Source organism: Actinokineospora spheciospongiae (assembly GCF_003182415.1).
Taxonomy (GTDB): Bacteria; Actinomycetota; Actinomycetes; order Mycobacteriales; family Pseudonocardiaceae; genus Actinokineospora; species Actinokineospora spheciospongiae.
Genome location: NZ_QHCP01000012.1, coordinates 56,892 through 112,865, shown reverse-complemented (window position 1 = coordinate 112,865; position 55,974 = coordinate 56,892). Strand labels below are relative to the sequence as shown.

Annotated in this window: 52 protein-coding genes (2 of these 52 running past the window's edge); 31 read left to right on the top strand and 21 right to left on the bottom strand. The window is 73.3% G+C overall.

Features of this window, described 5'->3' with window-relative positions:
* The 7 genes from DFQ13_RS26745 to DFQ13_RS26715 all read right to left on the bottom strand — a co-directional run.
* A protein-coding gene (locus DFQ13_RS26745; RefSeq protein WP_110081780.1) for a tetratricopeptide repeat protein crosses the window boundary here: on the bottom strand, positions 1-645 show its 5' portion. It extends 468 nt beyond the left edge of the window; the window shows 645 of its 1,113 coding nt (coding positions 1-645); its start codon is at positions 643-645; its stop codon lies off the left edge, out of view.
* Between the two features lie 595 nt (positions 646-1,240).
* Positions 1,241-1,636 carry a rhodanese-like domain-containing protein gene (locus DFQ13_RS26740; RefSeq protein ID WP_035282529.1) on the bottom strand — a complete coding sequence of 132 codons (396 nt, stop codon included), beginning with the start codon at positions 1,634-1,636 and terminating at the stop codon, positions 1,241-1,243.
* A 28-nt stretch (positions 1,637-1,664) separates the two neighbouring features.
* On the bottom strand, positions 1,665-2,207 hold the full coding sequence (locus tag DFQ13_RS26735; RefSeq protein ID WP_035282531.1) for a cysteine dioxygenase: 543 nt from the start codon (positions 2,205-2,207) through the stop codon (positions 1,665-1,667).
* Between the two features lie 214 nt (positions 2,208-2,421).
* On the bottom strand, positions 2,422-4,551 hold the full coding sequence (gene glgX / locus DFQ13_RS26730) for a glycogen debranching protein GlgX (protein ID WP_110081779.1): 2,130 nt from the start codon (positions 4,549-4,551) through the stop codon (positions 2,422-2,424).
* A 76-nt stretch (positions 4,552-4,627) separates the two neighbouring features.
* Positions 4,628-5,566 (bottom strand): hypothetical protein, encoded by a 939-nt coding sequence (locus DFQ13_RS26725; RefSeq protein WP_110081778.1) that lies wholly within the window; start codon positions 5,564-5,566, stop codon positions 4,628-4,630.
* Positions 5,563-6,894, bottom strand: coding sequence for a hypothetical protein (locus DFQ13_RS26720; protein ID WP_110081777.1), 1,332 nt, complete (start codon positions 6,892-6,894; stop codon positions 5,563-5,565). The genes DFQ13_RS26725 and DFQ13_RS26720 overlap by 4 nt, the downstream gene beginning before the upstream one ends.
* Entirely contained in the window at positions 6,891-7,304 is a 414-nt protein-coding gene (locus tag DFQ13_RS26715) for a WXG100 family type VII secretion target (RefSeq protein ID WP_110081776.1), read from the bottom strand. The genes DFQ13_RS26720 and DFQ13_RS26715 overlap by 4 nt, the downstream gene beginning before the upstream one ends.
* Before the next feature lie 139 nt (positions 7,305-7,443).
* On the opposite strand from DFQ13_RS26715, the gene DFQ13_RS26710 reads away from it, so the two are divergent.
* Genes DFQ13_RS26710 through DFQ13_RS26700 form a run of 3 tightly spaced genes read left to right on the top strand, consistent with a single transcriptional unit; the run spans position 7,444 to position 10,106 of the window.
* Complete coding sequence (locus DFQ13_RS26710) at positions 7,444-8,322, top strand: ABC transporter ATP-binding protein (RefSeq protein WP_110081775.1); 879 nt, start codon at positions 7,444-7,446, stop codon at positions 8,320-8,322.
* Between the two features lie 58 nt (positions 8,323-8,380).
* On the top strand, positions 8,381-9,160 hold the full coding sequence (locus DFQ13_RS26705) for an enoyl-CoA hydratase/isomerase family protein (protein ID WP_110081844.1): 780 nt from the start codon (positions 8,381-8,383) through the stop codon (positions 9,158-9,160).
* Entirely contained in the window at positions 9,150-10,106 is a 957-nt protein-coding gene (locus DFQ13_RS26700; RefSeq protein ID WP_035282545.1) for a class I SAM-dependent methyltransferase, read from the top strand. The genes DFQ13_RS26705 and DFQ13_RS26700 overlap by 11 nt, the downstream gene beginning before the upstream one ends.
* 48 nt (positions 10,107-10,154) lie before the next feature.
* Here the strand turns inward: DFQ13_RS26700 and DFQ13_RS26695 are convergent, their stop codons facing one another.
* Complete coding sequence (locus DFQ13_RS26695; protein ID WP_035282547.1) at positions 10,155-11,096, bottom strand: nucleoside hydrolase; 942 nt, start codon at positions 11,094-11,096, stop codon at positions 10,155-10,157.
* A gap of 44 nt (positions 11,097-11,140) precedes the next feature.
* Here DFQ13_RS26695 and DFQ13_RS26690 point away from each other — a divergent pair, with 44 nt between their 5' ends.
* Positions 11,141-11,893 carry an acyltransferase gene (locus DFQ13_RS26690; protein WP_035282549.1) on the top strand — a complete coding sequence of 251 codons (753 nt, stop codon included), beginning with the start codon at positions 11,141-11,143 and terminating at the stop codon, positions 11,891-11,893.
* A gap of 56 nt (positions 11,894-11,949) precedes the next feature.
* On the opposite strand, the gene DFQ13_RS26685 is transcribed toward DFQ13_RS26690, so the two are convergent.
* The 4 genes from DFQ13_RS26685 to DFQ13_RS26670 are packed head-to-tail and all read right to left on the bottom strand — an operon-like array spanning position 11,950 to position 16,408.
* Positions 11,950-13,206: a glycosyltransferase family 4 protein gene (locus DFQ13_RS26685; protein ID WP_110081774.1), complete on the bottom strand. Its 1,257-nt coding sequence runs from the start codon at positions 13,204-13,206 to the stop codon at positions 11,950-11,952.
* Positions 13,207-13,240: 34 nt separating this feature from the next.
* Positions 13,241-14,761, bottom strand: a complete 1,521-nt coding sequence (locus tag DFQ13_RS26680) for a 1,4-alpha-glucan branching protein domain-containing protein (protein WP_035282554.1) — start codon at positions 14,759-14,761, stop codon at positions 13,241-13,243.
* A complete protein-coding gene (locus tag DFQ13_RS26675) occupies positions 14,758-15,528 on the bottom strand; it encodes a class I SAM-dependent methyltransferase (RefSeq protein ID WP_110081773.1) in 771 nt (256 codons plus the stop codon). The genes DFQ13_RS26680 and DFQ13_RS26675 overlap by 4 nt, the downstream gene beginning before the upstream one ends.
* Positions 15,529-15,568: 40 nt before the next feature.
* Complete coding sequence (locus DFQ13_RS26670) at positions 15,569-16,408, bottom strand: SAM-dependent methyltransferase (RefSeq protein WP_110081772.1); 840 nt, start codon at positions 16,406-16,408, stop codon at positions 15,569-15,571.
* 114 nt (positions 16,409-16,522) lie between these two features.
* Between DFQ13_RS26670 and DFQ13_RS26665 the strand changes: the two genes are divergently transcribed.
* The gene (locus DFQ13_RS26665; RefSeq protein ID WP_035282560.1) at positions 16,523-17,392 is read left to right on the top strand and encodes a helix-turn-helix domain-containing protein; all 870 of its coding nucleotides are present in this window, start codon (positions 16,523-16,525) and stop codon (positions 17,390-17,392) included.
* Between the two features lie 198 nt (positions 17,393-17,590).
* Positions 17,591-18,193, top strand: coding sequence for a DUF397 domain-containing protein (locus DFQ13_RS26655; RefSeq protein ID WP_233427568.1), 603 nt, complete (start codon positions 17,591-17,593; stop codon positions 18,191-18,193).
* A gap of 81 nt (positions 18,194-18,274) precedes the next feature.
* Here the strand turns inward: DFQ13_RS26655 and DFQ13_RS26650 are convergent, their stop codons facing one another.
* Positions 18,275-19,111 carry a DegV family protein gene (locus tag DFQ13_RS26650; RefSeq protein WP_110081771.1) on the bottom strand — a complete coding sequence of 279 codons (837 nt, stop codon included), beginning with the start codon at positions 19,109-19,111 and terminating at the stop codon, positions 18,275-18,277.
* A gap of 262 nt (positions 19,112-19,373) precedes the next feature.
* Between DFQ13_RS26650 and DFQ13_RS26645 the strand changes: the two genes are divergently transcribed.
* From DFQ13_RS26645 to mnmA, 7 genes are all read left to right on the top strand, one after another.
* The gene (locus DFQ13_RS26645; protein ID WP_035282564.1) at positions 19,374-20,159 is read left to right on the top strand and encodes an electron transfer flavoprotein subunit beta/FixA family protein; all 786 of its coding nucleotides are present in this window, start codon (positions 19,374-19,376) and stop codon (positions 20,157-20,159) included.
* Positions 20,160-20,184: 25 nt separating this feature from the next.
* A complete protein-coding gene (locus tag DFQ13_RS26640) occupies positions 20,185-21,153 on the top strand; it encodes an electron transfer flavoprotein subunit alpha/FixB family protein (RefSeq protein ID WP_110081770.1) in 969 nt (322 codons plus the stop codon).
* 175 nt (positions 21,154-21,328) lie between these two features.
* Positions 21,329-22,084 carry a GNAT family N-acetyltransferase gene (locus DFQ13_RS26635; RefSeq protein WP_110081769.1) on the top strand — a complete coding sequence of 252 codons (756 nt, stop codon included), beginning with the start codon at positions 21,329-21,331 and terminating at the stop codon, positions 22,082-22,084.
* A gap of 104 nt (positions 22,085-22,188) precedes the next feature.
* Positions 22,189-23,055, top strand: a complete 867-nt coding sequence (locus DFQ13_RS26630; protein WP_035282603.1) for a lysophospholipid acyltransferase family protein — start codon at positions 22,189-22,191, stop codon at positions 23,053-23,055.
* 164 nt (positions 23,056-23,219) lie between these two features.
* Positions 23,220-24,587, top strand: a complete 1,368-nt coding sequence (locus tag DFQ13_RS26625; RefSeq protein WP_110081768.1) for an MFS transporter — start codon at positions 23,220-23,222, stop codon at positions 24,585-24,587.
* Positions 24,588-24,648: 61 nt separating this feature from the next.
* Positions 24,649-25,872: a cysteine desulfurase family protein gene (locus DFQ13_RS26620; protein WP_110081767.1), complete on the top strand. Its 1,224-nt coding sequence runs from the start codon at positions 24,649-24,651 to the stop codon at positions 25,870-25,872.
* Positions 25,873-25,875: 3 nt separating this feature from the next.
* Positions 25,876-26,964 carry a tRNA 2-thiouridine(34) synthase MnmA gene (gene mnmA / locus DFQ13_RS26615; protein WP_110081766.1) on the top strand — a complete coding sequence of 363 codons (1,089 nt, stop codon included), beginning with the start codon at positions 25,876-25,878 and terminating at the stop codon, positions 26,962-26,964.
* 49 nt (positions 26,965-27,013) lie between these two features.
* Here mnmA and DFQ13_RS26610 read toward each other — a convergent pair whose 3' ends face one another.
* Entirely contained in the window at positions 27,014-27,967 is a 954-nt protein-coding gene (locus DFQ13_RS26610; RefSeq protein WP_110081765.1) for a quinone oxidoreductase family protein, read from the bottom strand.
* A 677-nt stretch (positions 27,968-28,644) separates the two neighbouring features.
* Here DFQ13_RS26610 and DFQ13_RS26605 point away from each other — a divergent pair.
* The 6 genes from DFQ13_RS26605 to DFQ13_RS26580 all read left to right on the top strand — a co-directional run bounded on the left by DFQ13_RS26605 (position 28,645) and on the right by DFQ13_RS26580 (position 38,110).
* Positions 28,645-30,342, top strand: coding sequence for a S8 family peptidase (locus DFQ13_RS26605; RefSeq protein WP_110081764.1), 1,698 nt, complete (start codon positions 28,645-28,647; stop codon positions 30,340-30,342).
* Between the two features lie 87 nt (positions 30,343-30,429).
* Entirely contained in the window at positions 30,430-33,024 is a 2,595-nt protein-coding gene (locus DFQ13_RS26600; protein ID WP_233438587.1) for a CHAT domain-containing protein, read from the top strand.
* 134 nt (positions 33,025-33,158) lie between these two features.
* A complete protein-coding gene (locus DFQ13_RS26595; protein ID WP_110081763.1) occupies positions 33,159-34,952 on the top strand; it encodes an AMP-dependent synthetase/ligase in 1,794 nt (597 codons plus the stop codon).
* Between the two features lie 140 nt (positions 34,953-35,092).
* A complete protein-coding gene (locus DFQ13_RS26590; RefSeq protein WP_233438586.1) occupies positions 35,093-36,091 on the top strand; it encodes an efflux RND transporter periplasmic adaptor subunit in 999 nt (332 codons plus the stop codon).
* A 1-nt stretch (position 36,092) separates the two neighbouring features.
* Positions 36,093-36,791 carry an ABC transporter ATP-binding protein gene (locus DFQ13_RS26585; RefSeq protein WP_035277864.1) on the top strand — a complete coding sequence of 233 codons (699 nt, stop codon included), beginning with the start codon at positions 36,093-36,095 and terminating at the stop codon, positions 36,789-36,791.
* Positions 36,791-38,110 (top strand): ABC transporter permease, encoded by a 1,320-nt coding sequence (locus tag DFQ13_RS26580; protein WP_110081762.1) that lies wholly within the window; start codon positions 36,791-36,793, stop codon positions 38,108-38,110. Before DFQ13_RS26585 ends, DFQ13_RS26580 begins: the two co-directional genes overlap by 1 nt.
* Positions 38,111-38,167: 57 nt before the next feature.
* On the opposite strand, the gene DFQ13_RS26575 is transcribed toward DFQ13_RS26580, so the two are convergent.
* The 3 genes from DFQ13_RS26575 to DFQ13_RS26565 all read right to left on the bottom strand — a co-directional run bounded on the left by DFQ13_RS26575 (position 38,168) and on the right by DFQ13_RS26565 (position 40,848).
* Complete coding sequence (locus DFQ13_RS26575) at positions 38,168-39,403, bottom strand: MFS transporter (protein WP_110081761.1); 1,236 nt, start codon at positions 39,401-39,403, stop codon at positions 38,168-38,170.
* A gap of 35 nt (positions 39,404-39,438) precedes the next feature.
* Positions 39,439-39,819 carry a MerR family transcriptional regulator gene (locus DFQ13_RS26570; RefSeq protein ID WP_035277904.1) on the bottom strand — a complete coding sequence of 127 codons (381 nt, stop codon included), beginning with the start codon at positions 39,817-39,819 and terminating at the stop codon, positions 39,439-39,441.
* Between the two features lie 135 nt (positions 39,820-39,954).
* Entirely contained in the window at positions 39,955-40,848 is an 894-nt protein-coding gene (locus tag DFQ13_RS26565; protein WP_110081760.1) for a serine/threonine dehydratase, read from the bottom strand.
* Between the two features lie 66 nt (positions 40,849-40,914).
* Between DFQ13_RS26565 and DFQ13_RS26560 the strand changes: the two genes are divergently transcribed.
* Positions 40,915-41,946: a methionine synthase gene (locus tag DFQ13_RS26560; protein WP_035277869.1), complete on the top strand. Its 1,032-nt coding sequence runs from the start codon at positions 40,915-40,917 to the stop codon at positions 41,944-41,946.
* An 85-nt stretch (positions 41,947-42,031) separates the two neighbouring features.
* Here DFQ13_RS26560 and DFQ13_RS26555 read toward each other — a convergent pair whose 3' ends face one another.
* The gene (locus tag DFQ13_RS26555) at positions 42,032-42,958 is read right to left on the bottom strand and encodes a LysR family transcriptional regulator (protein ID WP_110081759.1); all 927 of its coding nucleotides are present in this window, start codon (positions 42,956-42,958) and stop codon (positions 42,032-42,034) included.
* 70 nt (positions 42,959-43,028) lie between these two features.
* Here DFQ13_RS26555 and DFQ13_RS26550 point away from each other — a divergent pair, with 70 nt between their 5' ends.
* Genes DFQ13_RS26550 through DFQ13_RS26540 form a run of 3 tightly spaced genes read left to right on the top strand, consistent with a single transcriptional unit; the run spans position 43,029 to position 46,440 of the window.
* Entirely contained in the window at positions 43,029-43,754 is a 726-nt protein-coding gene (locus DFQ13_RS26550; protein ID WP_110081758.1) for a succinate dehydrogenase cytochrome b subunit, read from the top strand.
* A gap of 2 nt (positions 43,755-43,756) precedes the next feature.
* Complete coding sequence (locus DFQ13_RS26545) at positions 43,757-45,697, top strand: fumarate reductase/succinate dehydrogenase flavoprotein subunit (RefSeq protein ID WP_110081757.1); 1,941 nt, start codon at positions 43,757-43,759, stop codon at positions 45,695-45,697.
* Complete coding sequence (locus DFQ13_RS26540; RefSeq protein WP_110081756.1) at positions 45,694-46,440, top strand: succinate dehydrogenase/fumarate reductase iron-sulfur subunit; 747 nt, start codon at positions 45,694-45,696, stop codon at positions 46,438-46,440. Before DFQ13_RS26545 ends, DFQ13_RS26540 begins: the two co-directional genes overlap by 4 nt.
* A gap of 66 nt (positions 46,441-46,506) precedes the next feature.
* On the opposite strand, the gene DFQ13_RS26535 is transcribed toward DFQ13_RS26540, so the two are convergent.
* Together DFQ13_RS26535 and DFQ13_RS26530 are read right to left on the bottom strand one after the other, a co-directional pair.
* Entirely contained in the window at positions 46,507-46,692 is a 186-nt protein-coding gene (locus DFQ13_RS26535) for a DUF397 domain-containing protein (protein ID WP_035277875.1), read from the bottom strand.
* Positions 46,682-47,548, bottom strand: a complete 867-nt coding sequence (locus tag DFQ13_RS26530; protein ID WP_110081755.1) for a helix-turn-helix domain-containing protein — start codon at positions 47,546-47,548, stop codon at positions 46,682-46,684. The genes DFQ13_RS26535 and DFQ13_RS26530 overlap by 11 nt, the downstream gene beginning before the upstream one ends.
* Before the next feature lie 177 nt (positions 47,549-47,725).
* Between DFQ13_RS26530 and DFQ13_RS26525 the strand changes: the two genes are divergently transcribed.
* From DFQ13_RS26525 to DFQ13_RS26510, 4 genes are all read left to right on the top strand, one after another.
* Positions 47,726-48,067 (top strand): hypothetical protein, encoded by a 342-nt coding sequence (locus tag DFQ13_RS26525; RefSeq protein WP_110081754.1) that lies wholly within the window; start codon positions 47,726-47,728, stop codon positions 48,065-48,067.
* An 18-nt stretch (positions 48,068-48,085) separates the two neighbouring features.
* Positions 48,086-48,730, top strand: a complete 645-nt coding sequence (locus tag DFQ13_RS26520) for a hypothetical protein (RefSeq protein WP_110081753.1) — start codon at positions 48,086-48,088, stop codon at positions 48,728-48,730.
* A 59-nt stretch (positions 48,731-48,789) separates the two neighbouring features.
* Positions 48,790-51,249, top strand: a complete 2,460-nt coding sequence (ligA, locus tag DFQ13_RS26515; RefSeq protein ID WP_233438595.1) for an NAD-dependent DNA ligase LigA — start codon at positions 48,790-48,792, stop codon at positions 51,247-51,249.
* Positions 51,250-51,396: 147 nt separating this feature from the next.
* Positions 51,397-51,897 (top strand): GNAT family N-acetyltransferase, encoded by a 501-nt coding sequence (locus DFQ13_RS26510; RefSeq protein WP_110081841.1) that lies wholly within the window; start codon positions 51,397-51,399, stop codon positions 51,895-51,897.
* 621 nt (positions 51,898-52,518) lie between these two features.
* Here DFQ13_RS26510 and DFQ13_RS26505 read toward each other — a convergent pair.
* Positions 52,519-53,169 carry an ACT domain-containing protein gene (locus tag DFQ13_RS26505; protein WP_035277878.1) on the bottom strand — a complete coding sequence of 217 codons (651 nt, stop codon included), beginning with the start codon at positions 53,167-53,169 and terminating at the stop codon, positions 52,519-52,521.
* 292 nt (positions 53,170-53,461) lie between these two features.
* Here DFQ13_RS26505 and gatC point away from each other — a divergent pair, with 292 nt between their 5' ends.
* The 4 genes in view from gatC to gatB are tightly spaced (each overlapping or abutting the next) and all read left to right on the top strand, a layout consistent with a single transcriptional unit that may run on beyond the window.
* Positions 53,462-53,761, top strand: coding sequence for an Asp-tRNA(Asn)/Glu-tRNA(Gln) amidotransferase subunit GatC (gatC, locus tag DFQ13_RS26500; RefSeq protein WP_035277879.1), 300 nt, complete (start codon positions 53,462-53,464; stop codon positions 53,759-53,761).
* Positions 53,758-55,272 carry an Asp-tRNA(Asn)/Glu-tRNA(Gln) amidotransferase subunit GatA gene (gene gatA / locus DFQ13_RS26495; protein ID WP_110081752.1) on the top strand — a complete coding sequence of 505 codons (1,515 nt, stop codon included), beginning with the start codon at positions 53,758-53,760 and terminating at the stop codon, positions 55,270-55,272. Before gatC ends, gatA begins: the two co-directional genes overlap by 4 nt.
* Complete coding sequence (locus DFQ13_RS26490) at positions 55,272-55,466, top strand: hypothetical protein (RefSeq protein WP_035277883.1); 195 nt, start codon at positions 55,272-55,274, stop codon at positions 55,464-55,466. Before gatA ends, DFQ13_RS26490 begins: the two co-directional genes overlap by 1 nt.
* A protein-coding gene (gene gatB, locus DFQ13_RS26485) for an Asp-tRNA(Asn)/Glu-tRNA(Gln) amidotransferase subunit GatB (protein ID WP_110081751.1) crosses the window boundary here: on the top strand, positions 55,463-55,974 show its 5' end (the start). 994 nt of this gene lie beyond the right edge of the window; the window shows 512 of its 1,506 coding nt (coding positions 1-512); it begins with the start codon at positions 55,463-55,465; the stop codon falls past the right edge of the window. Before DFQ13_RS26490 ends, gatB begins: the two co-directional genes overlap by 4 nt.

Below are 55,974 nucleotides of genomic sequence, written 5' to 3'. Positions count from 1 at the left end.
CACCAGAATTCGCGCGGCGGTTGCCGTCCGGAGGCCCGGGTGGGTCTCGGCCAGTTCGGCGGCCAACGCGGCGGCGACCTCCAGGTGCCCCTCCTGGGCCGCGTCGACCGCCCGGCCGACCAGCGGGGCCGCATCGAGCTGCCGGGCGCGCACCCCGGTGACCTTGGGCAGCCGCAGCAGGTACCACCCCGTCGACGTCGAAGCCGCCGTCCTGCGCGGCAGCAACCCCGTCCCCACGGTGTAGGCGCAACCGAGCGCCGCCCCGATCCAGAACCCGTTCCGAGAGGAAAGCGCGAACACGATGGCCACCGCGACGACCGCCAGACCGACCAGTGCGGAACACAGCGCCGCACCCCACATCCGCTTGCGCGCGGGCGCCTTCCCCGGCCCCACCGCCACCGACAGCAACAGCGGCACCGCACGCACCGACACGACCCGCCGGGGCGTGGTCCAGTCGGCGAGCCTGTTGCCCACCCCGATCACGACCCTGTGCACCCGAACGCCCAGCGCCACCGCACCCACGAGCATCCCAACCTGCAAGGCGGCCAACCCGACGAGCAACCCGCACAACAGCCCGAACAACCCCCACCCGACCCCACCCGCTGTCCCGTCGACGAACCACAGCAGAACCCCGCCCCCGATCACCAACAGCGGAAGAGGATGGCGCAACACACGCGGGATCGACACACGACGCAGACGCGCCACACCCGCCCGGGGTTCCCCGCCCCCGCCCCGGCCACCCGCGCCACGGCGCTACAGGCTGTCCACCTCACCGGCCAGCCGGACCACCCGCTACCCGCTACCCGCTACCCGCTACCCGCTACCCGCTACCCGCTACCCGCTACCCGCTACCCGCTACCCGCTACCCGCTACCCGCTACCCGCCACCCGCCACGCCCCGCCCACGCGCCACCCGCGCCCCGCCAGCCCCGCTCGCCACCCGTGCGCCGCCAACCCCCCCGCCCGCACCACCTGCGCCCCACCCGACTGGCGCCCCACCTGCCGGTGGCGGCTAGGCCGGTTGCGGCCAGGTGGAGGTGGCGCGTGCTCTGTGGCTGCCTTGCCTGGACGCTGTTCCGGCGAACGCCTGGACTCGGGGCGTCACGACCGGAGGTGCTTTGCAGTGGTCTCGTCTGCCGTTCCTCCCGGCGAGACCAACCTGAGTTCGCCGCGCCAGGGCCGTGTGGCTGCTCAAGCATGTCGTGCTGCGGGCTTGCATGGTGGCGCCGAGGGTGGCGGGGTCAGGGGATGGCGGGGGTGCCGCCTTCCTGTACCGGCAGGCCTGCTGCCTGCCAGGCGCGGAAGCCGCCTATGAGGTCGGTGGCGTGGGGGAGGCCCACCCGCTTGAGGTCGCGGGCGGCGAAGCTGGAGGCGTAGCCCTCGTTGCAGAGCACCACGACCGTTGTGTCCTCGGTGAAGCCGGGGATGCGGTGGTCGCCGTGCGGGTCGAGGCGCCATTCCAGGTGGATGCGCTCCACCGGGACCGCGCCGGGGATTTCGCCCTCGGCCGCCCGGTTGGTCAGCGGGCGGATGTCGACGAAGACCGCGCCTGCCCGGCGCAGTTCGTCGGCCCTGGCGGGGTCGACCCGGTCGAGTTCGGCTCTGGCCTGGGCGAGTTGGTCGTCGACGCCGCTCATGTGGGGCTCCCGGGGTGGGGCGGGGTGGTCATCGGGCGGTGCGCTGGGTGGGGAGGGGTGGGATTTCGGCGGGGACGTCGCGCAGGCTGGCGTACTCGCGGGTGGGGACCAGCGGTGGGGAGTAGGCGTGCACGCTCGCGGCCATCGTGGTGCCCAGGTTCTGCACCCGGTGGGCTCGGCCCTGGCCGAAGCCGAGTGCCGACCCGGTGGTGTGCAGGCGGTGGCGGATCGGGCCGGACGGGTAGCGGTAGGTCTCCGCCAGTTCACCCAGGAGCACGGTGAACGAGCCGGAGGCCCCACCGTGGTCGTGCGGGGCGGTGCCCTGGCCGGGGAGCCAGGACAGCAACCACAGCTCGACCTCGTCGGTGACGGCGAGGCGGGCCCACCAGCGCTGGGGGCTGGAGAAGCGGACCGTTGAGAGGAGTTGCTGCTGTAGATCGGTGCTCACCGCGGTGGTGAGGTCGCGGAGTTCAGCCGGGGTCCAGAGTGGACTTCGGGGGGAGATCAGTTCCCGCAGCCGCGGGACGGCGAAGCGGGGGTGGATGTCCAGGTCGGAGGTCGAGGTGGTCATGGCGCGCGCTCCCGGGTCGTGTCGTGCTGCGACGGCGGAACGCGGTGCGCCCGGTTCAGGCCGGGGGGTCCGGCGGGTGGGCGCACCGCGTGGCGCTACAGCCGCACGACGCCACCAGCAGGAGGTCGATCGTGCGGTCGCACCACGTGAACAACGTCGCGGACCTGGTCACGGGGCGATGCTGGCACGGGGCGGGAGGAATTCACCAGGCTTCTCACTGATTGGTACGCGGGGCTCGCAACAGGAGCAATGTGCGCCCGGTGAGCACCATGGCCTTGCCCGGCGACAACGGGTCGGCGGCGGCGGGCACCCCGCGCGGGGTGCCGCTGTCGAGCACCGGGACGAAGCACTCGCCGTAGCGCTGCGACGGCAGGGTGAGCTCGACGGCGTCCGGGCCGGAGTGCAGGAGCAGCAACCACGAGTCGTCGGCGACCAGCTCGCCGTCCCGGTTGCGCGACAGGCACTCCGAGCCGTCGATCCACATGCCGAGGGTGCGGTTGCCCTCGTCGAACCAGTCCTCGTCGGTCATGACCTCGCCGTCGGCGCGGAACCACACCAGGTCCGGTTCGCCGGAGCGGGTGGGCCTGCCGTCGAAGAAGTGCGGTTGGCGCAGGGCGGGGGACTCCGCGCGCAGCGCGGTGAGGCGCCGGGTGAAGGCGAGCAGGTCCTCGGCGCGCTCGTCGACCGCCCAGTCGAACCAGGAGGTGTGGTTGTCCAGGCAGTAGGGGTTGTTGTTGCCGTGCTGGGTGCGCCAGCGCTCGTCGCCCGCGCACAGCATCGGGGTGCCGGTGGACAGCAGCAGGGTTCCCAGCAGGTTGCGGGCCTGCCGGTCGCGCAGGGCCAGCACGGTCGGGTCGCCCGTCTCGCCCTCCGCTCCGCAGTTCCACGAGCGGTTGTCGTCGGTGCCGTCGCGGTTGTGCTCGCCGTTCTCCTGGTTGTGCTTGTGGTCGTAGGACACCAGGTCGCGCAGGGTGAAGCCGTCGTGGGCGGTGATGAAGTTGATCGACGCCCACGGGCGCCTGCCGCTGCCCGCGTACAGGTCCGACGACCCCGACAGCCGGTAGGCCAGGTCGCGCGGGCCGGTGGCGCCGCGCCAGAAGTCGCGGGCGCCGTCGCGGAAGCGGCCGTTCCACTCCGCCCACTGCCCGCCGAAGCCGCCCACCCGGTAGCCCTCGCCGGTGGCGTCCCACGGTTCGGCGATCAGCTTGCGGTTGGACAGCACCGGGTCGGTGGTGATGGCGGTGAGCAGCGTCGAGTTCGGGTCGAAGGCACCGCCGCGGGGGCGGCCCAGCGCGCTGGCCAGGTCGAGCCGGAAGCCGTCGACGCCCAGCTCGGTGGCGAAGTAGCGCATCGAGTCGGTCACCAGCCGCACCACCGTCGGCGAGCCGGGGTCGAGGGTGTTGCCGCAGCCGGTCAGGTCGATGTCGCGGCCCGCGTCGTCGAGCAGGTAGTAGGCCGGGGCGTCCAGGCCGCGCATGGACAGCGTCGGGCCGTCGACGCCGCCCTCGCAGGTGTGGTTGTAGACGACGTCGAGGATCACCTCGATGCCCGCGGCGTGCAGCGCCGCCACCATGGTGCGGAACTCCTCGACCTCGTGGCCCGGCCTGCACGCGTAGCCCTCGTGCGGTGCCAGGAAGCCCAGCGTCGAGTAGCCCCAGTAGTTGTGCCTGCCCGAGCGCAGCAGCATCGGTTCGTCGGAGTGGCTGTGCACCGGCAGCAGCTCGACCGCGGTCACCCCGAGGCGCACCAGGTGCTCGATGACCGCCGGGTGCGCCATGCCCAGGTAGGTGCCGCGCTGGTGCTTGGGCACCTCCGGGTGCAGCTTGGTGAAGCCGCGCACGTGCAGCTCGTAGACCACCGTCTCCTCGAACGGCACGTCCGGGCGGGCACCGGTGGCCGAGCCGCCCGCGGCGGCCACCACCGACAGCGGGACCGAGCCGCGCGAGTCGAGCCGGGAGGGGGCGCCGGTCAGCGCGTCGCCGCGGTGGGCGCGGACCGCGGCGAGGTCGCCGACGGTGCCGGTGATCCGCCGGGCGTACGGGTCGACCAGCAGCTTCGCCGGGTTGCACCGGATGCCCCGGCCCGGCTCCCACGGGCCGTGCACCCGGTAGCCGTAGCGCTGGCCCGGGGTGATGCCGGGGACCAGGGCGTGCCAGATGCCGAAGGTGCGCTCGGTCAGCTCGATCCGCTGCTCCACCGGGGCGTCGTCCCCGTCGCCGACCAGGCACAGCTCGACCGACTCGGCCACCGAGCTGGCCACCGCGAACCGGACACCACCCGCCTCCGGGTGGGCGCCGAGGGGGAACGGGTGGCCGGGCAGCGTGCGCGGGTCAGTGTGGGACACCCGTCCATCCTCGCTCAGCTCGGCCGGACGATCGAGGGCGGTGGCGGCGGTGAGTGAGCGAAATCGCCCCCCGGGCTCAGGTCAGCCGGAAGGTGTGGTGCTCGAACGACTCCTCCTCGTCGACCGCCGGGCGCCCGCGCGGGCGCCGGGACACCGCGGGACGGACCTGCTCGGCCGCCGGACCCGGCCGGGAGGGGGCGGCGGCCCCGGCCGCCTGACCTGGCTGGGAAGAGGCGGCTGCTTGGCCTGGCCGGGAGGAGGCGGGGCTCCCGGTCGCTTGGCCTGGCCGGGAAGAGGCGGGGATCGCGGTTGCCGGATGCGGCTGGGAGGCGGCGGCCCCGGCTGCCGGGTTGGGCTGGGAGGCGGCGGGGTCGGGGGTGGTGGGGTCGGGGATGGCGGGGGCCGGGGGTCTGCCGGTCGCGGCGAGGGCGGGGGTGAAGCCGACCGGGCCGAAACCGGTGTCCCACTCGGCCGGTCCCGGACCCGCGGCGGCCACGATCTGCCCGAAGAGCTGCTGGTGGGCCGCCCAGCCGGTCAGCGACGGGCAGGCGAGGGTGAGCAGCAGCATCCGGCCCGTCCCCGGCTCCGGGATGAACGCCTGCAGTTGCAGGGTCAGCGGGCGGCGGTCGCGGACCTGCTCGGGGCCGGGCACCCGCTGGGCGATCACCGCCGGGCCCAGGCCGGTCTCCACCACGACCGTCTCCCGCACGTCCGGGCCCGCCAGGTCCTCCACCGAGTCGCGCAGCGCTTCCGCCGAGTCCTGGTCCCAGGACGGCGGGGCGTCCAGCGGGACACCGGTGAGCAGCGCGGGGGCGGCGTCCTGGGGTTCCACCACGGCCAGCAGCACCGCGCCCTCGCGCAGCGCGGCGTCGACCGCCTCGCCCGCGAGCGCTTCCAGGTCGGCCGCCGCCGCGGGCCGGATGCCCGCGATGGCCTGGGCGAATTCGCGCACCGCCGTGTCCCGGCTGTCGAGGGGGATGCGCCGGACCACGTCCGGGGGCGTCGAGATGATCATTTGTCGCCGCTCAGGGTGCCGCTGATCTTGTCGGTGACCGCCTGGTCGACCGCGTCGCCGGTCGGGTTCATGGCCACCCGCAGCAGGGCCAGTCGGTCCTTCTGCTCCTCCGACAGCTCGACCCCCGCCTTCTCGGCCAGCTTCTGGGTGTGGTCGACGGCGCTGACCAGGCCCTCGCGCTGCCGCTCGCTCCTGCCCAGCTCCAACCAGACCTCGCGCCGCTGCGGGGTGGGGACCTTCGACAACCGTTCGAGCAGGTCCGGGTCCTTCTTGGCCGCCGCGCGCCCGGCATCGATGAGGTCCCGGCGCACCTTGCGGGTCAGGCCCTTCTCCCGGACGGCCCTGGCGTCGTCGACCAGCCCGGGGACGCCGCCGTCGGTCAGCGCCCCCCGCATGTCCTTGGCGATCTGGCGGGCCGCCACCTTCTCCCCGCGCTTGAACGCGGCCTTGCCCGCGGAGCGCACCCCCGCCGCCACCGTGCCGCCGCCGGGGATCACGCTGGTGCCCAGGCCGAGCAGCGTGCTGGTCCACCCGGGGGCGTTCCTGGACCCGGACAACTGCTGCCCCAGGCCCGCCACGGACCCGACCGCGCCCGAGGCGGTCGAGATCCCCTCGGCGACCGCGGCGGCCGGGAGGCCGACGCCGGTGGCCGCCAGGCCCGCCGCGGCCGCCCCCGTGGCCAGCGAGACCGCGTCGGCCGCGATCGCGGTGCCGTCGAAGGCCTGCACGTACCAGGAGTCGTTCTCGGGCTCGAAGGCGTCGTCGGGGCCGCCCCGGATGCCCGCGGCGGCGCTGTTGGCCTCGCGCAGGTGCTTGGCCCGCAGCCGCTCGGCGTCGTCGAGCACCTTGCGCAGCGCGTCGTCGAGCCGGCCGCACGCCTCGTTCGCGGTGAGGAAGGCGTCGTACCGCTCCCGGTACCGCGGGTGGCCGGTGTCGTGCGGAACGGCCGCCGCGGCGGACTCCAGGTCGGCCTCGGCCGCCTCGAGGTCCTTCCTGATCTTCTTGGCCTTGGCCTCCAGCTCGTCGGCCTTGGCCTGGTTGGCCATCAACTGCCCGGACCAGGTGCTCAGCGCCTTGGTGGCCGCGCCCAGCGACTCGCCGCCCTTGCCCAGGGCCTGCGGCAGGTCGTCGCCGTGGTCGCTGAACTCCTCGGCGGCGCTGCCGCCCCAGTCCGCCGAGTCGGTGATCTTCGCGGCGTCCTGCAACCGGGGCAGGGTGGTGGCGATGGCCTGCTGGGCCGAGGCCATGGACAGCAGCACCGCCTGCACGGAGCTGCTCTCACCCGGTGTCGGGTCGAAGCCCAGCGCGGGGAAGCCCGGCCTGCTCATCGGTGCCTCCTGCCGCCGCCGGTCGAGCCGCCCTGCCCCTGCCGGGAGTGCTGGTTGGCCACCTGCACGTCGGGGGCGTTGCGCACCAGGCCCTGGACGAGCTGCTCGGCGACGGTCTCGTCGGCCAGGGCCATCATCCGGTCGCGGCCCCCCTGCTCGACGGACTCGTAGTTGGCCACCGCGCCGCGGACGTTGTCGGCGATCGTGCCGATCTTGTCGCGCATCTTCCCCAGGTTCTGCTGCCACTGGTCGATGACCTCGGTGACCGCGGCGGTGATCTCGCCCGGCCCCAGGTCGCCGCCCGCGGCGTTCAGCGTCGAGATCACCTCGCCCACCGAGTCGGCCACCGCGTTCAGCTCGCCGACCCTGATCGCGAGGCTGGTGGTGTTCACCGTGTATCCCGACGCCATCACCCGCTCCTGTCTGTGCGTTGGCCACGAGTAGACGCGGATCGTCCCACCGGGGGACAGCCCGGTTGCGCACCCGGTCAAAACGGCCGCACGGGTCGGCAAGCCCCGCGCGGGGAGGCCGGGGGGCCGCAGAGGCAGAATGGCCGGTGTGACGGACCAGATCCAGCCCGGCAGCGGCCCCGAGACGCACGGCGACCTCGACGACCTCGACGACCTGGTGCTGCACCTGGCGGACGTGGGTGTCCGCCGCGGCGGCAACGACCTGCTCAGGGGCATCGACTGGCAGGTCGAGTTGGACGAGCGCTGGGTGGTCCTCGGCGGCAACGGCGCGGGCAAGACGACGCTGCTGCGGCTCGCCGGGGCGGAGCTGCACCCGACCGCGGGGGTGGTGCACGTCCTCGGCGAGCGGATGGGCCGGGTGAACGTGTTCGAGCTGCGCACCAGGGTCGGCTTCGCCACCGCCGCGATCGGCGGTCGGATTCCGCCGGACGAGACCGTGCTCGACGTGGTGGTCAGCGCCGGGTACGCGGTGCTCGGGCGCTGGCGCGAGGAGTACGACCAGCTCGACACCGGTCGGGCGGGTGGGCTGCTCAAGTCGATGGGCATCGCGCACCTGGCCGAGCGGACCTTCGGCACCCTGTCGGAGGGCGAGCGCAAGCGCACGCTGATCGCCCGGGCACTGATGACCGACCCGGAGCTGCTGCTGCTCGACGAGCCCGCCGCCGGGCTCGACCTCGGTGGTCGCGAGGACCTGGTCGGGCGGTTGAGCGAGCTGGCCATGGACCCGGACGCGCCCGCGACCGTGCTGGTGACCCACCACGTGGAGGAGATCCCGCCCGGGTTCACCCACCTGCTGCTCCTCGCCCGCGGCGAGGTGGTGGCACAGGGGCTGATCGACGACGTGCTCACCAGCGAGAACCTGTCGGCGGCCTTCGGGCAGCCGCTGGAGCTCGAACGGTCGGGGGACCGCTACTTCGCCCGGCGCAGCACTGGCCATACAGTGCGTACTGACGAGTAACCTTCGACGGTCGGGTCAGCGACGACCGTGGTACACGAACCGGTAGGAGGGCATGGCCGTGGGTGAGTTCGTCCGGCTCGAGGTGGAGGACGGTGTCGGCACCATCCGCCTCGACCGGCCACCGATGAACGCGATCAACCGGCAGCTCCAGGCTGAGCTGCGCGAAGCGGCGCGGGAGGCCAGGGCGCGCGCCGACGTCAAGGCGGTGATCGTCTACGGCGGCCCGAAGGTGTTCGCGGCGGGCGCCGATGTCAAGGAGTTCGCCGAGATGGGCTACGGCGACATCGTCGACTACGCCCCCGAGTTGCAGGCCTCGCTGGCCGAGGTGGCGGCGCTGCCCAAGCCGACGGTCGCGGCGATCACCGGCTTCGCCCTCGGCGGCGGCTTCGAGCTGGCGCTGTGCTGCGACCGGCGGATCGCGGGCGACAACGCCAAGGTCGGGCAGCCGGAGATCCTGCTCGGCATCATCCCCGGCGCGGGCGGCACCCAGCGCCTGGCGCGGCTGATCGGCCCGAGCAAGACCAAGGACCTCGTCTACACCGGCCGGTTCGTCAAGGCCGAGGAGGCGCTGGCCCTGGGCATGGTCGACGAGGTCGTGGCCCCGGACGACGTCTACGAGGCGGCCAGGCGGTGGGCCGGGCAGTTCACCGGCGGTGCGTCGCGGGCGCTCGCGGCGGCCAAGGCGGCGATCGACGGCGGGTTGGACAACGACCTGGCCAGCGGTCTGAAGCTGGAGACGACCCTGTTCGCCGCGTTGTTCGCCACCGAGGACCGCGACACCGGGATGCGCTCGTTCATCGAGAACGGGCCGGGGAAGGCGCAGTTCGATGGCCGCTGACCCCACCCCGAACCCGCACGCCACCGCCGAGGAGGTGCAGGCCGCGTTCGCCGACCCCAAGCTGGCGAACGTGCTGTACCACGACTGGGAGGCGGGCACCTACGACGAGAAGTGGTCGATCTCCTACGACGAGCGCTGCATCGAGTACGCCACCGGCCGGTTCAAGGCGGTCGCGGGCGAGGACGGCTGGCCGTACGAGACGGTCATGGAACTGGGCAGCGGCACCGGCTTCTTCCTGCTGAACCTGATGCAGGGCGGGGTCGGCAGGAAGGGCTTCGCCACCGACCTCTCGCCCGGCATGGTCGAGGTCGCGCTGCGCAACGCCAAGGGCCTGGGCCTCGACGTCGAGGGCCGGGTGGCCGACGCCGAGCGCATCCCCTACGACGACAACAGCTTCGACCTGGTCGTCGGGCACGCGGTGCTGCACCACATCCCGGACCTGCCCGCCGCGTTCGCCGAGATCCGCCGGGTGCTCAAGCCGGGCGGGCGGTTCGTCTTCGCGGGCGAGCCGACGAAGATCGGTGACACCTACGCGCGCAAGCTCGGGCAGGCCACCTGGTGGCTGACCACGAACATCACGAAGTTCGGGCCGCTGCGCTCGTGGCGGCGGCCGCAGGGCGAGCTGGACGAGTCCTCGCGGGCCGCGGCGCTGGAGGCCGTGGTCGACATCCACACCTTCGACCCGGCCGAGTTGGAGCGCACCGCGCGCGACGCGGGCATGGTCGAGGTGAACGCGGTGACCGAGGAGTTCACCGCGGCGCTGTTCGGCTGGCCGGTGCGCACCTTCGAGGCCGCGGTGCCCCGGGAGAAGCTGGGCTTCGGCTGGGCGCTGTTCGCGATGAAGTCCTGGCAGCGGCTGTCCTGGCTGGACGAGAAGGTCATGCGCCGGGTCGTGCCGAGGCAGTTCTTCTACAACGTCATGATCGGCGGCCGCAAGCCGCTGTGACGGTCGGCGGCCGCGGCGGGGTCCTCGACCGCCGCGGCCGTCCCCGGCTCAGGTCAGCCGGTCGAGCAGGAACGCCCGCAGGGCCTCCACATCGGTCTCCAGCGCCACCTCGATCGTGCGGAACCCCGGGTCGACCGCGGGCGCGATGAGCCGCCGGTCGGCCAGCAGCCCGCCCCGGCGCGGGCCGAACGCGGTGTCGACGTGCACCGGGATCGGGGTGGTGCGCAGGATTCCCGGCCGGATCGCCTCCGCCACGGCCACCGCGTCGTGGATGACGGTGCCGTCGTAGCCGAGGATCTGCCGGTAGTGCGCCCGGTAGACCTCCGTCAGCGGCTCCAGCGCCGCGCCCAGCGGCCCAGACGCCGCGAGCCGGTCGAGCCAGTCGCCGTCGACAGCGCACTGGTAGGTCAGGTCGGTGGGGACCAGCACGGTCGGCAGGTCCTCGGTCACCAGGACGCGGTGGGCGGCCTCGGGGTCGCACCACAGGTTGAACTCGGCCGCGGCGGTCACGTTGCCGCCGGTGAGGCCGCCGCCCATGATGACCACCCGGTCGATGTTGGACTTCACCCCGGGGTGGGCGGCCAGCAGCGCGGCGATGTTGGTCAGCGGCCCGATCGGCACCAGCGTCACCGGCTCGGGGGATTCGGTGATCAGCCGGGCCATCAGCGCCACGGCGTCCTCCGGCTCCACTCCGCGTGACCGCTGCGGCAGCAGCGCGGACCGGCCGGACAACCCGTCGTCGCCGTGCACCGCCGCCGCCCGCAGCGGGGTGGCGTGCACCAGCGGCCGGGCGGCGCCGACGCCGACCGGGACGTCCTCCCGGCCGAGCAAAGCCAGTACCCGCAGGGCGTTGCGCGTCGTGTGCTCCAGGCCGACGTTGCCGAAGACCGTGGTCACGGCGAGCAGGTCCACCTCGGGTGAGCGGGCGGCCAGGGCCAGGGCGAAGGCGTCGTCCACGCCGGGGTCGGTGTCGATGATCAGTCGGGACATGCCCCCAGCCTGCCACCCGGTGGCGCTGGGTTACCGTCACCGGCATGACGTCGATGTGGGGTTCCCCGGTCGCCACCCGGCTCCGCTTCTGGTCCCGCGGCCACCGCGACCCGGCGCAGGCCCGGTTCCTCACGGTGGCCTCGCTGCGCTGGGTGCTGCGCAACCGCGCCTATACCCCGTGGTACCTGGTCCGGTACTGGCGGCTGCTGAAGTTCCGCCTGGTCAACCCGCACGTGGTGCTGCGCGGCATGGTCTTCCTCGGCAGGGACGTGGAGATCCACGCCCGCCCCGGCTTCGGCAGGCTGGAGATCGGCCGCTGGGTCCACATCGGCGACGGCAACGCCATCCGCTGCCACGAGGGTTCGCTGCGCATCGGCGACAAGGCCGTCTTCGGCAGGCAGAACGTGGTCAACTGCTACCTCGACATCGAGCTGGGCGCCGCCACCCTGGTCGCCGACTGGGTCTACATCTGCGACTTCGACCACGTCACCGCGGACGTCCACCAGCCGATCAAGGACCAGGGCATCGTCAAGTCCCCGGTCCGCATCGGCCCGGACACCTGGGTCTGCACCAAGGTCACCATCACCAAGGGCACCCGGATCGGGCGCGGCTGCGTCCTCGGTGCGCACGCCGTGGTCCGCGGTGACATCCCGGACTTCGCGGTGGCGGCGGGGATTCCGGCGAAGGTGGTGCGCAACCGCGTCTCCGCCTACGAGGCCGACGCCGAGCGCCGCGCCGCCGTCGCGGACATGGCCCGCAAGGCGGCCAAGGCGTTGCAGAAGACGCTGGAGAGCTGAGCCCCCCCCGAGCCGGGGTTCCGGGGGCGAGTCCCGGCCCGCGGGGCGGACCGGGCCTAGGAGACGGTGAAGGCGTTGCCGGTGGCGATCTTGGGGCGGCCGAGTTCGCGGGGCTGGGCCGGGGTGGCGCGGGTGTAGACCTCCGCGGTGCGGGTGGCGATGAGGGACCAGTCGAAGTCCTTGGTGAGGCGGGACTTGGCCAGGCGGGCCCGGCGCTTGGCGGCGGCCGGGTCGTCGAGGACGGCGCGGGTGGCCTCGGTGAGGCCGTCGACGTCGCCCGGGGGGAAGGAGAGGCCGGTGCGGTCCTGGACGACGACCTCGCCGAGGCCGCCCGCGGTGGAGGCGACCAGGGGGGCGCCCGCGGCGGCGGCTTCGAGGGCGACGATGCCGAACGGTTCGTAGCGGCTGGGGAGGACCACCGCGTCGGCGGCGGCCAGGGTGGCGAGCAGTTCCCGGTCGTCGAGGTGGCCCGCGAACTCGACCGCGCGGCGCACGCGCAGCTTCTTCGACAGCTCGACCAGGGCCTTGGCCTGCGAACCCCGGCCCGCGACGACCAGGCGGGTGCCGGGGTGGGTGCGGCGGATGCGGGGGAGGGCGGCGATCAGGTCGTGCACGCCCTTCTCCCACTCCAGCCTGCCGAAGAACAGCAGCAGCGGGGCGCCGTCGGGGCTGTGGGTGAGGCGGGCGGCGCGCACGTCGCGGGCCGAGACCCGCCAGCCGCGCGGTTCGATGCCGTTGTGGATGACCTCGATGCCCGCCGGGTCGACCTCGAAGAGGTGGGCGACCTCGGTGCGCATGGCCGACGAGCAGGTGATCAGCGCGTCGGCGCGGTTGGCCAGCCACCACTCGACCGAGTGGACCTGCTGGTTGAGCGGTTGGGAGAGCCAGCCGCTGTGCCTGCCCGCCTCGGTGGCGTGGACGGTGGCGACCAGGGCGACCCCGGCCTGCTCGGCGAGGGCGACCGCCGGGTGGGTGACCAGCCAGTCGTGGGCGTGCACCACGTCCGGCCGCCACTGCCGCAGCAGGGCCAGGCCCGCGCGGACCATGCCGTGGCCCATGGCCAGGGTCCAGGCCACCAGGTCCTTCTCGAAGACCAGGTGGGTGGGGTCCTCGGCGACGCGGATGACCCGCACCCCGGCGTCGGTGGTGTCGGTGGTGGGGTGCGTGGCGGCGTCGGTGCCCGCCTCGTGCCTGCACAGCACGACGACCTCGTGGCCCTGGGCGGCGAGGTTGACCGCGATGGCGTGCACGTGTCTGCCCAGACCGCCGATGACCACCGGCGGGTACTCCCAGGACAGCATCAGCACGCGCATCTCGTCGACTTCCTCACCTTCGGGTCTGAGAACCCTACTTGCCGGTAAGGAGGGTTCTGGCGTCGAGGTCGCCGAACAGGCCGTCCTCGGCGCGCAGCCGGGCCGCCCGGTCGGCGGCCCGCTCGCGCGCCCCCGACCGCAGCAGCGAGGCCAGCTCGGCGTAGCGCTCGCCGTGCACCTTGGCCCGGCGGCGGGCGTAGTCGGCGGCCGAGTCCTTGGTGACCATGAACGCCCAGTCGCTCGACAGGGCCAGCAGGGCCTCGCGGACGACCTGGTCGAACACGGGGTCGCGGCCCACCGACGGCGCCCGGTGCGCGACCAGGTCGAGCAGGTCGCGTTGCAGTTCGGCGCCCGCGTGCACCAGGTCGGCCACCTGCTCGCCGTCCCACACCCGCCAGTCCTTGCCCGACCCCCACGACGACGCGGGCAGGTCGACCCGGCCGCCGAGGTAGCCGGCGTCCAGCGCGCCGCGCAGCGAGGTCACCTCGACCCCGCGCGCGGGCAGCAGCCGCAGCACCTGTTCCAGCCACGCCGGTCCTTCGTGCCACCAGTGCCCGAACAGCTCGGTGTCGTACGCGGACACCACGAGCCCCGGCCTGCCGTGCCTGTCGTTCAGCTCGTGCAGCCTGCGCACCACCGTGTCCACGAAGTCGACCGCGTGCCGCTGCACGGTTTCCAGCGCGAGGGCGGGCTCGTAGGGCCGCTTGTCCTGCGGTGCCACGTGGCGCCCGGTCACCCGTGCGGGCTTGAGGCCCGAGGGGTGGTCGTAGGTGTGGAAGTCGCGGTAGGCGGGGTCGCCCGGGTAGCCCGCCTTCGGGGACCAGACCCGGTAGGTGACCTCCAGGTCGCGGCCGAAGCACACCACGTCGGAGTCGCCGACCGTGCGGGCCAGGGCGGTGTCGCCGTGCAGGGCGGGGCCGTCGACGAGGAACCGGCGCACCCCCGCCGCCGCGTAGCCGGTCTCCATGCCCGGGGCGTACCCGCACTCCGGCGCCCAGATGCCCTCGGGCCGGTGGCCGATCCGGGCGGTGGTGTCGTCCAGGCCCGCGCGCAGGGCGAACGCCCGCAGCGCCGGGTCGAGCAGCGGCTGGAACGGGTGCGTGGCCGGGCCGCCGATCAGCTCGACGACACCGCTGTCCACCAGTGGCCGCAGGACCGGCGAGAACCCGTGCCGCCAGCGCCCCTCGAACTCGCCCAGGGCCGCCGCGGACGCCCGGAACTCCGCCGCGGCCACCTCGCGCAGCAGCGGGTCGTCGCGCTGCCAGCGGGTGGCGGCGTACTGGGCGCGCAGGTTCCAGTTGCCCAGCCAGTCGTGCACGGCGCGCAGCGAGTGCGGGTCGTCGAGCTGGGCGGCGAGCACCGGGGTCACGCCCAGGGTGAGCACGTCGCGGCGGCCCTCGGCGGCGAACCGCTCCAGCATCCCCACCAGCGGCAGGTAGGAGTGCGCCCACGCCTGGTAGAGCCACTCCTCGCCGACCGGCCAGGTGCCGTGGTGCGGAAGCCAGGGCAGGTGGCTGTGCAGGACGAGCGCGAAGCCCCCGATCGGCTCGCTCATGCGCGTGCGACCGCGACGAGGTCGAGCGAGGCGTCCACGTCCACGTCGTCGGCGGAGGTGATCTCGAAGTCCGCCGGCGCCACCGAGGTCACCGCGTCGAGCAGTTGCGCCGACCACGGCTCCCCGGAGACGGCGACCTCCAACTGCGCGTCGATGATCGACCCGCCCAGGGCGGCGTCCAGCCCGCGCAGCCGGGGGCCGTGGGCCAGCCCGCCCAGGAACTCCACGGTGAAGCCCGCGTCGCGCAGCAGCCCGGCCAGTTCACCGCCCGCCAGCTCGCGGGTGTGGAACGGGTTGAGCGGGGTGTCGCGGCCGGGGGAGAAGGTGATCCGGTTCGGCGTGGTGACCAGCAGCAGCCCACCGGGGCGCAGCACCCGGTGGCACTCCAGCAGGAAGCCCTCCTGGTCCCACAGGTGCTCGATCACCTGCAGGTTCGCCACCACGTCGACCGCGCCGGTGCGGACCGGCAGCGCGGCGAGGTTGCCGCGCACGGTCCGCACCGCCGGGTACGCCTTCGCCACGTGGGCGGCGGTGTACGCGTCGTAGTCGAGCCCGATGACCTGCCGGGCGGTGCCCGCCAGCAGGTCGGCGCCGTAGCCCTCACCGCACCCGGCCTCCAGCACCACCGCGCCCGCGCAGTGGTGGGCCAGGTTCAGGTACGCGGCCTCGTGCCTGCGGAACCAGTAGTTCTCTTCCGCGATGCCGGGGACGGTGCGCTCCCCGGTGAGCGGCAGCTTGTCGGCGGCGCCTGCGGTTTCGGTGGACACGCGGGAAGACGGTAGCCGATGGGCTACTGGTCAGTAAGGGTCAGGGCTTGCGGCCGACCGCCCCCGCGATGCAGAACTGCACCTCGTCGAGCGGCTTGAGCTGCGGGCCGTCCGGCCACCACTCCGCGCACAGCGAGAAGCCGGGCGGGACCAGTTCCAGGCCGGGGAACATGCTCTCGATGGCGGCGCGGGTGCGGAACAGGCCGGTGCCCATCGGGCTGTGCAGGAACACGTCCTCCATGCGCCGGGCCAGCGGGCTGTACTCGCTGGTCTCCGGGTCGAAGAAGTGGCTGATGCCGACCACCGAGCCCGAGGGCAGCGCGTCGATGTAGACCCGCATGATGTCGGCCGGGTCGCGCTCGTCCCCGTAGTGGTGGATGGTGCCCATCTGGAACAGCGCCAGCGGCTGGTCGAAGTCGATGTACTTGCGCACGACCTCGTCGGCCAGCACCCGCTCCGGCTCGAAGATGTCCTCGGCGGTGAAGTGGGTCTGGTCGTTCTCCTCCAGCAGCGCGCGCCCGTGCGCGAGCACCACCGGGTCGTTGTCGACGTAGACGACGGTCGACTCGGGGTTGATCCGCTGCGCCACCTGGTGGGTGTTCTCCGCGGTGGGCAGGCCGGAGCCGAGGTCGAGGTACTGGGTGATGCCGGTCTGCAGCGCCACGAACCGGGTGACGCGGATGAGGAACTCGCGGTTGTCGAAGGCGAGCTGCGCGGCCTCGGGGGCGACGCTCTGCACGCGGCGCAGGACCTCGCGGTCGATCTCGTAGTTGTCCTTGCCGTGCAGGAATGCGTCGTACACCCTGGCGATGCTGGCCTTGGAGGTGTCGATGTAGACGGGCACCCCTGGCTCGTCTGAGTGGGGACCTGCGGTAGACATGCGTTCCTCACCGGGTGTCGTGGATCATGGATGTTTCGCGATCAGGAGGTACCCTCACTGTAGGGGGACGGAACCGGCGGAAACCACGTCGGGTGATGATTGTTCTGCGAAGGGATGGCGGCCGTGGCGGAGGCGCAGAGCGGCGGGCCCACCGCGCGCCGCATCGTGCTCGGTTCCCAGCTCCGCAGACTCCGCGAGCGCGCCGAGATCACCCGCGCCGAGGCCGGGTACCACATCCGCGGGTCCGAGTCGAAGATCAGCCGCATGGAGCTGGGCCGGGTCGGTTTCAAGGAGCGGGACATCGTCGACCTGCTGGCCCTCTACGGGGTGGACGACCCCACCGAGCGCGACCAGTTCCTCGACCTGGTCCGCCAGGCGGGTGAGCCCGGGTGGTGGCACCGCTACAGCGACCTGATGCCCACCTGGTTCCAGGACCTGGTCGGGTTGCAGGAGGCCGCGTCCCGGTTGCAGATGTACGAACTCCAGTTCGTGCCCGGCTTGTTGCAGACCGAGGAGTACGCCAGGGCGCTGGTCAGCCAGGGCCGCCCCGACCTCGCCACCGCGGAGACCGAGCGGCTGGTCGCGCTGCGGATGTCGCGGCAGAACATCCTGCGCAGCCTGAGCGCGCCGAAGCTGTGGGCGGTCGTGGACGAGTCGGTGTTGCACCGGCCGATCGGTGGGGCGCGGGTGCTGCGCGAGCAGATCGATCACCTGCTGGAGGTGACCCGGCTGCCGAACGTGACGTTGCAGGTGGTGCCGTACGCGCTGAGCGGGTACGCGGCCGAGGGCTCGTTCTCGATCCTGCGCTTCACCGAGCCGGAACTGCCCGACCTGGTCTACCTGGAGCACCTCGGCGGCGCGGCGTACCTGGACCGGCCCGAGGAGATCGAGCGCTACAGCCGCGTGGCCGACCGGTTGACCGTCGACGCGGAGACGCCGAGCCACACGCGGCAGTTCCTGGTCAAGCGCCGCCAGGAGATCTGACCCGAATCTTATTTTGCTTCACCTTTTTGTGTCGCCCTGACAGCTCCTCGTTCGACTCTGCGCATCCCCGTTCGCACGTTCGAGTTCCACGAGCGGATGACACTTTCGGATGCACGTGCATGTGCAAGCCCTTCGACCGTGTTACGGTCAGCAACGGCAGATGCACGTGCAGACACGAGACGGTCCGGAGGTCGACAGATGACCGACATTCGCAACGGGATGCCTGCGGGGCTGCTGAGCGCGGCCCGGTGGCGCAAGGGGTCGCGCAGCGGGGCCTACGGCAACTGCGTCGAGGTGACCCCGGTCGCGGAGGACCACACCGCGATCAGGGACAGCAAGGCGCCCAGCGGACCCGCCCTGGTGTTCCCGCGCGCCGCGCTGACCTCGCTCACCCGCGCCGTGCGCGCGGGGACGGTGCACGCGCCCAGCGCCGAAGACCTGCTGCGGGTGCTCGTCCTCCGCGGCTTCGAGTTCCTGCACCCCCGAGACGCCAACGGGGACCTGACCGCCGTCGTCGGGGTGCGCGCCCACCACGACGTGATCGACGTGGTCCGGTTGCACGCCGAGGACGACGCCATCGCCTCCCGCCTCCCGGCGGACACCCTCGACGTGCTCAACCCCACCCTGGTCCTCTGGCAGCGCACCGGGTGGGCGACCGCCGTCCTGCGCCAGCTCGTGGACCTCGCCGACGAGCGCACGCCGGGTATGCCCGCCCGCGGGGAAGCGTCGGTCTCGCCGCTGCGCGGCTGCTGGGTGCCGACCACACCCGGCCGCGCGCGGTGGCTGCCCGCCACCGCCTGACCGCCGCCCGAGCACTCGTCCAGCGCAGAGGACGGTGGTCGCCTCCCCTGCGGGAGGTGGCCACCGTCCTCTGTGCGCTGGTCAGGTCTGCGAGACGACGACCGAGAGCATGCCGGGGCCCGCGTGCACGGCGATGGCGGAGCTGGCGTCGGTGACGACCCGCTCGCGCACCCCCGGGATGCGCTCGGTCAGCTCGGCCATCAGCTCGGCGGCCTGCCCGGGGGCGCCGACGTGCTCCACGGCGACGTCGACCGTGCGGTCGCCCGCGGCGGCGGTGGCGATGTCGGCGAGCCTGCGCTTGGCCCGGCCGCCGCCGATGACCCGGTCCAGCGGGGCGATCTGACCGTCCCGCATGGTCAGCAGCGGCTTGACCGACAGCGCCGTGCCGACGAGGTGCGCCGCGGCGCCGATCCGGCCGCCGCGACGGAGGTGGTCGAGGGTTTCCACGTAGATGAAGGTGGAGCCGCCGTCCAGGCGGCGCTGCAACGCGTCGATGATCCGGCCGGGGCTGCCGCCCGCGCCCGCGACCCTGGCCGCGGCGGTGACCGCGTACCCCAGGCTCATGCCCATGGTGCGCGAGTCGACCACGTTGACCGGCAGGCCGACCCGCGCGGCGGCCTCGCGGGCGTGCTCGGCTGTCTTGGACTGCCGGGAGGAGATGTGGACGGACACGACCGCGTCGGCCCCGTCCTCGGCCGCGGCGCGGTAGGCCCAGTAGAGCGCGGCGGGCTCCGGCGGCTCGGTGGACACCGGCCGGTCGGCGCGCATGGCGGCGACGACGGTGGCGGCGGGCACCCGGATCTCGTCGTCGAGGTGGTCGCCGATCCGGATGCGCAGCGGCACGACCCGAATCCCCCACTGCCGGGCGAGTTCCGGCGGCAGGCTCGCGGTGGAGTCTGTGATGACGGCGACCCTCATGGCCCTCGACCCTAGCCTTTCCCCAACCCCCGTCGGGGTTGCTTTGAGCGGTTGGCGGTGAGCACCGTCACGCGGTCGGCGGAAGGTCATGGTTGCACGTTCGCTACTGACGGGTAACATTGCGGTGCAAAAGGCCACCGTGCCAGCAGGCCGCAGGGCATGGCAAGGTCAGCCGAACCGCACATGTCCAACCACGGTGCGCTGGTCGCCGGATTTCCACGGCGGTACACGGTGCTCGTTCCCAGGAGGTCGAAGAAGACCCATGCCAAACATCGTTGTCCTGGTCAAGCAGGTGCCCGACACCTACTCGGAGCGCAGGCTCTCCGACTCCGACCACACGCTGGACCGTGATTCCGCCGACGCCGTCCTCGACGAGATCAACGAGCGCGCCGTCGAGGAGGCGCTGCTGATCAAGGAGGCGCAGGGCGGCGAGGTCACCGTGCTCAGCGTCGGCCCGGACCGCGCCACCGAGGCGATCCGCAAGGCGCTGTCGATGGGTGCGGACAAGGCCGTCCACGTCTCCGACCCCGCCCTGCACGGCTCGTGCGTGATCCAGACCTCCAAGGTCATCGCCGCCGCCGTCGGCAAGGTCGACGGCGTCGACCTGGTCATCGCGGGCAACGAGGCCACCGACGGCCGCTCCGGCGCCGTCCCGGCGATCCTCGCCGAGCTGCTGGGCTACCCGCAGCTCACCCACGCCCGCAAGGTCGTCATCGAGGGCACCACCATCAAGGTGACCCGCGAGACCGACGAGGGCCTGACCCACCTCGAGGCGTCCCTGCCCGCGGTGGTCAGCGTCGGCGAGAAGATCAACGAGCCGCGCTACCCGTCGTTCAAGGGCATCATGGCCGCGAAGAAGAAGCCGGTCGAGACGCTCACCGTCGCCGACCTGGGCATCGACGCGGGCGAGGTCGGCCTCGCCAGCGCCACGTCCACCGTCGTCGAGGCCGCCCCGAAGCCGCCGCGCGCGGCCGGGCAGAAGGTCGAGGACGAGGGCGACGGCGGCGCGAAGATCGCCGAGTACCTCGTCGGCCAGAAGCTCATCTGAGATCAGCAGCGAAGGAGGAAAGACAATGTCCGAGGTCCTGGTCCTCGTCGACCACATCGACGGCGAGATCAAGAAGGTCACCTTCGAGCTGCTGACCGCGGCCCGCTCGCTCGGCGAGCCGTCGGCGGTCGTCGTCGGCACGTCCGGCACGTCCGCGAAGCTCAAGGAGTCCCTGGCCGCCTACGGCGCGGAGAAGGTGTACGTCGCCGAGTCCGACGACGCCACCGGTTACCTGGTGACGCCCAAGGTGGACGTGCTCGCCGCGCTCGTCGCGTCGAAGTCCCCGGCCGCGGTGCTCGTGGCCGCGTCCGCCGACGGCAAGGAGGTCGCGGGCCGCCTGGCCGCCCGCACCGGCTCCGGCCTGCTGGTCGACGCCATCGGCGTCGAGGGCTCCGGCTCCGACGTGACCGCCGTGCAGTCGATCTTCGGTGGCGCGTTCACCGTCAAGTCGAAGACCACCGTGGGCACCCCGATCGTCTCGGTCCGCCCCGGCGGCGTCGAGTCCTCGGAGTCCGCGGGCGCGGCGGCCGAGGAGGTCGTGGAGGTCCCCGCGACCGACGCGGCCAAGGCCACGAAGATCACCGGTGCCGAGCCCATCGTCGGCGGCGACCGCCCCGAGCTGACCGAGGCCTCCATCGTGGTCTCCGGCGGCCGCGGCGTCGGCTCGGCGGAGAAGTTCGACGTCGTGGAGAAGCTCGCGGACGCGTTCGGCGCGGCCGTCGGCGCCTCCCGCGCGGCGGTCGACTCCGGCTACTACCCGGCGCAGTTCCAGGTGGGCCAGACCGGCAAGACGGTCTCCCCGCAGCTCTACGTGGCCCTGGGCATCTCCGGTGCGATCCAGCACCGGGCCGGGATGCAGACCTCGAAGACCATCGTCGCGGTCAACAAGGACGCCGAGGCGCCGATCTTCGAGATCGCCGACTACGGCATCGTCGGCGACCTGTTCGCCGTGGCCCCGCAGCTCACCGACGAGGTCGGCAAGCGCAAGGGCTGAGTTCTCCTGCTGGGTCCGCCCAGCACCACCGCCAGGGGCGGGCACCGGCACCGGTGCCCGCCCCTGGCGGTTCCCGGTGTCAGATCGCCGTGAGGTTGACCGTTAACGCAACCTCCACTGATCCGTCACGGGAATCACCCCGCGCAGGTCGCCTCCCCGGCGTGACCCTTGTGCCATGACGCGGACCCAGGTGCTGCTCAGCACGGCGAAGCCGGGAACCGACACCCCCCACTACTCACTGCTCGTCGCGCAGGACGGCGCCGAGGTCGAGGCCGCGCAGAGACTGCGCCACCGGGTCTTCGCCGAGGAGATGGGCGCGACCCTGCACACGCCCAGGCCCGGCCTGGACATCGACGCCTTCGACGCGCTGTGCGACCACCTGGTGGTCCGCCACGACGCCACCGGCGAGATCGTCGGCACCTACCGGATGCTGCCGCCGGGGCGCGCCGCGACCCTGTACTCCGACACCGAGTTCGACCTGGCCCGGCTGGCGGGCCTGCGCGGCGCGCTGGTGGAGACCGGCCGCTCCTGCGTGCACCCGGACCACCGCAGCGGGGCGGTGGTGAGCCTGGTGTGGGCCGGGATCGCCCGGTACATGTTCCTCTCCGGCCACAACTGGCTGGCAGGCTGCGCCTCCGTGCCGCTCGACGACGGGGGCGCGCTGGCCTCGGGCGTGTGGGACACCGTGCGGGACAAGCACTACGCCGACGAGCAGTTCCGCGTGCGCCCGCTCAACCCCTGGGAGCCGGTGGGGTCCTCCGGCCGCGTCGCGCTCCCGCCGCTGCTGCGCGGCTACCTGCGGCTGGGCGCCAAGGTGTGCGGCCCGCCCGCCTTCGACCCGGACTTCCGCGTGGCGGACTTCTTCATCCTGCTGGGCCTGTCCGACATCGACGAGCGCTACCTCCGCTTCTTCCTGGGGGAGGGCCGATGACCCGCCCGCTCCCCCTGCCGGTACCCCGCGCGGTCTCCCTCCCGGCAACCCGCCCGGTGCCATCTCCCGCCCCCCGCGCTGTGCCATCCCCCGCCCCCCGCCCTCTGGCCCACGCGTGGATGCCGACCTCGCCGTGCGGACCCCGCTGCCTGACCGGCGACGAGCCGACCGTCGGCGCGCTCCGGGCGGGCCTGCGGCTCAGCGGCGCCGCGTGCGTGCTGCTGGTGTGCGTGCTCGCCGTGCCGGTCCTCCCGTTCATCGGCCGCGACACCTTCGCCCGCCTGGTCTTCCGCTCCCTGCTCCGGGCGTTCGGCGTCCGGCTGGCGGTGACCGGCGGTGAGTCGCTGCGCGAGGCCAGGGGGCGCGGCGCGCTGGTGGCGACCAACCACGTGTCCTGGCTGGACATCGCGGCGGTGAACGCGATCCGCCCGATGCGCGCACTGGCCAAGCGCGACATCCGCGACTGGCCGGTCCTCGGCCGCGTCGTCGCGGCGGCGGGCACGGTGTTCGTGGACCGCGAGCGGCTGCGGTCGCTGCCCGGCACCATGGCGCACCTGGCCGAGGTCCTGCGCGCGGGCGCCCACGTCTACGCCTGCCCCGAGGGCACCACCTGGTGCGGCCAGGGCGTCGGCCGCTTCCGCCCGGCCATGTTCCAGGCCGCCATCGACGGCGGCGTCCCGGTCCGCCCGATCGCCCTGCGCTTCCGCACCGGGGACGGCCGCGAGACCACCGCCCCGTCCTTCATCGGCGACGAGACCATCGTCGACTCGGTCCGCCGGGTCGCCCGCCTGCGCGGCCTGGTCCTGGAGGTCAACGTCCTCGACGAGCTGGCCCCCGGCCGCGCCGCCGACCGCCGCGAACTGGCCGCCCTCACCGAGGCGGCGGTCAACGCCGCCCTCGGCCGGGCACTCGTCCCCACCCCCCGGAACCGGCGCGGGCCGCACCCGTCCAGGACCCGCCAGTCCGCCTAGGTCCTGTCCGGCGCAGCCCGGTCTTGTCGTCGGTGTACCCGGGTGGTGGCCAAGCACATCCACCCGGGCACACCCACCAAATCCCAAGGCGCCAAACCGGGAAAAGGACTAGACCTCCACCCGGGTCGAAGTTGCACGATGGCCCGATGAGCCACGATGGACCGATGAGCACCGCAGAGATCGCACCGGGGAAGTCGTTGTGGCTGCCGGAGAACCGGCGCACCACCTCGGCGGTGCTCCTCCTGATCACCATCGTGGCCTTCGAGCAGCTCGGCATCAGCACGGCGATGCCCAGGATGCTCGCCGACCTCGACGGCACCTCCCTCTACTCGTGGCCGTTCACCGTGTTCCTGTCGGCGAGCGTGGTCTCCACCGTGGTCTGCGGGCGGATCGCCGACCGCGTGGGCCCGGCCAGGGTGCTCTACGTGGCGCCCGCGGTGTTCCTCGTCGGGCTGCTGGTGGCGGGCACCGCGGACACCATGGCGGTGCTGCTGGTCGCCCGCGCGCTCCAAGGGGCGGGCATGGGTGCCGAGGCCACCTGCATCTACGTGCTGATCACCCTCGTCTACCCGGAGCGGTCCCGGCCCGCCGCGTTCGGTGCCCTGTCCGCGGCCTGGGTGGTGCCCTCGATCGTCGGGCCCACCGTGGCCGGGGTGGTCACCGAGCAGGTCGGCTGGCGCTGGGTGTTCCTCGGGTTGGCGCCGCTGGCCGTGCTCGGTGCGCTGCTGCTGCTCCCCGCACTGCGCGGGCTGCCCCGCCCGGACCGGTCCGGCACCCCGGCGGGCAGGCGGTGGCTGCCGGTGGCCGCGGTCGCGGCCGGGGTCGCGATCCCGGTGGTGAGCTGGGCCGCGCAGCACCCGTCGCCGCTGTGGCTGGTGGCGGGGGTGGTCGGGGTGGTGGTGCTGGTGGCGGCGCTGCGGACCCTGCTGCCGAAGGGGACGCTGCGCGCCGCCCGCGGCCTGCCCCGGGTGGTGCTGTCGCGCGGGCTGTTCGCCGGGGCGTTCCTGGCGGTCGAGGCGTTCCTGCCGCTGACCCTGGCGTCGGTGCACGGCTACCCGCTGGCGCTGGCCGGGTTGCCGCTGACGATCGCCGCGCTGGGCTGGTCCGGGGCCTCGCACTGGCAGGGCAGGCACCCGGAGGTGGAGCGGTCGGCGCTGATCCGGTGGGGGTTCGTCGTGCTGGGGGTCGCGTTGGCCGCGATGACGCTGGTCGCGGTGCCCGGTGGGCCCGGGTGGCTGGCGGTGCCGCTGTGGCTCTTCGCCGGTGCCGGGATGGGGATGGCGTTCCCGGCGATCAGCGTGCTGGCCCTGGGGCGGGCGCCCGAGCACGAGCGCGGGTTCGTCTCCGCGGCGGTGCAGGTCATCGACACCGTCTTCGCCGCCACCACGATCGCCCTGGGCGGGGTGCTGCTGGCGGGCATCGCCTCGGCCGCCGAGCCCACCGCCGCCGTGGTGGTCCTCGACCTGCTGATGGCCGCCATGGCCCTGGGCGGGGCGCTGCTGTTCCGGCGGGTGCGGGACGCTGCGGTGTGAAGTGCCGGTGGGCGGTGTCTCGTTCCGCCCCGGTCCGGGGGCGGTCTACTCTGGGAGCGCGATGACGTATCTCGACCACGCAGCGACGACGCCGATCCTCCCCGAGGCGGCGGCTGCCCTGACCGCGGCGTTGACCTCGTTCGGCAACGCCTCGTCCCTGCATTCCTCCGGCCGCCGCGCCCGGCGCGCCGTCGAGGAGGCCAGGGAGACCATCGCCGGGGCGCTGGGCGCCCGCCCGTCGGAGGTGCTGTTCACCTCCGGGGGGACCGAGAGCGACAACCTGGCCGTCAAGGGCATCTACTGGGGGCGGCGGGCCAAGGACCCGAAGCGCACCCGCGTGCTGGTCTCCGCCGTGGAGCACCACGCGGTGCTCGACGCGGCGCTGTGGCTCGCCGAGCACGAGGGCGCCGAGGTGACCCTGCTGGAGGTCGACGACTTCGGCCGGGTGCACGAGGACACGCTGCGCGCCGCCATCGCCGAGAACCCCGACGACGTGGCCCTGGTCAGCGTGATGTGGGCCAACAACGAGGTGGGCACGGTCAACCCGGTCCGCGAGCTGGCGGGCACCTGCGCCGCGCACGGCATCCCGTTCCACACCGACGCGGTGCAGGCCGTCGGCGTCCTGCCGGTGCACTTCGCCGAGTCCGGGGCGAGCGCGCTCACCGTCAGCGCGCACAAGGTCGGCGGCCCGTACGGCGTCGGCGTCCTGCTGCTGGGCCGCGACGTGCCGTGCGTGCCGGTCGCGCACGGCGGCGGCCAGGAGCGCGACGTGCGCTCGGGCACCCTCGACGTCCCGGCGATCGTGTCCATGGCCACCGCGGTCCGCGTCGCCACCGAGCAGCGCGCCGAGCGGGCCGCCCGCCTCACCGCCCTGCGCGACGAACTGGTCCGCGAGGTGCGCGCCGCCCTCCCCGAGGCCCTGCTCAACGGCGACCCCGGTGAGACCAGCGTGGACGGCGGCCCGTCCCGGCTGCCCGGCAACGCGCACTTCACCTTCCCCGGCTGCGAGGGCGACAGCCTGCTGATGCTCCTCGACGCCCGCGGCATCGAGTGCTCCACCGGTTCGGCCTGCACCGCGGGCGTCGCCCAGCCCAGCCACGTGCTGCTGGCCATGGGCGTGGAGCCCGCGCCCGCCCGCGGCTCGCTGCGCTTCTCCCTCGGCCACAGCACCACCGTCGCCGACGTCCGCACCCTCGCCGAGGCCATCGCCCCGGTCGTCGAGCGCGCCCGCAACGCCGGGCTGGCGGGCCTGCGCCGCGGGGCGGCCCGGACAGCGGAGGTCTGACCCGTGCGCGTACTGGCCGCGATGAGCGGCGGCGTCGACTCCGCAGTGGCCGCCGCCCGCGCCGTGGAGGCCGGGCACGACGTCACCGGCGTGCACCTGGCCCTGTCGGCCAAGCCCGGCACCCTGCGCACCGGCTCCCGCGGCTGCTGCACGGTCGAGGACGCCCACGACGCCCGCCGGGTGGCCGACATCCTCGGCATCCCCTACTACGTCTGGGACTTCGCCGAGCGCTTCACCGAGGACGTCGTCGAGGACTTCGTCGCCGAGTACGCCGCGGGCCGCACCCCCAACCCGTGCCTCAAGTGCAACGAGCGCATCAAGTTCGAAGCCCTCCTGGACAAGGCGATCGCCCTCGGGTTCGATGCCGTCTGCACCGGCCACTACGCCCGCCTGGAGGTCGTCGACGGCCGCCCCGAGCTGCGCCGCAGCGCCGACCTCGACAAGGACCAGTCCTACGTGCTGGCCTCGCTGACCCGTGAGCAGCTCTCGCACGCGATGTTCCCGCTGGGCGGCTCGGTGAAGTCGGACGTGCGGGTCGAGGCGCAGGAGCGCGGCCTGGCCGTCGCGGAGAAGCCGGACAGCTACGACATCTGCTTCATCCCCGACGGCGACACCCGCGGCTTCCTCCAGGCCAAGCTGGGCGCGCGGCCGGGGCACCTGGTCGACGACGAGACCGGTGCGGTGCTCGGCGTGCACGCGGGGGTGCACGGGTTCACCGTCGGGCAGCGGCACGGGCTGGGCATCGAGGCCCCCGCACCCGACGGGCGGCCCCGGTACGTGCTGTCGCTGGAGCCGGTGAGCGGGAACGTGCGGGTCGGCGCCGTGGAGAAGCTGGGCGTGCGCGAGATCGTGGCCGAGCGCCCGATCTGGCCGTCCGGGGTCGCCCTGGGCGGGGAGGTCGAGTGCGTGGCGCAGGTGCGCGCGCACGGGGGGACCTCGGCTGCGCGGGCCGCCCTGGTCGACGGGGCGCTGGTGGTGCGGCCGTCGGCGGAGCTGCGGGGGGTGGCGCCCGGGCAGGCCGTGGTGCTCTACCGCCCGGACCCGGCCGGGGACGTGGTGCTGGGCAGCGGGATGATCTCCACCACCCGCTGACCCGCTCCGGACCGGTGCCCGTCGGCACCGGTCCGCACTGGGAACCCGGTCAGCGGGTGGGGTCGAGCAGCAGCTTGCCCACCGTCTTCCTGGCGCGCAGGTCCTCGTGGGCCTGGCGGGCGTCGGCCAGCGCGTACTCGCCGCCGCCGATCACCTTCAACGAGCCCTGTTGGACCGCCGCGAACAGTTCCCGCATGGCGTGCTGCATCAGGCCCGGCTTGGTGAAGGCGTGCGGGAGCCAGAGGCCGCTGATCGTCGTGGAGTGCGACAGCAGGGCGGGGAGGTTGACCGGCTTGGGGGGCCGGCGGCTGGCCATGCCGAAGAACGCGAGCCTGCCGAGGGGTGCGAGGGCGGCGATGCTGCGGTCGGTGACCGTGCCGCCGGTCATCTCCAGGACGACGTCCACCCGCTTGCCGCCGTTGGCCTCGCGGATGGCGGCGGTGAGGTCGTCGGCGCCGGGGTCGATGGCGGCGTCCGCGCCCAGGCTCAGGGCCAGGTCGCGCTTGTCCTGGGTGCTGGCGGCGGCGATGACCCGGCCCGCGCCCATGGCCTTGGCCAGTTGCACGGCCAGGGTGCCGACCCCGCCCGCCGCGGCGTGGACGACGACCGACTCCCCGGCCTCCAGGTGGGCGGCGGTGCGCAGCAGCAGCCAGGCGGTGGTGCCCTGCACGACGAGGCCCAGGGCGGTGAGGTCGTCGACGTCGTCGGGGACCTCGAAGGCCATGTGCTCGGGGGCGGCGACGCGCTCGGCGTAACCGCCCGCGTCGACCATGGACACCAGGCGCCTGCCGTCGGGGGTGCGGCCGACCACCTCGTTGCCGGGGATGAGCGGCAGGGAGGCGGGGGCGAGGTAGCTGTTCTCGGCGTTGTGCGTGTCCGCGTAGTTGATGCCCGCGCGCGAGACCTCCACCAGCACCTGGCCCGCGCCCGCGGTGGGGTCGGGGAGGTCGGCGGGGACGAGCACCTCGGGTCCGCCGAACTCGGTGATCTGGATGGCGCGCACGGGTTCCTCCTCGGCTCGACGACTGCCAGGGAACCCTAACCCCGGGTCTCAGCCCTGGCCCGCCCACGGCCAGTCCGCCGGTCTGTCGTCCTGCCCACCGGCTCCGCCCAGCATGACCAACCCCCTCCGCCCGACCCGCCTGCGCATTCCGGGGCTCAGCCTAGGGCGCCGCACCCGCGTCGTGATTCCCTTGTGGAGCCCGCAACCGCGGGTGGTGCGGCGGACCCGCGTCAAGCTCACCCTGGGTGACAGGTGTCCCGGTCCGCCTGGGCGCCCGGTCCACTCGAACAGCCGTTGTGATCACGGCGGGTTGCGCCAACTGCCCCACAGTCCGCCTCGCCATCGGTGAGCGGCGGCGGAAAAGGTTGACCCGGTCGGGGGGAATGCGGATTCACCCTCACCCCGGGCCGAGTCACCGGAATTACCCGGGTGGACCGCCGGTCCGTGGGGGATTCACGCACGTCAGCCCGCATTGGGCTGTTCGGGTGGGTGAGTGAGTTGATCACTCACGTTTGGTGATCGGGTCAGAACGAGAGCTTCTGCACGTTCACCCGTTACGCAGGGACTCTCCACATCGACGTATCTGATGCCCACACTTTTGCTCTACTACCAATGAGCAGGTCGGTGTGAGTGCACATACCGACCGTGACCGACGACCTGTACCGGGGTGGCACTTCATGGCGAGCATGGACCCATACGGCGATCAGCACACCACAGACCTGGGCGGCGGGGAGGCCGACGGGGTCTGCGAGGTGGCCGGTCCCCCGCCAACCGTCCTCATGCGTCACCGGGCGAGGTTCCTCGACCCGTCCACCGCGCTGCCCGGCCGCGGCCACCGGCGGCCGGACTCCACGGCGTACCGCACCGACACCCTGCTGGTGCCGCTGCGCCTGGCCCGCGACGCCGCGCTGATCGCCCGGTTCAACGAGGCCATCGCCTCGCTGGGCGCCGAACTGGTGGTGCGCCTGCCGCGCACGCCGCGGTGGGCCGCCGCGCTGGAGTCCTTCGACGACGGGTTCGCCGTGCCGGTGCTGGTGCGCTGCCTGGAGGACTCCGACGCCGACGAGAGCCCGGACCCGTGGTGCGTGCTGGTGCGGCTGCGCCGCCGGTTCCCCGACGCCGACCTGGAGGGGATCGGCCTGGAGCACCTGGCGCTGGCGGCGTCGGTGCGGATGGAGGGCGCCCCCTTCGGCAGCGGGGTCCCCTTCGGCAGCGGCGTGCCGTTCGGCAGCGGCGTCCCCTTCGGCAGTGGTGTTCCGTTCGGCAGTGGAGTGGGGGGTGGCGGCGTGGCGTTGGCGACCGGGAACCGCAATCCGGTCCGGGTGTTCCTGCCCGAACCGCGCCGGGTGGCCGACCCGGCCGACCTGGTCGCCGGGCGGCGGCCGGTGGTGGCGGTGCTCGACACCGGCATCGGCGAGCACCCGTGGCTGACCGTCGGCGACCCCTGCGACGACCCGGTGGTGCAGGTGTCCGCGGAGTTCCAGGGGCTGCTGGCCGACCTGGAGGCGACCATGGTCGACGCCAGCGGCGCGGTCATGCCGCCGCTGGTGTCCCCGAACGACCAGCGCGACGTGCTGCAACCGCTGCTGGGCGTCACCGACTCGCACTCCGGGCACGGCACGTTCGTCACCGGCCTGGTGTTCCAGAACTGCCCGGACGCGCGCATCCTGTCGCTGCGGGTGCTGCACACCGACGGCATCACCACCGACGCGTCGGTGCTGCTGGCGCTGGAGTGGCTGCGCGAGCGGGTCCGCAACGCCCTGGACAACGGGATCGCCGAGGACCTCGTCGACGTGGTGTCGGTGTCGCTGGGCTTCTACCCGGAGCACGCCGACCGGCAGACCGGGCTGCTGCTGGCCGAGGCGGTGCGCAAGCTGACCGACCTCGGGGTGGTCGTGGTCGCCGCCGCGGGCAACGACGCGACCACCCGCCCGTTCGTCCCGGCGGCGCTCGCGCTCAACCCGGACGGCTCCAACACCGGCAACCCGCTGCTGGTGGCCGTCGGCGCGCTCAACGCCTCCGGTCGCACCGTCGCCGCGTTCTCCAACGAGGGCGACTGGGTCACCCGGTGGGCGCCGGGCAACGCCGTGGTCAGCACCGTGCCGCTGTGGCAGGGCCCGGAGGGCTCGGGCCTGGGCACCCCGGGCGACGGCACGCCGAACATGACCCGCACCTCCCCCGACCCCGACGACCTGACCACCGGGTTCGCCGTCTGGGCCGGGACCTCCTTCGCCACCCCGGTGGTGGCCGGGATGCTCGCGGCCAACCTGGCCGCCGCCAAGGACGCCACCACCGACCAGGACCGCTGCGTCCGGGCGGCCGACGCGCTCGCCGCCACCGACGAGCAGTTGCGGAAGCTGGGCTGGCTGTCCTGACCGCCGGTGCCGCCCGCGCGGCGGGACTGATCCCGCCGCGCGGGCAGTACTGTCTACTGCCATGGCCGGTCGTCCCAGGGCAGCGCGGTGAGCGCGGGGAACGCGCGCACCCTGCGCCGGGCGGGCGCGCTGTGGCGGCGGGCCAGGGTGGCCGTCTACGCCTACGAGTTCGCCAGGGCCCGGTCGCTGTCGGAGCAGGCGCTCGACGCGCTGGACAACGCCCCGGAGCCCACCGACCAGGACCTGATCCCGATGCGGGTCCGGGTGCTGGTCACCGCCGCCTACGCCGACACCGAGGTCGGTGAGGTCGAGCGCGGCCTGGGCAGGCTGGACACCGCGGGCGGGCTCGTCGCGGCCATCGCCGACCCGGCCAGCCGCTCGGAGTTGGAGCTGCTGTCCCGGGAGCAGCGCGGTTTCCGGCTGATCCGGGTCGGCCGCACCGAGGAGGGGCTGCGCACCCTCGACGAGATCGCCGACAAGCTGGAGCGGGAGCTGGCGACCGGGGTGGGGGAGCCCAGCGTGCTGGCGATCCTGCACCTCAACCGCAGCCTGGCCTACATCGGGCAGGCGCACACCGCCGCCGCGGTGGCCGAGGTCAACCGGTGCATCGAGCTGACCGAGCAGTACGAGATGGACCCGACCATCGCGATCAAGGCCAGGCACAACCTCGGCTACGTGGCCTACATGTCCGGGGACATGCCGACCGCGCTGCGGCTGTTCGAGGAGTCGGCTCGGACCTGCACCGAGCAGGCGCCGACGCTGCTGCCGATCGTCCGGCTCGACCAGGCCCGCGCGCTGCTGGCCGCCGGGCTCGCCGAGGAGGCCGCGCGCAGCCTGGACGAGGCGCTGCCGGTGCTGCGCAAGCAGCGCGGCGGGCAGGACGCCGCCGAGGCCGAGGTGGCCCGCGCGGCGGCGGCGCTGCTCGACGGCGACGCCGCCTTCGCCCACCGCCGGGCCACGTCCGCGCACACCAGCTTCACCAAGCGCGGCAACCGGCGCTGGGCGGCGATCGCCCGGCTGGCCGCGGTGCGCGCGCAGGCGCAGTCCGCGCTCGACGACCGCGGGCGCACGGTGCGGCGCACCCTGGTCGACACCGCGGTCCGGCTGGCCGAGGACCTGCGCGAGTTGATGCTGGAGGACGAGCGGGCGCTGGCGCTGCTGCTGGCCGCCCGGTTGCAGATCCGCCGCCGGGACCTGGGCTCCGCGCGCGAACTGCTCGACGCGGTGCCGCCGCCGCGGTCGACGACCCCGATCGACCACCGGATGCTGCTGCGGCTGTGCCGGGCGGAGCTGGCCATCGCCGCGGGCAGCCCGCGCCGCGCGTTCGCCCAGGCCCGGTCCGGGCTCACCGAGCTGGGCCGGGTGCGCGACAAGATGGGCGGGATGGAGCTGGTGTGCGGCACCGCCGTGCACGGGCAGGAGCTGGGCGAGCTGGCGGTGCGGCAGGTGCTGCGCAGGCCCCGCCCGGACGCGCGCGGCCTGTTCGGCTGGCTGGAGCGGACCCGCGCGCAGGTCTACCGGTACGAGCCGCTGCCGGTGTCGCTGCCGCGGGAGGTGGCGGCGAAGGCGGCCGAGCTGCGCAACGTGCGCCGGGCGGTGCAGTCGGCCCGGGTGGCGGGGCAACCGGTGGCGCAGTTGGAGAAGCAGACCGCGGCGTTGGAGCGGGAGGTGTCGCGGCAGGGCTGGTCGGCCGGGGCGCTGGGCAGCCCGCGCCCGGTGGCGGCGCTGGGCGAGGTGGCCGAGGCGCTGGGGCAGCGGGCGCTGGTGTCGTTCGCCAAGCCCGACGGCGCGGTGGTGGCCGTGGTGGTGACCGCGAACAGCACCAGGATGGTGCGCCTGGGCGACTCGGCCACCGCCGCGGAGTGGGCCGCGCGGCTGCACGCCGACCTCGACGCGCTGGCCCCGGACACGCTGCCGCCGCCGGTGGTCGAGGTGGTGAAGGCGTCCGCGGCGCGCAGCGCGGGCGCGCTGGACGCGCAGCTCATCCGGCCGCTGCTCGACGCGGTCGGCGACCGGGACCTGGTGGTCGTGCCGACCGGGCCGCTGTACGCGGTGCCGTGGGGGAGCCTGCCGTCGCTGCGCGGCCGGTCGGTGGTGGTCGCCCCGTCGGCGACCGCGTGGCTCTCCGCCGAGCGCGCCGACCCGCCCGGGGGCAGCACGCTGCTGGCCCGCGGCCCCGGCCTCACCGGGCTGGTGGCCGAGGAGGAGCACCTGCTGGCGGTCTACCCGGGCGCGGTCACCCTCGACGGCGGGCGGGCGACCGTGGCGGAGGTGCTGGCCGCGCTCGACGGCGCCGACCTGGCGCACCTGGCCGCGCACGGCGAGCACGAGCCGACGAACGCGCTGTTCTCCCGGCTGGAGCTGGCCGACGGCCCGCTGTTCGCCTACGAGGTGGCCCGGCTGCCGCAGCCGCCCCGGCAGGTGGTGCTGGCCGCCTGCGAGCTGGCGCTGAACTACGTGCGCCCCGGCGACGAGGCGCTGGGCTACGCGGGGGCGCTGCTGGCGGGCGGGGTGCGCACGGTGGTGGCGGCCACCAGCCGGGTCGGCGACGAGGCGGCGGCGACCGCCATGGCCGACTACCACCGCGGTCTGGCCGAGGGGGTCACCCCGGCCCGCGCGCTGGCCGCCTCGGTGGCCCGCGACCCCTACCGCAGGCCGTTCATCTGCCTCGGCGCGGGCTGAGCGCCGCGCCCGCGGCCCGCCTGTGGACAGGCGGTGGACAGCCGGTCGCCCGGCTCCCTACGATCATCGAACTGTGTTGTGGGCCACACCGACGTGGCCCGCGTCCCGCCCCGAATCCCCATGGAGGCAGTGCGATGAGCAGCCCTGTCACGCTCTGCGCGGCTTTCCAGGCCACCGCCGAGCGCAACCCCTACCTGGTGGCCCTGCGGACCCCCGGGGACGCCGTGTCGATCACCTGGCGCGAGTACGGGCGCCGGGTCCGCCGGATCGCCGCGGGCCTGGCCGCCCTCGGGGTGCGCCGCGGCGACGCGGTGGGCCTGATGCTGACCAACCGCCCGGAGTTCCACCTGATCGACGCCGCCGCGCTGCACCTGGGCGCAGTGCCGTTCTCGGTCTACAACACCAGTTCCGCCGAGCAGTTGGAGTACGTGTTCTCCAACGCGGGCAACGGGATCGTGCTCACCGAGCGGGCCTTCGTGCCGGTGCTGCGCGCCGCGGGGCCGAGCCTGGACGTCATCTGCGTGGAGGAGGGCGTCGAGGGCACCACCCCGCTGGCGGAGCTGGAGGCGGGCGGCGCCGAGGACTTCGACTTCGACGCCGCCTGGCGCGCGGTCGAGCCGACCGACCTCGCGACGATCATCTACACCTCGGGCACCACCGGCCCGCCCAAGGGCGTCGAGCTGACCCACGCGAACGTCCTGGCGGTGTCCGGGGCGCTGGACGACGCCTACGACATCACCGCGGGCGACCGGGTGCTGTCGTTCCTGCCCTCGGCGCACATCGCCGACCGGGTCGTGGCGCACTACGCGTCGATGCTCTACGGCACCCTGGTGACGACGGTGGCCGACGCCAGGCAGCTCGCCGCCGCGCTGCCCGACGCGCGGCCGAACGTGTTCTTCGCCGTGCCCCGGGTGTGGCAGAAGTTCACCCTGGCCATCGACACCGCGCTGGCCGCGGAACCCAGTGCCGCCAAGCAGAAGCTCGCGCACTGGGCGATCGGCGTGGGGATCAGGCGCAGCGCGCTGGTCCGCGCGGGCAAGCCCGTCCCGCCCGCGTTGGCGTTGCAGCACCGGATGGCCGACGCGGTCGTGCTGTCGAAGCTGCGCGAGAAGCTGGGCCTGGACGAGGCGAAGCTGTGCCTGTCCGGCGCGGCGGCGATCCCCATGGAGACGCTGGAGTTCTTCTGGGGACTGGGGATCGAGGTCTACGAGATCTGGGGCATGTCCGAGACGGCCGGGCTGGGCACCTCCACCCGGCCGGGCAAGCTGCGGTTCGGCACCGTGGGCATGGCCGTGCACGGCACCGAGGTGCGCCTGGCCGCCGACGGCGAGCTGCTGATCCGCGGCGGGTCGGTGATGCGCGGTTACCGCAACGACCCGGTGCGCACCGCCGAGGCGGTCGACGCCGAGGGGTGGGTGCACACCGGTGACATCGGGGTGGTCGACGGCGACGGGTTCGTCACCATCGTCGACCGCAAGAAGGAGCTGATCATCAGTTCCTCGGGCAAGAACATGTCGCCGACGAACATCGAGAACGCGGTCAAGGCGGCGAGCCCGCTGATCGGGCAGGTGGTGGCGATCGGCGACGACCGGCCGTACGTCTGCGCGCTGGTCGTGCTCGACGCCGACGCCGCCGCCGGGCTGGCCGCCAAGCACGGGCTGCCCGCGGACTCGCCCGCCGCCGTGGCCGGGGACGAGCGGGTCCGGGCGCTGGTCGCCGACGCGGTCCGCGCGGGCAACGCGAAGCTGTCCCGGATCGAGCAGGTCAAGCGCTTCCGCGTCGTGCCGGGCTTCTGGGAGCCGGGCGGCGACGAGCTGACCCCGACGCTCAAGCTGCGCCGCAAGCCGATCGCGGAGAAGTACGCGCACGACATCGACGACCTGTACGCGGGCTCGCCGACCGGCGAGACGGTCGACCTGGGCGGCTGATTCCCGCTCCGCGGCAACCTCGGTGGGGTGAGCGGCGTCTTCCTCGGTGGAGACGCCGGTCAGACCCGTGCGACCGCCCCTATCCCCCTTGTGTATACACTCGGTGTGTACCGGTTGACATCGACCTCTGGGGGGTACCGGTGACCACACGTCCACTGATCCCGCTCTTCGCTTCGCTCGTCTTCTCCGCCGTGCTGTTCACGGCGGGCTGCTCCACGGCGGACTCCGCCACCCCGGTCCCCGAGCTGGCCGAGCGCGGGACCACGCTCACCTCGGCCAAGCTCGGCAGGCAGGACATGACCAACAAGGTCAGCCTGACCGGCAAGGTGACCATCAACCCGATCTTCGGCCTGGTCGCGCCCGCCGACGGCGAGATGCGCTACGTCGAGGTCAAGGACGCCAAGGGCACCCCGACCAAGCCGACCCGCGCGGGCGCGGTGTGGGTGGGCGGCAAGCCGACCAACGTCGACGTGCCCGCGGGGGCGACCTTCGCGGGCAGGCTGGTCGACGACCGGGCCAAGGTGACCGCCGGGATGCCGGTCGTGTCGGCCAAGTTCGGCGGCTACGGCATCGTCGCCGACATCGACGGCGCGCAGGCCTACACGCTCTCCGACGGCCTGGCCGCGATCAAGGCGCAGATCAAGAACGGGCCCGGCCCGTTCGACTGCGCCGTGCTGGGCACCATCGCCGCGCTGCCGCCGGGCACCATCCCCGACCCGCCCGCGCCGCCCGCCGCGCCGCCCGCGCAGTCGAACCCGTCCGGCCCCCCGCAGGCCCCCGTGGCCCCGCCCGCCGAGCAGCCCAAGGACACCCGCTCGCCGTCGGAGGCCACCGGGATGCGCCTGGTGTGCACCCCGCCCGCGGACGTCAAGCTCATCAACGGCGCCGAGGCGACCCTGGAGGTCATCACCGCGCGGGCCACCGGCGTGCTGGTCGCCCCCGTGGAGGCGGTGGCGGGCAGGCAGGGCGCGGGCAAGGTCGACGTGCTCGGCCCCGACGGCGCCCGCCGCACCGTGGACGTGCAACTGGGCCTCACCGATGGCCGCGTGGTCGAGATCCGCGGCGGGCTCACCGGCGACGAGACCCTCGCGGTCCCCGGCCCGAACCTGCCCGAGGCGCCGCAGAAGCCGGGGAACTGACGTGACGCCCCTCATCCAGATCTCCGGTCTCACCAAAACCCTGACCGGACAGGGGGAACCGCGCCCGATCCTGTCCGGTGTGGACCTGACTGTCCACTCGGGGGACAGCGTGGCGATCCTCGGTCGCTCCGGCTCCGGCAAGAGCACCCTGCTGAGCCTGATCGGCCTGTTCGACCGCCCCGACGGCGGCCAGTACCTGTTGGGCGGCAAGGACATCACCCGCGTCCCCGAGCGGCGCGCGGCCCGGCTGCGCAGCGAGGAGTTCGGCTTCGTCTTCCAGCGCTTCTTCCTGCTCAAGCACCTCACCGCCGCGCAGAACGTGGCCATGGCCCTGGTCAACGGCCAGGGCTGGGCCGCTCGCCGCAACCGGCGGGCGAAGGTCATGGCGGCGCTGGAGCAGGTCGGCATCGCGCACCTGGCCAAGCAGCGCCCACCGCGGATGTCCGGCGGCGAGCAGCAGCGGGTGGCCATCGCCCGCGCCCTGGTCCGCCAGCCGAAGATCCTGCTCGCCGACGAACCCACCGGCGCCCTCGACACCGAGACCGGCGCGCTGGTCATCGACGTGCTGCACTCGGCCACCGACCGAGGCTGCGGGCTCATCCTGGTCACCCACGACCACGCGCACGCCAACCGGATGCGGCGCGTCGTGCGGCTGACCGACGGGGTGCTGCGGCCCGAACCCAGGGGGGTGCTGATCTGATGGCGCTCTCCGGGAAGCTGCGCTCCGCGGTCGTCATCGGCGGCCAGGGCATCCGCGCGCGCAAGCTGCGCACGTTCCTGTCCATGATCAGCCTGTTCCTCGGCGTGCTCGCGGTGGTGGCGGTGCAGGCCGGGTCCGAGATCGCCAACCGCGCCCTGCTGGCCGACATCGAGCTGCAGCAGGGCAAGGACGGCAGCGTCAACGTGAGCCTGCCGCAGCACGCCAAGACGGTGGAGATCACCCAGGAGGTGCTGCGCGGCCACCCCGAGGTCGTCGGCGCCACCGGCACCAAGGCCACGATCGGCGAGCCGGGGGTCATCGCGATCAACCCCGGGCCCGTGCCGTTCAAGTACGCCGACCGCTCCCAGGGCGCGTACGAGGTCGTCTGCGAGTCGAACGGCTACTGCGAGCAGCGCAGGGTCGAGAACCCCGCCCCGCCCGGGCAGGCGATCGAGCTGCAACTGGTCGGCCTGACCGGTGACATCCGCCAGTTCCGCCCGTTCCAGGTGCGGGCCGGTCAGTGGCTGGACTTCGGCGGCGAGCCGTCGCTGTCGCCGGGGCTCGTGCTGAACAAGGAGGCCGCCACCGGCTTCGCCCAGAACCGCGTCCCCGCGCAGATGCGCGTCGAGGGCGGCACGGCCGACGCCACCCCGCGCATCCTCGGCGTCGTCGACGACGGCTCGTCCACGCCCACCGCGTACGTGCGCGCCGACGAGCTGTTCACCTGGCTCTCCCCGGGCGCGGCCACCCCGGACCCGCGCATGGGCGGCGGCGCGTCGATGACCCTGTACATGTGGCCGTCGAGCCAACCGGTGGTCCAGACCCTCACCGCCCGCCTGACCGGGGCGGGGGCGGACCCGTCGCAGGTCTACAGCAACGCGGTCGACTCCCGCGAGCGGATCGGCTCCGAACTCGACCTGATGCGGTGGATCTTCCTCGGCATGGCCGCGCTGGTGCTGCTGATCGGCGTCGCGGGCATCCTCAACGTCGGCCTGGCCACGGTCGGCGAGCGCATCGAGGAGTTCGCCCTGCGCCGCGCGGTCGGCACCCCGAGGCTGCTGCTCGCGGGCATCGTGCTGGCCGAGACCCTGATCATCGGCCTGCTCACCGCCGCGGCGGCCATCGGGGTGGGCGTGGTCGGGCTGCAACTGGCGGGGAAGGTCCTCGGGTCCCGGACCCAGTTGTTGCAGGACGTGGCGTTCCCCTGGCAGGCGGGCGTGGCCGGGGTCGCCGCCGGTCTGATCGCCGGAATCCTGGGCGGGTTGCTCCCGGCGGTCCGCGCCGCCCGCATCCCGATCGCCACGGTCATGCGCGCCTGAACCAGGACCCGCCCCGGAACCCGCTTCCACAGCCGTTCCGGGGCGGTTCCCGGCGGCCTACAGCCCCGTGTCAGACCCGGTGGGCTCAGCCCGTTCCCGGTGCTGCTGCTCGACGAGCCGTTCCTGACCGGCACGGACCGACCGCGCCGGGGGGAAACCCGTCCGGCGGGCCAGTGCCACGACCACGACACCGACGGTGGCCAGACCCGCGGCGACCCAGGGTGTCGCGGCCACCCCCGCGGTGTCGAGCACCGCACCGCCGAGCAGGGAACCCCCCGCCATGCCGATGTTCCACCCGGTGACCCAGATGGAGTTCGCGGTGTCGGCGGCGTGTGGGGCGGCGCGGACCCCCGCGGTCTGCATGAGGACGGGCACCGCGCCGTGGGTGAGGCCCCACAGCGCCGCGCACCCGAGCAGCGCGGGCGCCGACGACGCGACCACCCCGAAGCCCGCCAGGCACAGCGCGCACAGGCCCAGCACGGTGAGCGTGGTCAGGCGCGGCGCGCGGTCGGCGGTCGCCCCCGCGGCCCACACCCCGGCCAGGGACCCGAGGCCGAAGACGAACAGCACCGTCCCCGCCGCGACGCCCCGGCCCGCCACGAACGGCGCGATGTAGGTGTAGAGCACGTAGAAGCCGAGCACGACCGCCACGGACGCGCCGTTGACCGCGGCCACACCGGGGGTCCGCAGGACCGCGGCCATGCCCGCGCCGCGGGTGGGCGGGGGTGCCGCGACGGGCGGCAGCACGCGGAGCCCGACCACGGCGAGCACCGCGGCCATCCCGCTGAGCAGGCCGAAGGTCACCCGCCAGCCGACGAGGTCGGCCAGCGCGGTGCCCGCCGGGATGCCCAGTGACAGCCCGATCGTCATGCCCGCCAGAGCCGTGGCGATGGCCCGGCCGCTCCGCTGCGGGTCCAGCCGCGCCGCGTAGCCGGGCACCAGCGCCCAGAGCACCCCCGCCGCGACCCCGGAGAGGACGCGGGCGGCCAGCGACAGCGGGAAGGACCCGGACACCGCGGTGACGAGGTTGGTCGCCGCGAACGCGACGAGCAGGGCCACGAGCAGCGCCCGCCGGGGAACCCGCAGGGTCAGCGCCGTCAGGGGGATGGCGGTGACGGCGGCGGCCAGCGCGTAGCCGGTCACGAACAGCCCGGCGCGGGACTCGCCGATCGCGAGGTCGGCGCTCAGCGCGGGCAGCACGCCCGCGGGCAGCGCCTCGGTCAGGATCGTCACGAACGAGGCGGCGGCGAGGACCAGCAGACCGGTGCGGGACCGGGGTGGAGGTGGAGTCATGCCCCGACGGTGCAACCCTCACGCTCGCGTGAGGGTCAAGCGGGTGTGAGCCGCGTCGCGGCAGCGCGCGCGTCGCGCAGGTAGGCGTCGAGCGCCTCCCGGTTGCGCGTCAGGCACCGGATGCGCCGGTCCAACTGCTCCCGCTGCGCGGCCACCTGGTCGATCATCTCCTGGCACGGGACCCGCGGCAGCAACGCGGCCGGGCCGTCGAGGTAGGGCAGGATGTCGCGGACGATCCGGGTGGGCAACCCGGCTTCGATGAGGCCGCGGATCTGCCGGACCACGTCCTCCGCGCCCGCGCAGTACTCCCGGTAGCCGTTGTCCCCGCGCGCGGGGCGGATCAGGCCCTCGTCCTCGTAGTGGCGCAACGCGCGGACGCTGACCCCGGTGGCCCGCGCCAACTCACCGATCCGCATGCGACCCACCCCCCGCCGTCGTGCCCACGCCAGGGCTCCACCGTACTCGCCAGATCCGACAACGAAAGCCGTTCCGGGAGGAGCCCCCCACCCGCCGTCGGGCTGCCACACGCGTGACCGCGTCGTCTCCCGAAGTCACGCCTCGGCGGGTTCCCAATCGGAATTGGCGCCGCACAGGACGAGGGCGGGGACCTCGGCATCGATGTCCCCGCCCAGCCACGCCGCGAACGGCGCCGCCGCCGCGGGTTCCACGGCCAACCGGAACTCGTCCCACAACCGGTCCCGGGCGGCGAGGATCGCGCCGTCGTCGACGAGCACCGACCGGGCGCCCGCCGCGCGCAGGACGTCGAACGGCAACTCCCCGACCCGGGTGGCCCCCAACGCCGAAGCCGCCACCGAATCGGTGGGGGAGTCCACCGGCCGCCCCGCCGCCAGCGCGTCGTGCAGGGACCGGCACCGCGTCGGCTCCACCGCGAACACCGGCAACCCGGTCAACGCCGACCCGGCGGCCAACCCGCCCCCGCCGACGGCCACCACCACCGCGTCCACGTCCGGGGCCTCGGCGACGACCTCGGCCGCGCAGGTCCCCTGCCCCGCCACCACCAACGGGTGGTCGTAGGCGGGCACGTACAGCGCCCCCGCCGACCCGGCCTCCGCCAGCGCGGCCCGCGCCGCCTCGGCGTACCCAGCGCCGTGGCGCACCAGCTTGGCCCCCGCCGCCTCGATCCGCGCCGCCTTCGCCGCGGGCACCGCCTCCGGCACGAACACCGTCGCGGGAACGCCGAGCAACCGGGCCGCGGTGGCCACCGCCGCACCGTGGTTGCCACCCGAAGCCGTCACCACGTGCGCGGGCAACTCCCCACCGAGCAGGGCGTTGAGCGCACCCCGCAGCTTGAAGGACCCGCTGAGCTGCAGGTGCTCCAACTTGAACACCACCGGCCGCCCGTCCACCTCCGCCCGCAGCAGCGGCGTCCGCCGGGCGTGGGGGGCGATCCGCCCGGCCGCGGCGGTGACGTCGGCGTGGTCCACGGGGCTCCTCGGGTCCGATGAGGGGTGGCCCCCACTGTAAGCCGACCGATCCACCACACTGCAGCGGTGACCACCGCACCCTGGGCCCCCGGCTCCGCCACCGGCGTCGGCTCCCTCCCCGGCCAGGACCCGCGCGAGGCCGCCGCCGTGGTCCTCGGCGAACTGCCCGACCTCCCGCACCTGCCCGAACTCCCCGGCCGGGGCACGGGCTCCGACACCATCGGCCGCACGGCGGCGCTGCTGGTCGACCTGGCGGTCGAACTCGTCCCCTCCGGCTACCGGGTCACCGCCCACCGCGGCATCGACCACCGCCGCGCCGAAGACCACCTCCGCCGCGACCTCGACGCCATCGAGGAGGCGGCCGAGACGACCGGGCCGAAGCTGCTCAAGCTCCAGTTGGCAGGCCCCTGGACCCTCGCCACCGGCGTCGAACTCCCCCGGGGCCACCGCGTCCTCACCGACCGGGGCGCCCTCCGCGAGTTCGGCGAATCCCTGGCCGAGGGCCTGACCCGGCACGTCGCCGAGGTCCGCCGCCGCACCGGCGCCGAGGTCGTGGTCCAACTCGACGAACCCAGCCTCCCCGCCGTCCTGGCGGGCTCCCTGCCCACCCCCTCCGGCTACGGCATGGTCCCCCCGGTCCCCGCCCCGGACGCCCGAGACACCCTCGCCACCCTCGTCGACGCCGCCAAGTCCGCCACCGGCCACCCGGTGGTCGTCCACTGCTGCGCCCCCCGCCCCCCGGTCGCCCTCCTCCGCTCAGCGGGCGCCGAAGCCCTCTCCCTCGACGCCACCCTCCTGGCCACCATCCCCGCCACCCTCTCCGACGACATCGGCGAAGCCTGGGACGCGGGGACCACGTTCTTCCTCGGCCTGGTCCCCAGCACCGACCCGACGTCCCCGGTCACCCTGCGCGGCCTGGCGGACCCGGCCCTCAAACTGGTGGACCGCCTGGGCTTCCCCCGCACCCTGCTCGCGGGTTCGGCGGTCGTCACCCCCACCTGCGGCCTCGCCGGGGCCACCCACGCCTGGGCCCGCCGGGCGCTGTCGCTGTCGAGGGACCTGGGCAAGGCCTTCGTGGAACCCCCGGAGTCCTGGTAGCCCCACCCACGGCGAACCCGGCGACCACCGCACGGGAGGTTGCCGGATCGGCGGTGCCCGATCCGTCCACAGCGGTCGAGCCGCGTCAGCGCAGCGGCTCGACCCCCGCCGGCAGCGCCCCCGCCGCCACCAACCCGTCCAGGTGCCCCAGCAGCACCGATCGGAACGCCCGGGCCGCCGCCGTGGGTGGCACGTCCGTCCGGTGCGCCAGCGCCACCGTCCGCCGGATGCCCGCCCCCGCCAGCGGTGTCGCCCGCAGCCACGGCCGCCCGGGCAGCACCAGGCTCGGCACGATCGCCAGCCCCAACCCCGCTTCCACGAACCGCAGCACCGCGTCCATCTCCCCGCCCTCCACCGCGAACAGCGGTTCGAACCCGGCGGCGCGGCACGCTTGGAGGGTGGTTTCCCGCAGGTCGTAGCCCACGCGGAACATCACCATCGGCCGGTCCCGCAGGTAGTCCAAGGGCACTGACGCGGGCAGCGGGGCGGCGTCGGCGGCTGAGGCCACCACCAGGTGTTCGCGCAGGATCGGGGTCGAAGTCAGCGCCGGGTCGATCCCCTGCGGGGGGACGATCACCAGGGCGAGGTCCAGTTCCCCGCCGAGCAGGGCCGCCGTCAGGTCGCGGGAGCCGCCTTCCTCGACCACCAGCCGCACCCCCGGGTACGCGTCGTGGAAGGTGCGCAGGACGTCGGCGAGGACGCCAACGCAGACGCTGGGGGTGGCGCCGAGGCGGATGCGGCCCCGGCGCAGGCCCACCAGTTCCGCGACCTCCAGGCGGGCGGTGTCCACGTCGGACAGGATGCGCTTGGCGACGGGGAGCAGCGCCTCCCCGGCGGGGGTGAGGGTGACGTTGCCGCGGGCCCGGTTGAACAGGGGGGCGCCCAGTTCGGCTTCGAGGCTGTGGATCTGCTTGCTCAGTGAGGGCTGTGCCACACGCGCGCGCTCGGCGGCCCGGGTGAAGTGGCGGGTGTCGGCCACTGCCAGGAAGTATGCGAGCTGCTGCAACGTCATAGTCTGAGGCTATCGTGTCCAGCACATTCATATATTGGACGACTTGTGGGGCCGCTCCTACGTTGGCGGCATGGCAGTCAGCACCGCGCCGGGAACCCCGGCGCCGCAACGGGTTCGGCGGTCGACCGCGGGGCGGGTGTGGTCGTCGACGGTGGGCAAGAAGGCCGTCATGGCCGTGTCCGGGGCGATCCTCTTCCTCTACGTCGTCGCGCACATGGTGGGCAACCTCAAGGCGTTCGCGGGGGCCGGGGCGCTCGACGACTACGGGGTGTTCCTGCGGGAGTTCCTGTCCCCGGTCCTCGGCTACGGCGGGTTCCTGTGGGTGGTGCGGGTCGTTCTCCTGCTCGCCGTGGTGCTGCACATGGTGGCCGCGGTCCAGCTCGCGCGGCGGGCGCGGAAGGCGCGGCCGGTCTTCTACGCGCACCGGCCGAAGGTGCAGGGGAGCTACGCCGCGCGGACCATGCGGTGGGGTGGGGTGATCATCGCCCTGTTCGTGGTCTACCACCTGCTCGACCTGACCGCGGGCGTGCTCAACCCGAACGGCGTCGAGGGGGCGATCCACGCCAACGTGGTGGCCGACTTCCAGCGCTGGTACGTGGTGCTCGCCTACACCCTCGCCGTGGTGGCGCTGGGGTTCCACCTGCGGCACGGGCTGTTCAGCGCGCTGCGCAGCCTCGGTGTGGCCAGCGCCCGCCGGGCCGCCGCCGTGCGGGGCACCGCGCTCGGTGTGGCCGTCGTGATCACCGTGGGCTTCCTCGTCGTCCCGTTCGGCGTCCTCTTCGGAATCGTGAGGTGACCATGTCCTACTCCGACTACACCAACTACTCCGAGGGTGAGTCGATCGTCGACACCCGGGCCCCGGACGGCCCGCTGGAGACCCGCTGGGAGCGGCGGCGGTTCGCCACCCGGCTGGTCAACCCGGCCAACCGGCGCAAGCTGACGGTGATCGTCGTCGGCACCGGCCTCGCGGGCGGCTCGGCCGCCGCGACCCTGGGCGAACTGGGCTACAACGTCCTGTCCTTCTGCTACCAGGACAGCCCGCGCCGCGCGCACAGCATCGCCGCGCAGGGGGGCATCAACGCCGCCAAGAACTACGCCGGTGACGGCGACAGCGTGCACCGCCTCTTCCACGACACCGTCAAGGGCGGTGACTTCCGCTCCCGTGAGTCCAACGTCCACCGGCTCGCGCAGGTCAGCACCCAGATCATCGACCAGTGCGTTGCCCAGGGCGTCCCGTTCGCCCGCGAGTACGGCGGCCTCCTGGACACCCGCTCCTTCGGCGGCGCCCAGGTCTCCCGCACGTTCTACGCGCGGGGGCAGACCGGGCAGCAGTTGCTCCTGGGTGCCTACCAGGCGCTCTCCCGGCAGATCCACGCGGGCACCGTGCGGATGCACCCCCGCACCGAAATGCTCGACCTGGTCGTCGACGACGGCCGCGCGCGGGGTGTGGTCGTGCGGGACCTGGTGTCCGGCGAGGTGAGCACGCACCTGGCGGACGCCGTGGTGCTCGCCACGGGTGGCTACGGCAACGTCTTCCACCTGTCCACCAACGCCAAGGGGTGCAACACCACCGCGATCTGGCGCGCGCACAAGAAGGGCGCCCTGTTCGCGAACCCGTGCTACACCCAGATCCACCCCACGTGCATCCCGGTCAGCGGTGAGCACCAGTCCAAGCTGACCCTGATGAGCGAGTCGCTGCGCAACGACGGCCGTGTCTGGGTTCCCGAGCGGGCGGGTGATCCGCGTGCCCCGCGCGACATCCCCGAGCAGGAGCGCGACTACTACCTCGAACGTCTCTACCCCGGTTTCGGCAACCTCGTCCCCCGCGACATCGCCTCCCGGGCGGCCAAGACCGTGTGCGACGCCGGGCGGGGCGTGGGGCCGGGCGGTCTGGGTGTCTACCTGGACTTCGCCGAGGCGATCGAGCGCCTGGGCCGCGACACCGTGTCCGCCCGCTACGGGAACCTCTTCGAGATGTACCAGCGCATCACCGACGAGGACCCCTACGAGGTCCCCATGCGCATCTACCCGGCCGTGCACTACACGATGGGCGGCCTCTGGGTCGACTACGACCTGCGCAGCACCATCCCCGGCCTGTTCGTCATCGGCGAGGCCAACTTCTCCGACCACGGCGCCAACCGGCTCGGCGCGAGCGCGCTCATGCAGGGCCTCGCGGACGGCTACTTCGTCCTCCCCGCCGTCATCGGCGACTACCTCGCCGACGGCCCGTTCGGCCCGGTGCCACCCACCGCCGTCGAGGACGCCGAGGACGAGGTGCGCCAGGGCATCGCCGCGCTGCTGGCGGTGGACGGCGACCGCACGGCCGAGTCGTTCCACCGCGAACTGGGCAGGCTCATGTGGGAGCTGTGCGGGATGGAGCGCAGCGAGGAGGGCCTGCGCAAGGCCCTGGAGCAGATCCCGCAGTTGCGCGCCGAGTTCTGGCGGCGGGTCAAGGTGACCGGTGCGGGCGGGCAGCTCAACCAGGAGCTGGAGAAGGCGGGCCGGGTGGCCGACTTCCTCGAACTGGCCGAGCTGATGTGCCTGGACGCCCTGCACCGCACCGAGTCCTGCGGCGGCCACTTCCGGGTGGAATCCCAAACCGCCGAGGGCGACGCCCGCCGCGACGACGACGCGTTCTCCTACGTCGCCGCCTGGGAGCACACCGGCGGAGCCCCGGTGTTGCACCGCGAACACCTGGAGTTCACCGCCGTCCGACCGAGTGTGAGGAGCTACAAGTGAGGTACACGCTGCGGGTCTGGCGCCAGCGCGGCCCCGAGGAATCGGGCGGGCTGGTCGACTACGACGTCGACGGCATCAGCCCGGACATGTCGTTCCTGGAGATGCTGGACGTCCTCAACGAGCGCTTGGTCCTCGACGGCGAGGAGCCGGTGGCCTTCGACCACGACTGCCGCGAGGGCATCTGCGGCATGTGCGGCCTGATGATCGACGGCGTCGCCCACGGCCCCGAGCGCGCCACCACCACCTGCCAGCTCCACATGCGCCACTTCGACCCGGCCGAGCCGATCGTGGTGGAGCCGTGGCGGGCCGCGCCCTTCCCGGTGGTGCGCGACCTGGTGGTGGACCGCTCGGCCCTGGACCGGATCGTGGAGGCGGGCGGCTACATCAGCGCCCCGGCCGGTGCCGCCCCCGACGCCCACGCCGTCCCCATCCCCAAGGCCGACGCCGACGCCGCGTTCACCGCCGCCGCCTGCATCGGCTGCGGCGCCTGCGTGGCGGCCTGCCCCAACGGCTCGCCGATGCTGTTCACCGCCGCCAAGGCCACCCACCTCGGGCTGCTCCCGCAGGGCCAACCGGAGCGGCTGTCGAGGGCCGAGGACATGCTCACCGCCCAGGACGACCTCGGCTTCGGCGGCTGCACCCAGACGGGCGAATGCACCCTGGTCTGCCCCAAGGGAATCCCCCTGGAAACCATCGCCACCCTCAACCACGACGTGCTCACCGCCGCCCTGCGCGGGCGCTGAGGCGCCACCGGCGTGGAGAGGCCCCGCCCGGTTGTCCCGGACGGGGCCTCGCTGTTCTGCTTCGGGCTACTCAGCGCCCACGCGCTTGGCAACCGCGAGGAAGGCCGCGAACCCCCCGGCCGGGATTGTCAGGGAGCCACTTTCCCGGCTCTTGGTGTCGCGGATGCCCGTCGCCGTGGCCGTGACCCGCAGCTCCACACAAGAGGCCAGGTTGCCGCTTCGGGTGCTCTTGCGCCACTGGTCAGTGTTCACTGTCCCTCACCTCTCGGATGAACCGGCGTGATTCGTCCGCCGGAAGGCATTGCTGTTGGACGTCGAGCCACGCGTCGGAGAAGCGCTTGACGTCGTCCTCATCCTCCACCGTGGAGGTGCCGCCGCCTTGCAAGTCCATGTGGACTGAATCGGGTTCGTCCGCTTCGGGGAAGCTCAGGATGAGGAGTTGACTGACCATCGTTTCATAGGCCCCGGCCACGAACGGCAGGACCTGGATCGTGATGTTCTCGGCCTCGGACATGGTGAGCAGGTGGTCCAACTGCTCGTGCCACGCTGCTGTTCCGCCAAGTCGGCGCCGGATGGCCGCCTCGTCGATCAGGGCGTGGAGTTCGAGCGGGTGGGGTTTCCTGGTCAGCACCGCCTGGCGTTCCCGCCGCTCGGCTGTCGCGCGATCTGCCTCCCAGTGGCTGGGGGACAGGATTCGGGAGCGTTCGGACAGTGCTGCCACATAGCCCGTGGTTTGCAGCAGGCCGGGGATCAGGACGGTGTCCACTGTCCGTGCGCGTGACGCCTCGGACTCGTCGGCGCGCAGGCGCGCGTACGCCTTCGGCAAGCTCTCCGCGTCGCTGATCTCGGCGGTGGCCGCCTCGGCGAGGTGGTAGACCTCGATCGCCTTCTCCCGCTCCGTCCTGTCCATGCCGAGTGCGGTCAGGACGCTGATGAACCGGTGGTAGCTGATGAGGTTGTCGCCGTTGAGCAGGCGGTAGATCGACTGTCGCGAGACGCGGGTCTCGGCGGCCAGTGCCGCGATGTCGTCGAGGTACCCGGCCCGTTCGACGTACGGCCTGATGTGGCGCCCAAGCCTGCGCTTCGCCCGTGTCGTGCCCACTGCCATGCGTGCACCCTAGCCACGCCGTGGCTACTCAGCGTGGGCGCCAGGGCCTTGAACATTCACTGTATGGAGCATGCTAGTTTGAGACGTCCAAATGGTAGCGTTTCAAGCGTCGATCAGGGCGGCAGGCATCTTCGTCGTTCGCATCCACCGCCCCCTCTCCTGAACGAAAGGCCCGCCATGCAGTACGGGTACTTCCTGCTGAAGATCGTCGGCTCCGACGGCGCCAAGATCGAGGAGTGGGACCTCCTCGACTTCTCGGAGGTGCCGTTGGACGGACACGACCCGAACGGCCCGGCCGTGTCGGAGGCCATCGCTTCGCTGTCCCGGTGGGGTGACGAGCGGTTGGCGTCGCACGCGGGCTACTACGAGCTGTTCAACATCTGCCTCGCCTCCCGCGCGGAAGGCGAGGAGGGAGAGGGCTACCCGCACGAGGTGATCGCGGAGGAGTACCGGGTCATGTTGTCCGGCAAGCGCTTGGACACCGCCGGTGTCATGGATGTGCGCCCCGGCAAGGGGTGATCCGGCGATACTGGGCGCATGAAGTGGTTCCGCCGCGCAGCACCCGAGCCCGCCCCGCAGCCGACCCCGGACCCGGCGGCGGCCGCGGCCCGGTTCTGGGCGGACTGGCACGAGCTGCTGCCCGAGATCTCCGCCGCCCTTGGCGACAACGAGCCCAACCGGGTGGAGAACGCGCTGTGCGAGCTGGTCGCCGCCCTGCACCCGGACCTGCACTTCTCCCTCGACCGGGGGCACCGGTCGATCTACTCGTTCGTGGTGTCCGGCCAGGAAGACCCGCTGCTGCGCCCCACCACCGACGCGTGGAAGGCCGCCGCGCCGCCGGACACCGCGATCTGGGAGTTCCACGACTCGGTGCCCCCGGTGCCGGACCCGACCGGGGTGACGGTGAACCTCGGCCCGCACCGGGTCGCGCTCGCCGACATCCGGGTGCACGCCCAGGTCGACCGGGCGGCGGGGCTCGTCGACGTGGCGGTGCACCACCCGGTGCTGGCCCGGCTCGACCCGGCTGCCCGGGCGGCGATGACCTTCCTGCCGCTGGACGCCACCCTGGGCGAGCGCGTGGCGGGCGCCCGGCTGCGCCGCGTCGAGGCCGCCGACGTCGAGCCCGAGGACAGCATCGACCTGCTTGAGCTGCGCAGACTCGTCGACACCCTGGACGGCTGAGCACGCGGATTGTCGGACCCTGTCGATAGTCTGTCCGCGTGACCGGAGTTGATCAGGACCTGCCGCAAACCACCGCCGCCGAGGCCGCGGACAGCGTCGAGGGCGTCGAGGACGTGCCCACCGACGTCCGCGAGCGGCACGCCGCGCTGAGCGAGGAGCTGCTGGGCCACCAGTTCGCCTACTACGTGCGCGACTCGCCGACGATCACCGACGGCGAGTTCGACGCGCTGCTGCTGGAGCTGGCGGGCATCGAGGAGCGGCACCCGTCGCTGGTCACCCCGGAGTCGCCCACCCAGCGGGTCGGCGGCACCTTCTCCACCGAGTTCGCCGCCGTCGACCACCTTGAGCGGATGCTCAGCCTGGACAACGCCTTCGACGTGGACGAGCTGGGGTCCTGGGTCGACCGGGTGCGCAAGGAGGTCGGCGACGCCGCGCACTACCTGTGCGAGCTGAAGATCGACGGCCTGGCGATCAACCTGCTGTACCAGGACGGCCGCCTCGTCCGGGCGCTGACCAGGGGCGACGGCCGCACCGGCGAGGACGTCACGCTCAACGTGCGCACCATGCGCGACGTGCCGGAGCGGCTCACCGGCACCGACGAGTTCCCGGTGCCGGAGCTGGTCGAGGTGCGCGGCGAGGTGTTCTTCCGGGTGGAGGACTTCCTCGAGCTCAACGCCGGGCTGGTCGAGGCGGGCAAGCCGCCGTTCGCCAACCCGCGCAACACCGCCGCCGGGTCGCTGCGGCAGAAGGACCCCAAGGTCACCGCGAGCAGGCCGCTGCGGATGATCTGCCACGGCCTGGGCAAGCGCGCGGGCTTCGAGCCGACCGCGCAGTCGGAGTCCTACCGGGCGCTGGCGGCCTGGGGGCTGCCGGTCTCCACCCACACCAGGGTCATCACCGACCCCGAGGGCCTGGCCGAGCACATCCGGTACTGGGGCGAGCACCGCCACGACGCCGAGCACGAGATCGACGGCGTGGTGGTCAAGGTCGACGAGGTCTCGCTGCAACGGCGCCTCGGCACCACCTCCCGCGCCCCGCGCTGGGCGATCGCGTTCAAGTACCCGCCGGAGGAGGCCACCACCACCCTGCTCGACATCCGGGTCAACGTGGGCCGCACCGGCCGGGTCACCCCGTACGCGGTGATGACCCCGGTCAAGGTCGCCGGGTCCACCGTCGAGCTGGCCACCCTGCACAACGCCTCCGAGGTCGAGCGCAAGGGCGTGCTCATCGGCGACCGGGTGGTCATCCGCAAGGCCGGTGACGTGATCCCCGAGGTCCTGGGGCCGGTCATCGACGCCCGCCCGGCCGACGCGCACCCGTTCGTCATGCCCACCGAGTGCCCGGAGTGCGGCACCACCCTGCGCCACGAGAAGGACGGCGACGCCGACATCCGCTGCCCCAACGCCCGCTCCTGCCCGGCGCAGCTACGGGAGCGGCTGTTCCACCTGGCCGGTCGCGGCGCGTTCGACATCGAGGTCCTGGGCTACGAGGCCGCCACCGCCCTGCTGTCCTCCGGCGTGATCACCGACGAGGGCGACGTGTTCACCCTCGACGAGGACCAGCTCTCCGAGGTGGAGCTGTTCCGCACCAAGGCGGGCGAGCTGTCGGCCAACGGCCGCAAGCTGGTGGCCAACCTGGAGACGGCCAAGGACCGTCCCCTGTGGAAGGTGCTGGTGGCGCTGTCCATCCGGCACGTCGGCCCGACCGCCGCCCGCGCCCTGGCCCGCGAGTTCGGCTCCATCCAGGCCATCGCCGACGCCGACGAGCAGGCCCTCGCCGACGCCGAGGGGGTCGGTCCCGCCATCGCCACCTCGGTGTACGAGTGGTTCGAGGTCGACTGGCACCTCGACGTGGTCGAGAAGTGGCGGGCCGCGGGCGTGCGCATGGCCGAGGAGCGCGACGACTCCACCCCGCGCACCCTGGAGGGCCTGTCCATCGTCGTCACCGGCAGCCTCGACGGCTTCTCCCGCGACGAGGCCAAGGAGGCCATCGTCAGCCGGGGCGGCAAGGCCTCCGGCTCGGTCTCGAAGAAGACGGCCTTCGTCGTCGTCGGTGAATCCCCCGGCTCCAAGCACGACAAGGCCATGCAGCTCAAGGTCCCGGTCCTGGACGAACAGGGCTTCGGTGTCCTCCTGGCGGACGGCCCCGAGGCCGCCGCCGCGGTCGCCACCATCGGCGACCCCGACGCCCCGGTCGAGGAGGAACCCGCCGCCGAGGAGAAGCCCAAGCGCAAGCCCGCCAAGCGCAAGCCCAAGGCCACCCCGCCCGAGGAGGACCGGGCAGCGGACGAGCGGGCCCAGGAGGAGCAGCAGGCGGAAGAACAGGCGGCAGAGGGGCCCCCGGCAGAGGAATCGCCGGTGGGGGAGCCGGTGCTGGAGGAGCCCGCCGGAAAACCCTCAGCCCGCGCCAAGAGCACTGCCGCCAAGAGCACTGCCGCCAAGAGCACTGCCGCGAAGGCTGCCACCGGGGACACCGCCACCGGAGATGCCCCAGCGGCCGATCCCGCTGAGGCGGAGTAGGCCACCACCCGAGAAAAAACCCCCGAACGGGGTATGTCCCGACGAGCGCCTTCCCACTACGGCGGGGAGCGCCCACCCGGCTGAGCCGACTCGGCCCGCCGGGCGCAGAGCAGGGCAACAGCACAACCGGAGGAGTTGGTGGTCGAGTTGGGCGACGTGTCCGTCAGACCAGCGCGGGTGGACGAACTGGACCGGGTGAGCGTCCTCACCACCGAGGCCTACCGGGCCGACGGCTACATAGACGGTTCCACCACCGGCTACGCCCAACACCTCGCCGACGCCGACTCCCGGATGCGCGCGGCCGAACTGCTGGTCGCGGTGGACGACACCGGCACCCTGCTGGGCACGGTCACCATCGCCCTCCCCGGCACCCCCTACGCCGAGATCTCCCGCGAGGGCGAACTGGAGTTCCGGATGCTCGCCGTCGGCGTCGAGGCCCGGGGGCGCGGGGTGGGCGAACAGCTCGTCCGAGCCGTCTTCGCCCGCGCCCGCGAACTCGCCCTGCCCCGGGTGGTCCTGTGCACCTCCTCGCAGATGACCACCGCCCACCGCCTCTACGAACGCCTCGGCTTCACCCGCCTGCCCGACCGGGACTGGAGCCCCGGCCCCGAGGTCCACCTGATCGCCTTCGCCACGGACACGCCCTGAGGCGCCACCGCCCCACTCCGAGGCCACCCGGACCAACGAGGCCCCGACCACCCCGAAAACCGCCGCCGCCCAGCCACCAGCCACCCGAACACCGCGGCACAGCCGCCGACCACCCCGAAAACCGCCGCCGCCCAGCCGCCAGCCACCCGAACACCGCGCACAGCCGCCGACCACCCCCGAAACCGCTGGCCCGGCCACCAGCCGCCCGACGCCACCAAGCGCAGCGACAACCAACCACCCGGCAAACCGCCGCCCCGGCTACCAGCCGCCGAACCCCACCGACTCAGCAACAACCAGCCACCCACCCACCCCTACAAGCCGCCGACCCGGCTACCAGCCACGCCGATCCCCACCGGCGCAGCCGCCGACCACCCCAAAACCGCCGGCCCGGCTACGGCCATGCCCGGGTGGGTGGATGTGTTTGGCCGGGGGTGGCGATCATGTGCAAGCCTGCCCGGGCGGTGGGGCATCCCTTCAGCCCCACCCTGTCACGCTGGGCCACATGATCGCCGTAGGGGCCCCGGCCAAGCACATCCACCCAGCCGGGCACCCCCACAACAATGACCGGGCTCGGCCAGCCGGGCACCCCCAACAATGACCGGCACCGAGGAGCACACAGCCTCAGTCCGGCAGGACCACCGCGACGATCCCCGCCAGGTGGGCCAGCCGGGCCACCTCGGCGGCGCGGAACATCGGCCCGCCCGGCCGCCCCACCAGCAGCACCCGGTCCGGCTTCCCCAGCGGCGTGGCCGCCAGTTCGGTCCCCAGCTCCCGCCACGTGTCCGGCACCCACGGCTCCTCGCCGTCGAGGACCGTGGCCCTGGCCAGCGGCATGAACGGCAGTTCCAGCCGCTCGATGTTCGGTGCGGCCGTGGAGGCGGCCAGCTTCGCCCCGCCGGAGTCGGTGCCGACCACCAGCGCCCAGCCTGCGCGGACGATCTTCGGCACGCCCTCGGTGAAGATCGCCAGCCCGTTCTTGGGTTCGGCGGCGACGTCCTCGACCAGTTCCAGCTCGCGGTGGGTGTCCAGCACCCCCGCGTACGGGCGCACCGCGTCGACCTCGACGCCCTCGATGGACTCGGCCGCGGTGATGAGGACGTCGGGGAGTCTGCCGCCGGGGAGTTCGACGACCAGGTCGTCGATGGCGGTCCCGCCGACGCGTTCGACCACGTCCACGCTGAGGATGTCGGCCCCGATCGCCCCGAGGGCGGTGGCGACCGCCCCCAGGGTGCCTGGGCTGTCCGGTAGCTGGACCCGGATCAGGAACGACAAGGCGAACGCCTCCCGCTACCCACTCGGTGCGCGGAACCCTGCCGCCCACGCCCTACGCCGATCGCCGATTGTCGCAGACCAGGTCACGCGCGTCCGGGCGGACCGGATCGCGGTATCAGGGGACCGGTCTAGCACCCCGGCCGCCGGGGAACAACCCGTGCGGGCCTTCCGCGACCCGCGAAATAGACTCCCGTGGTCAGGTCGGGACCTCTCCCGGCGTGGCGGACCCGAGCAGCGCCGCTGCCCAGACCGAACGCACACCGCAACGCAGACAACCCCGGGGGTTCGTCGAGTGCCCAGCATTTCCCGCAGCGAGGTCGAACACCTCGCCCGACTGGCCCGGTTGGCCGTCACCGAAGAAGAACTCGACCTGTTCGCGGGTCAGCTCGAGAAGATCGTGCAGGCGGTCGCCAAGGTCGGGCAGGTCGCCGACCAGGACATCCCGCCGATGTCGCACGCCGTCCCGCTGACCAACGTGTTCCGCAGCGACGTGGTCCGCCCCGGGCTGACCCCGCAGCAGGCGCTCGCCGCGGCCCCCGCCGCCGAGGACGGCCGCTTCCGCGTCCCGCGCATCCTGGGAGAAGAGGCATGAGCGACCTGATCCGCCTTCCCGCCGCCGAGCTGGCGGCGAAGATCCACGCCGGGGAGGTCTCCTCGGTGGAGGCCACCCAGGCGCACCTCGACCGGATCGCCGCGGTGGACCCCGCCGTGCACGCCTTCCTGCACGTCGACGGCGAGCGCGCGCTCCAGGCCGCGAAGGCCGTCGACGAGGCCGTGGCCGCGGGCCGCACCCCCGCGTCCCCGCTGGCCGGGGTGCCGATCGCGGTCAAGGACGTGCTGACCACCCAGGGTTCGCCGACGACCTGCGGGTCGAAGCTGCTGGAGGGCTGGCACGCGCCGTACGACGCCACGGTCACCCGCAAGCTGCTGGACGCGGGTCTGGTGATCCTCGGCAAGACCAACATGGACGAGTTCGCCATGGGGTCCTCCACCGAGAACTCCGCCTACGGCCCGACCCGCAACCCGTGGGACCTCGACCGCATCCCCGGTGGTTCCGGCGGTGGTTCGGCCGCGGCGCTGGCCGCGTTCGAGGCGCCGCTGGCCATCGGCACCGACACCGGCGGCTCCATCCGCCAGCCCGGGGCGATGACCGGCACCGTGGGCGTCAAGCCCACCTACGGCACCGTCTCCCGGCACGGTCTGGTCGCCTACGCGTCCTCGTTCGACCAGGCGGGCCCGTGCGCGCGCACCGTGCTGGACGCGGCGCTGCTGCACGAGGTCATCGCCGGGCACGACCCGATGGACTCCACCTCCATCGACGCGCCCGTGCCCCCGGTGCTGGCCGCGGCCCGCCAGGGCGCCGACGGCGACCTGCGCGGTGTCAAGGTCGGCGTGGTGCGCGAGCTGGTCGGCGAGGGCCACCAGCCCGGCGTGCTGGCCTCGTTCGAGGCGGCCGTGGCGCAGCTCCGCGAGCTGGGCGCCGAGGTGGTCGAGGTGTCCTGCCCGAGCTTCGACCTGGCGCTGGCCGCCTACTACCTGATCGCGCCGAGCGAGGCGTCGTCGAACCTGGCCCGGTTCGATGCGATGCGCTACGGCCTGCGGGTGGGCGACGACGGCTCGCACAGCGCCGAGGAGGTCATGTCGCTGACCCGCGAGGCCGGGTTCGGCCCGGAGGTCAAGCGGCGCATCATGATCGGCACCTACGCGCTGTCGGCCGGGTACTACGACGCCTACTACGGCTCGGCGCAGAAGGTGCGCACCCTGGTGGCGCGGGAGTTCGACGCCGCGTTCGCGCGGGCGGACGTGCTGGTCAGCCCGACCAGCCCGGTGACCGCGTTCCGCATCGGCGAGCGGGTCGACGACCCGGTGGCCATGTACCAGGTCGACCTGTGCACCATCCCGTCGAACATGGCGGGCAACGCGGCGATCAGCGTCCCCAGCGGGCTCTCCGCCGACGACGGCCTCCCCGTGGGGCTCCAGGTTTTCTCCCCGGCTCTGCAAGACCACCGGGGTTATCGGGTGGCCGCCGCCTACGAGGCCGCCCGAGACGCCGCACAGGGCGGCGCTCTCATCCACCGTGTTCCCGAACTGGAGGTCGTGTGATGGCTGCTCCGAAGAAGGTCAAGGGCGTGTTCGGCATCGTCGGTTCCGTCGCCGCGGCGTCCAGCGCGATCAACGGGCTCAAGACCGCCCGCGCCGACAACGACAAGCTCGCGCTGCTCAACGCGCTGGCCGGGGGCATCGCCGCGATCACCGGCGTGCTCATCGCGGTCCGCGCGCTGCGGAGCGGCAAGTGACAGCGGTCGTCGAACTGATGGACTACGACGAGGTGCTGGAGCGGTTCGACCCGGTCCTGGGCCTTGAGGTCCACGTGGAGCTGTCCACGAAGACCAAGATGTTCTGCGGCTGCCCCACCACCTTCGGCGGGGAGCCCAACACCCAGGTGTGCCCGGTGTGCCTGGGGATGCCCGGAGCGCTGCCGGTGGTCAACGGGGCGGCGGTGGAGTCGGCGATCCGGATCGGCCTCGCGCTCAACTGCGAGATCGCCGAGTGGTGCCGCTTCGCGCGGAAGAACTACTTCTACCCGGACATGCCGAAGAACTTCCAGACCTCGCAGTACGACGAGCCGATCGCCTTCAACGGCTGGCTCGACGTGACCCTCGACGACGGCGAGGTCGTGCGCGTGCAGATCGAACGCGCGCACATGGAGGAGGACACCGGCAAGTCGCTGCACGTGGGCGGGGCCACCGGCCGCATCCACGGCGCCGACCACTCGCTGCTGGACTTCAACCGGGCCGGTGTGCC

Excerpts from the sequence above, each read along its gene's own strand:
- DFQ13_RS26740 (WP_035282529.1), bottom strand. The coding sequence starts at position 1,636 with ATGAGCGGCGTCGACGACCAACTCGCCCAGGCCAGAGCCGAACTCGAC.
- DFQ13_RS26735 (WP_035282531.1), bottom strand. The coding sequence starts at position 2,207 with ATGACCACCTCGACCTCCGACCTGGACATCCACCCCCGCTTCGCCGTC.
- DFQ13_RS26725 (WP_110081778.1), bottom strand. The coding sequence starts at position 5,566 with ATGATCATCTCGACGCCCCCGGACGTGGTCCGGCGCATCCCCCTCGAC.
- DFQ13_RS26720 (WP_110081777.1), bottom strand. The coding sequence starts at position 6,894 with ATGAGCAGGCCGGGCTTCCCCGCGCTGGGCTTCGACCCGACACCGGGT.
- DFQ13_RS26715 (WP_110081776.1), bottom strand. The coding sequence starts at position 7,304 with ATGGCGTCGGGATACACGGTGAACACCACCAGCCTCGCGATCAGGGTC.
- DFQ13_RS26710 (WP_110081775.1), top strand. The coding sequence starts at position 7,444 with ATGGCCGGTGTGACGGACCAGATCCAGCCCGGCAGCGGCCCCGAGACG.
- DFQ13_RS26700 (WP_035282545.1), top strand. The coding sequence starts at position 9,150 with ATGGCCGCTGACCCCACCCCGAACCCGCACGCCACCGCCGAGGAGGTG.
- DFQ13_RS26695 (WP_035282547.1), bottom strand. The coding sequence starts at position 11,096 with ATGTCCCGACTGATCATCGACACCGACCCCGGCGTGGACGACGCCTTC.
- DFQ13_RS26690 (WP_035282549.1), top strand. The coding sequence starts at position 11,141 with ATGACGTCGATGTGGGGTTCCCCGGTCGCCACCCGGCTCCGCTTCTGG.
- DFQ13_RS26685 (WP_110081774.1), bottom strand. The coding sequence starts at position 13,206 with ATGCGCGTGCTGATGCTGTCCTGGGAGTACCCGCCGGTGGTCATCGGC.
- DFQ13_RS26680 (WP_035282554.1), bottom strand. The coding sequence starts at position 14,761 with ATGAGCGAGCCGATCGGGGGCTTCGCGCTCGTCCTGCACAGCCACCTG.
- DFQ13_RS26670 (WP_110081772.1), bottom strand. The coding sequence starts at position 16,408 with ATGTCTACCGCAGGTCCCCACTCAGACGAGCCAGGGGTGCCCGTCTAC.
- DFQ13_RS26665 (WP_035282560.1), top strand. The coding sequence starts at position 16,523 with ATGGCGGCCGTGGCGGAGGCGCAGAGCGGCGGGCCCACCGCGCGCCGC.
- DFQ13_RS26655 (WP_233427568.1), top strand. The coding sequence starts at position 17,591 with ATGACCGACATTCGCAACGGGATGCCTGCGGGGCTGCTGAGCGCGGCC.
- DFQ13_RS26650 (WP_110081771.1), bottom strand. The coding sequence starts at position 19,111 with ATGAGGGTCGCCGTCATCACAGACTCCACCGCGAGCCTGCCGCCGGAA.
- DFQ13_RS26645 (WP_035282564.1), top strand. The coding sequence starts at position 19,374 with ATGCCAAACATCGTTGTCCTGGTCAAGCAGGTGCCCGACACCTACTCG.
- DFQ13_RS26640 (WP_110081770.1), top strand. The coding sequence starts at position 20,185 with ATGTCCGAGGTCCTGGTCCTCGTCGACCACATCGACGGCGAGATCAAG.
- DFQ13_RS26635 (WP_110081769.1), top strand. The coding sequence starts at position 21,329 with ATGACGCGGACCCAGGTGCTGCTCAGCACGGCGAAGCCGGGAACCGAC.
- DFQ13_RS26625 (WP_110081768.1), top strand. The coding sequence starts at position 23,220 with ATGAGCACCGCAGAGATCGCACCGGGGAAGTCGTTGTGGCTGCCGGAG.
- DFQ13_RS26620 (WP_110081767.1), top strand. The coding sequence starts at position 24,649 with ATGACGTATCTCGACCACGCAGCGACGACGCCGATCCTCCCCGAGGCG.
- DFQ13_RS26605 (WP_110081764.1), top strand. The coding sequence starts at position 28,645 with ATGGCGAGCATGGACCCATACGGCGATCAGCACACCACAGACCTGGGC.
- DFQ13_RS26595 (WP_110081763.1), top strand. The coding sequence starts at position 33,159 with ATGAGCAGCCCTGTCACGCTCTGCGCGGCTTTCCAGGCCACCGCCGAG.
- DFQ13_RS26580 (WP_110081762.1), top strand. The coding sequence starts at position 36,791 with ATGGCGCTCTCCGGGAAGCTGCGCTCCGCGGTCGTCATCGGCGGCCAG.
- DFQ13_RS26575 (WP_110081761.1), bottom strand. The coding sequence starts at position 39,403 with ATGACTCCACCTCCACCCCGGTCCCGCACCGGTCTGCTGGTCCTCGCC.
- DFQ13_RS26570 (WP_035277904.1), bottom strand. The coding sequence starts at position 39,819 with ATGCGGATCGGTGAGTTGGCGCGGGCCACCGGGGTCAGCGTCCGCGCG.
- DFQ13_RS26555 (WP_110081759.1), bottom strand. The coding sequence starts at position 42,958 with ATGACGTTGCAGCAGCTCGCATACTTCCTGGCAGTGGCCGACACCCGC.
- DFQ13_RS26550 (WP_110081758.1), top strand. The coding sequence starts at position 43,029 with ATGGCAGTCAGCACCGCGCCGGGAACCCCGGCGCCGCAACGGGTTCGG.
- DFQ13_RS26545 (WP_110081757.1), top strand. The coding sequence starts at position 43,757 with ATGTCCTACTCCGACTACACCAACTACTCCGAGGGTGAGTCGATCGTC.
- DFQ13_RS26530 (WP_110081755.1), bottom strand. The coding sequence starts at position 47,548 with ATGGCAGTGGGCACGACACGGGCGAAGCGCAGGCTTGGGCGCCACATC.
- DFQ13_RS26525 (WP_110081754.1), top strand. The coding sequence starts at position 47,726 with ATGCAGTACGGGTACTTCCTGCTGAAGATCGTCGGCTCCGACGGCGCC.
- DFQ13_RS26520 (WP_110081753.1), top strand. The coding sequence starts at position 48,086 with ATGAAGTGGTTCCGCCGCGCAGCACCCGAGCCCGCCCCGCAGCCGACC.
- gatA (WP_110081752.1), top strand. The coding sequence starts at position 53,758 with ATGAGCGACCTGATCCGCCTTCCCGCCGCCGAGCTGGCGGCGAAGATC.
- DFQ13_RS26490 (WP_035277883.1), top strand. The coding sequence starts at position 55,272 with ATGGCTGCTCCGAAGAAGGTCAAGGGCGTGTTCGGCATCGTCGGTTCC.